Source organism: Nonomuraea sp. NPDC049480, from assembly GCF_044465905.1.
Classification (GTDB): Bacteria; Actinomycetota; Actinomycetes; order Streptosporangiales; family Streptosporangiaceae; genus Nonomuraea.
Map to the genome: position 1 here is coordinate 55,758 of NZ_JBITMD010000017.1, position 54,423 is coordinate 110,180.

General features: G+C 72.6%; 58 protein-coding genes and 1 pseudogene (2 of these 59 running past the window's edge). 35 read left to right on the top strand and 24 right to left on the bottom strand.

Annotation, left to right across the window (positions count from 1 at the left end; all coding sequences use genetic code 11):
• The 5 genes from ACIBX3_RS38285 to ACIBX3_RS38305 form a co-directional block, all read left to right on the top strand.
• A protein-coding gene (locus ACIBX3_RS38285; RefSeq protein WP_397125430.1) for an L-fuculokinase crosses the window boundary here: on the top strand, positions 1 to 417 show its 3' portion. The gene continues 1,077 nt to the left of window position 1, outside the view; the window shows 417 of its 1,494 coding nt (coding positions 1,078–1,494); its start codon lies off the left edge, out of view; the stop codon is at positions 415 to 417.
• 29 nt (positions 418 to 446) lie between these two features.
• Positions 447 to 1,364, top strand: a complete 918-nt coding sequence (locus tag ACIBX3_RS38290; protein ID WP_397125431.1) for a hypothetical protein — start codon at positions 447 to 449, stop codon at positions 1,362 to 1,364.
• A complete protein-coding gene (locus ACIBX3_RS38295) occupies positions 1,361 to 2,011 on the top strand; it encodes an aspartate/glutamate racemase family protein (protein ID WP_397125432.1) in 651 nt (216 codons plus the stop codon). The genes ACIBX3_RS38290 and ACIBX3_RS38295 overlap by 4 nt, the downstream gene beginning before the upstream one ends.
• 171 nt (positions 2,012 to 2,182) lie before the next feature.
• Positions 2,183 to 4,744, top strand: coding sequence for a M14 family zinc carboxypeptidase (locus ACIBX3_RS38300; protein WP_397125433.1), 2,562 nt, complete (start codon positions 2,183 to 2,185; stop codon positions 4,742 to 4,744).
• A 4-nt stretch (positions 4,745 to 4,748) separates the two neighbouring features.
• A complete protein-coding gene (locus tag ACIBX3_RS38305) occupies positions 4,749 to 4,991 on the top strand; it encodes a hypothetical protein (RefSeq protein ID WP_397125434.1) in 243 nt (80 codons plus the stop codon).
• Positions 4,992 to 5,199: 208 nt separating this feature from the next.
• Here ACIBX3_RS38305 and ACIBX3_RS38310 read toward each other — a convergent pair whose 3' ends face one another.
• Complete coding sequence (locus ACIBX3_RS38310) at positions 5,200 to 6,426, bottom strand: RNA-guided endonuclease InsQ/TnpB family protein (RefSeq protein ID WP_397125435.1); 1,227 nt, start codon at positions 6,424 to 6,426, stop codon at positions 5,200 to 5,202.
• A gap of 29 nt (positions 6,427 to 6,455) precedes the next feature.
• Here ACIBX3_RS38310 and ACIBX3_RS38315 point away from each other — a divergent pair, with 29 nt between their 5' ends.
• The 3 genes from ACIBX3_RS38315 to ACIBX3_RS38325 all read left to right on the top strand — a co-directional run bounded on the left by ACIBX3_RS38315 (position 6,456) and on the right by ACIBX3_RS38325 (position 8,620).
• On the top strand, positions 6,456 to 6,614 hold the full coding sequence (locus ACIBX3_RS38315) for an Arc family DNA-binding protein (RefSeq protein WP_397125436.1): 159 nt from the start codon (positions 6,456 to 6,458) through the stop codon (positions 6,612 to 6,614).
• A 234-nt stretch (positions 6,615 to 6,848) separates the two neighbouring features.
• On the top strand, positions 6,849 to 7,568 hold the full coding sequence (locus tag ACIBX3_RS38320; RefSeq protein ID WP_397125437.1) for a GNAT family N-acetyltransferase: 720 nt from the start codon (positions 6,849 to 6,851) through the stop codon (positions 7,566 to 7,568).
• Positions 7,565 to 8,620 carry a lysophospholipid acyltransferase family protein gene (locus ACIBX3_RS38325; RefSeq protein WP_397125438.1) on the top strand — a complete coding sequence of 352 codons (1,056 nt, stop codon included), beginning with the start codon at positions 7,565 to 7,567 and terminating at the stop codon, positions 8,618 to 8,620. Before ACIBX3_RS38320 ends, ACIBX3_RS38325 begins: the two co-directional genes overlap by 4 nt.
• 38 nt (positions 8,621 to 8,658) lie before the next feature.
• Here ACIBX3_RS38325 and ACIBX3_RS38330 read toward each other — a convergent pair whose 3' ends face one another.
• The 4 genes from ACIBX3_RS38330 to ACIBX3_RS38345 form a co-directional block, all read right to left on the bottom strand.
• Entirely contained in the window at positions 8,659 to 9,474 is an 816-nt protein-coding gene (locus tag ACIBX3_RS38330; RefSeq protein WP_397125439.1) for a nucleotidyltransferase domain-containing protein, read from the bottom strand.
• A 60-nt stretch (positions 9,475 to 9,534) separates the two neighbouring features.
• Positions 9,535 to 9,750, bottom strand: coding sequence for a hypothetical protein (locus ACIBX3_RS38335; RefSeq protein WP_397125440.1), 216 nt, complete (start codon positions 9,748 to 9,750; stop codon positions 9,535 to 9,537).
• Positions 9,751 to 9,803: 53 nt separating this feature from the next.
• Entirely contained in the window at positions 9,804 to 10,364 is a 561-nt protein-coding gene (locus ACIBX3_RS38340) for a hypothetical protein (protein ID WP_397125441.1), read from the bottom strand.
• Positions 10,365 to 10,526: 162 nt separating this feature from the next.
• A complete protein-coding gene (locus ACIBX3_RS38345) occupies positions 10,527 to 11,657 on the bottom strand; it encodes a winged helix DNA-binding domain-containing protein (RefSeq protein WP_397125442.1) in 1,131 nt (376 codons plus the stop codon).
• 133 nt (positions 11,658 to 11,790) lie between these two features.
• Here ACIBX3_RS38345 and ACIBX3_RS38350 point away from each other — a divergent pair, with 133 nt between their 5' ends.
• The 4 genes from ACIBX3_RS38350 to ACIBX3_RS38365 are packed head-to-tail and all read left to right on the top strand — an operon-like array spanning position 11,791 to position 15,760.
• Positions 11,791 to 13,329: a phenylacetate--CoA ligase family protein gene (locus ACIBX3_RS38350; protein WP_397125443.1), complete on the top strand. Its 1,539-nt coding sequence runs from the start codon at positions 11,791 to 11,793 to the stop codon at positions 13,327 to 13,329.
• Positions 13,326 to 13,772 (top strand): DUF4188 domain-containing protein, encoded by a 447-nt coding sequence (locus ACIBX3_RS38355; protein WP_397125444.1) that lies wholly within the window; start codon positions 13,326 to 13,328, stop codon positions 13,770 to 13,772. Before ACIBX3_RS38350 ends, ACIBX3_RS38355 begins: the two co-directional genes overlap by 4 nt.
• The gene (locus ACIBX3_RS38360; RefSeq protein WP_397125445.1) at positions 13,769 to 14,839 is read left to right on the top strand and encodes a hypothetical protein; all 1,071 of its coding nucleotides are present in this window, start codon (positions 13,769 to 13,771) and stop codon (positions 14,837 to 14,839) included. The genes ACIBX3_RS38355 and ACIBX3_RS38360 overlap by 4 nt, the downstream gene beginning before the upstream one ends.
• A complete protein-coding gene (locus tag ACIBX3_RS38365; protein WP_397125446.1) occupies positions 14,840 to 15,760 on the top strand; it encodes a hypothetical protein in 921 nt (306 codons plus the stop codon).
• A 6-nt stretch (positions 15,761 to 15,766) separates the two neighbouring features.
• Here ACIBX3_RS38365 and ACIBX3_RS38370 read toward each other — a convergent pair whose 3' ends face one another.
• The gene (locus tag ACIBX3_RS38370; protein ID WP_397125447.1) at positions 15,767 to 17,047 is read right to left on the bottom strand and encodes an FAD-binding oxidoreductase; all 1,281 of its coding nucleotides are present in this window, start codon (positions 17,045 to 17,047) and stop codon (positions 15,767 to 15,769) included.
• Positions 17,048 to 17,326: 279 nt separating this feature from the next.
• Here ACIBX3_RS38370 and ACIBX3_RS38375 point away from each other — a divergent pair, with 279 nt between their 5' ends.
• Positions 17,327 to 18,352, top strand: coding sequence for an ABC transporter substrate-binding protein (locus tag ACIBX3_RS38375; RefSeq protein WP_397125448.1), 1,026 nt, complete (start codon positions 17,327 to 17,329; stop codon positions 18,350 to 18,352).
• On the opposite strand, the gene ACIBX3_RS38380 is transcribed toward ACIBX3_RS38375, so the two are convergent.
• The 3 genes from ACIBX3_RS38380 to ACIBX3_RS38390 all read right to left on the bottom strand — a co-directional run bounded on the left by ACIBX3_RS38380 (position 18,345) and on the right by ACIBX3_RS38390 (position 20,615).
• The gene (locus ACIBX3_RS38380) at positions 18,345 to 18,827 is read right to left on the bottom strand and encodes a metallophosphoesterase family protein (protein WP_397125449.1); all 483 of its coding nucleotides are present in this window, start codon (positions 18,825 to 18,827) and stop codon (positions 18,345 to 18,347) included. The two genes, ACIBX3_RS38375 and ACIBX3_RS38380, sit on opposite strands and share 8 nt — an antisense overlap.
• Positions 18,828 to 18,947: 120 nt before the next feature.
• On the bottom strand, positions 18,948 to 20,204 hold the full coding sequence (locus ACIBX3_RS38385) for an RNA polymerase sigma factor (protein ID WP_397125450.1): 1,257 nt from the start codon (positions 20,202 to 20,204) through the stop codon (positions 18,948 to 18,950).
• Positions 20,205 to 20,270: 66 nt separating this feature from the next.
• The gene (locus ACIBX3_RS38390; protein WP_397125627.1) at positions 20,271 to 20,615 is read right to left on the bottom strand and encodes a YciI family protein; all 345 of its coding nucleotides are present in this window, start codon (positions 20,613 to 20,615) and stop codon (positions 20,271 to 20,273) included.
• 185 nt (positions 20,616 to 20,800) lie between these two features.
• On the opposite strand from ACIBX3_RS38390, the gene ACIBX3_RS38395 reads away from it, so the two are divergent.
• Together ACIBX3_RS38395 and ACIBX3_RS38400 are read left to right on the top strand one after the other, a co-directional pair.
• Positions 20,801 to 21,205, top strand: a complete 405-nt coding sequence (locus ACIBX3_RS38395) for a helix-turn-helix domain-containing protein (protein ID WP_397125451.1) — start codon at positions 20,801 to 20,803, stop codon at positions 21,203 to 21,205.
• Between the two features lie 90 nt (positions 21,206 to 21,295).
• Positions 21,296 to 21,637 carry a DUF4180 domain-containing protein gene (locus ACIBX3_RS38400; RefSeq protein WP_397125452.1) on the top strand — a complete coding sequence of 114 codons (342 nt, stop codon included), beginning with the start codon at positions 21,296 to 21,298 and terminating at the stop codon, positions 21,635 to 21,637.
• A 29-nt stretch (positions 21,638 to 21,666) separates the two neighbouring features.
• On the opposite strand, the gene ACIBX3_RS38405 is transcribed toward ACIBX3_RS38400, so the two are convergent.
• The 5 genes from ACIBX3_RS38405 to ACIBX3_RS38425 form a co-directional block, all read right to left on the bottom strand.
• Entirely contained in the window at positions 21,667 to 22,449 is a 783-nt protein-coding gene (locus ACIBX3_RS38405; protein WP_397125453.1) for a TetR/AcrR family transcriptional regulator C-terminal domain-containing protein, read from the bottom strand.
• Positions 22,450 to 22,547: 98 nt separating this feature from the next.
• A complete protein-coding gene (locus ACIBX3_RS38410) occupies positions 22,548 to 23,390 on the bottom strand; it encodes an LLM class flavin-dependent oxidoreductase (protein WP_397125454.1) in 843 nt (280 codons plus the stop codon).
• Positions 23,391 to 23,489: 99 nt separating this feature from the next.
• Positions 23,490 to 23,798, bottom strand: coding sequence for a hypothetical protein (locus ACIBX3_RS38415; RefSeq protein ID WP_397125455.1), 309 nt, complete (start codon positions 23,796 to 23,798; stop codon positions 23,490 to 23,492).
• Positions 23,799 to 23,836: 38 nt separating this feature from the next.
• The gene (locus ACIBX3_RS38420) at positions 23,837 to 24,565 is read right to left on the bottom strand and encodes a GNAT family N-acetyltransferase (RefSeq protein WP_397125628.1); all 729 of its coding nucleotides are present in this window, start codon (positions 24,563 to 24,565) and stop codon (positions 23,837 to 23,839) included.
• Positions 24,566 to 24,567: 2 nt separating this feature from the next.
• Entirely contained in the window at positions 24,568 to 24,942 is a 375-nt protein-coding gene (locus ACIBX3_RS38425; protein WP_397125456.1) for a MerR family transcriptional regulator, read from the bottom strand.
• A gap of 56 nt (positions 24,943 to 24,998) precedes the next feature.
• Here ACIBX3_RS38425 and ACIBX3_RS38430 point away from each other — a divergent pair, with 56 nt between their 5' ends.
• Complete coding sequence (locus ACIBX3_RS38430; RefSeq protein ID WP_397125457.1) at positions 24,999 to 26,258, top strand: MFS transporter; 1,260 nt, start codon at positions 24,999 to 25,001, stop codon at positions 26,256 to 26,258.
• Here the strand turns inward: ACIBX3_RS38430 and ACIBX3_RS38435 are convergent.
• Positions 26,182 to 27,762, bottom strand: a complete 1,581-nt coding sequence (locus tag ACIBX3_RS38435; RefSeq protein WP_397125458.1) for an LLM class flavin-dependent oxidoreductase — start codon at positions 27,760 to 27,762, stop codon at positions 26,182 to 26,184. The two genes, ACIBX3_RS38430 and ACIBX3_RS38435, sit on opposite strands and share 77 nt — an antisense overlap.
• A 104-nt stretch (positions 27,763 to 27,866) precedes the next feature.
• Between ACIBX3_RS38435 and ACIBX3_RS38440 the strand changes: the two genes are divergently transcribed.
• The 5 genes and pseudogenes from ACIBX3_RS38440 to ACIBX3_RS38460 all read left to right on the top strand — a co-directional run bounded on the left by ACIBX3_RS38440 (position 27,867) and on the right by ACIBX3_RS38460 (position 31,939).
• Positions 27,867 to 28,346 carry a MarR family winged helix-turn-helix transcriptional regulator gene (locus ACIBX3_RS38440; protein WP_397125459.1) on the top strand — a complete coding sequence of 160 codons (480 nt, stop codon included), beginning with the start codon at positions 27,867 to 27,869 and terminating at the stop codon, positions 28,344 to 28,346.
• Positions 28,347 to 28,637: 291 nt separating this feature from the next.
• Positions 28,638 to 29,356 (top strand): annotated as a pseudogene (locus tag ACIBX3_RS38445) (small ribosomal subunit Rsm22 family protein).
• 37 nt (positions 29,357 to 29,393) lie between these two features.
• Positions 29,394 to 30,170: a polyprenyl diphosphate synthase gene (uppS, locus tag ACIBX3_RS38450; protein ID WP_397125460.1), complete on the top strand. Its 777-nt coding sequence runs from the start codon at positions 29,394 to 29,396 to the stop codon at positions 30,168 to 30,170.
• 40 nt (positions 30,171 to 30,210) lie between these two features.
• The gene (locus ACIBX3_RS38455) at positions 30,211 to 31,023 is read left to right on the top strand and encodes a GNAT family N-acetyltransferase (RefSeq protein WP_397125461.1); all 813 of its coding nucleotides are present in this window, start codon (positions 30,211 to 30,213) and stop codon (positions 31,021 to 31,023) included.
• A 40-nt stretch (positions 31,024 to 31,063) separates the two neighbouring features.
• A complete protein-coding gene (locus ACIBX3_RS38460; RefSeq protein WP_397125462.1) occupies positions 31,064 to 31,939 on the top strand; it encodes a pentapeptide repeat-containing protein in 876 nt (291 codons plus the stop codon).
• A 186-nt stretch (positions 31,940 to 32,125) separates the two neighbouring features.
• Here the strand turns inward: ACIBX3_RS38460 and ACIBX3_RS38465 are convergent, their stop codons facing one another.
• The 3 genes from ACIBX3_RS38465 to ACIBX3_RS38475 form a co-directional block, all read right to left on the bottom strand.
• A complete protein-coding gene (locus ACIBX3_RS38465) occupies positions 32,126 to 33,349 on the bottom strand; it encodes an RNA polymerase sigma factor (RefSeq protein ID WP_397125463.1) in 1,224 nt (407 codons plus the stop codon).
• Between the two features lie 2 nt (positions 33,350 to 33,351).
• Positions 33,352 to 33,681 (bottom strand): YciI family protein, encoded by a 330-nt coding sequence (locus ACIBX3_RS38470; protein ID WP_397125464.1) that lies wholly within the window; start codon positions 33,679 to 33,681, stop codon positions 33,352 to 33,354.
• A gap of 71 nt (positions 33,682 to 33,752) precedes the next feature.
• The gene (locus tag ACIBX3_RS38475; protein WP_397125465.1) at positions 33,753 to 34,268 is read right to left on the bottom strand and encodes a MarR family winged helix-turn-helix transcriptional regulator; all 516 of its coding nucleotides are present in this window, start codon (positions 34,266 to 34,268) and stop codon (positions 33,753 to 33,755) included.
• A gap of 77 nt (positions 34,269 to 34,345) precedes the next feature.
• Between ACIBX3_RS38475 and ACIBX3_RS38480 the strand changes: the two genes are divergently transcribed.
• The 6 genes from ACIBX3_RS38480 to ACIBX3_RS38505 all read left to right on the top strand — a co-directional run bounded on the left by ACIBX3_RS38480 (position 34,346) and on the right by ACIBX3_RS38505 (position 40,594).
• Complete coding sequence (locus ACIBX3_RS38480) at positions 34,346 to 35,254, top strand: EamA family transporter (RefSeq protein WP_397125466.1); 909 nt, start codon at positions 34,346 to 34,348, stop codon at positions 35,252 to 35,254.
• A gap of 127 nt (positions 35,255 to 35,381) precedes the next feature.
• On the top strand, positions 35,382 to 37,115 hold the full coding sequence (locus ACIBX3_RS38485) for an ABC transporter ATP-binding protein (RefSeq protein ID WP_397125467.1): 1,734 nt from the start codon (positions 35,382 to 35,384) through the stop codon (positions 37,113 to 37,115).
• Positions 37,112 to 38,869, top strand: coding sequence for an ABC transporter ATP-binding protein (locus ACIBX3_RS38490; RefSeq protein WP_397125468.1), 1,758 nt, complete (start codon positions 37,112 to 37,114; stop codon positions 38,867 to 38,869). Before ACIBX3_RS38485 ends, ACIBX3_RS38490 begins: the two co-directional genes overlap by 4 nt.
• Positions 38,870 to 39,225: 356 nt before the next feature.
• Entirely contained in the window at positions 39,226 to 39,807 is a 582-nt protein-coding gene (locus tag ACIBX3_RS38495) for a hypothetical protein (protein ID WP_397125469.1), read from the top strand.
• Positions 39,804 to 40,346, top strand: a complete 543-nt coding sequence (locus ACIBX3_RS38500) for an OmpA family protein (RefSeq protein WP_397125470.1) — start codon at positions 39,804 to 39,806, stop codon at positions 40,344 to 40,346. The genes ACIBX3_RS38495 and ACIBX3_RS38500 overlap by 4 nt, the downstream gene beginning before the upstream one ends.
• 104 nt (positions 40,347 to 40,450) lie before the next feature.
• Positions 40,451 to 40,594 (top strand): hypothetical protein, encoded by a 144-nt coding sequence (locus tag ACIBX3_RS38505; protein WP_397125471.1) that lies wholly within the window; start codon positions 40,451 to 40,453, stop codon positions 40,592 to 40,594.
• Here ACIBX3_RS38505 and clpX read toward each other — a convergent pair whose 3' ends face one another.
• Complete coding sequence (clpX, locus tag ACIBX3_RS38510) at positions 40,595 to 41,833, bottom strand: ATP-dependent Clp protease ATP-binding subunit ClpX (RefSeq protein WP_397125472.1); 1,239 nt, start codon at positions 41,831 to 41,833, stop codon at positions 40,595 to 40,597.
• Between the two features lie 152 nt (positions 41,834 to 41,985).
• On the opposite strand from clpX, the gene ACIBX3_RS38515 reads away from it, so the two are divergent.
• Positions 41,986 to 42,288, top strand: a complete 303-nt coding sequence (locus tag ACIBX3_RS38515) for a hypothetical protein (protein ID WP_397125473.1) — start codon at positions 41,986 to 41,988, stop codon at positions 42,286 to 42,288.
• Positions 42,289 to 42,992: 704 nt separating this feature from the next.
• Here the strand turns inward: ACIBX3_RS38515 and ACIBX3_RS38520 are convergent.
• Positions 42,993 to 43,259 carry a zinc ribbon domain-containing protein gene (locus tag ACIBX3_RS38520; RefSeq protein WP_397125474.1) on the bottom strand — a complete coding sequence of 89 codons (267 nt, stop codon included), beginning with the start codon at positions 43,257 to 43,259 and terminating at the stop codon, positions 42,993 to 42,995.
• Between the two features lie 917 nt (positions 43,260 to 44,176).
• On the opposite strand from ACIBX3_RS38520, the gene ACIBX3_RS38525 reads away from it, so the two are divergent.
• The 4 genes from ACIBX3_RS38525 (at position 44,177) to ACIBX3_RS38540 (ending at position 47,204) form a co-directional block, all read left to right on the top strand.
• Positions 44,177 to 44,305, top strand: coding sequence for a hypothetical protein (locus ACIBX3_RS38525; RefSeq protein WP_397125475.1), 129 nt, complete (start codon positions 44,177 to 44,179; stop codon positions 44,303 to 44,305).
• A gap of 25 nt (positions 44,306 to 44,330) precedes the next feature.
• The gene (locus ACIBX3_RS38530; protein WP_397125476.1) at positions 44,331 to 45,134 is read left to right on the top strand and encodes a putative protein N(5)-glutamine methyltransferase; all 804 of its coding nucleotides are present in this window, start codon (positions 44,331 to 44,333) and stop codon (positions 45,132 to 45,134) included.
• Between the two features lie 144 nt (positions 45,135 to 45,278).
• Positions 45,279 to 45,902: a TetR/AcrR family transcriptional regulator C-terminal domain-containing protein gene (locus ACIBX3_RS38535; protein WP_397125477.1), complete on the top strand. Its 624-nt coding sequence runs from the start codon at positions 45,279 to 45,281 to the stop codon at positions 45,900 to 45,902.
• A 171-nt stretch (positions 45,903 to 46,073) separates the two neighbouring features.
• Positions 46,074 to 47,204 carry an esterase-like activity of phytase family protein gene (locus ACIBX3_RS38540; protein WP_397125478.1) on the top strand — a complete coding sequence of 377 codons (1,131 nt, stop codon included), beginning with the start codon at positions 46,074 to 46,076 and terminating at the stop codon, positions 47,202 to 47,204.
• A 54-nt stretch (positions 47,205 to 47,258) separates the two neighbouring features.
• Here the strand turns inward: ACIBX3_RS38540 and ACIBX3_RS38545 are convergent, their stop codons facing one another.
• From ACIBX3_RS38545 to ACIBX3_RS38560, 4 genes are all read right to left on the bottom strand, one after another.
• On the bottom strand, positions 47,259 to 50,162 hold the full coding sequence (locus tag ACIBX3_RS38545; protein ID WP_397125479.1) for a pyridoxamine 5'-phosphate oxidase family protein: 2,904 nt from the start codon (positions 50,160 to 50,162) through the stop codon (positions 47,259 to 47,261).
• The gene (locus tag ACIBX3_RS38550; protein WP_397125480.1) at positions 50,159 to 50,911 is read right to left on the bottom strand and encodes an HAD-IA family hydrolase; all 753 of its coding nucleotides are present in this window, start codon (positions 50,909 to 50,911) and stop codon (positions 50,159 to 50,161) included. The genes ACIBX3_RS38545 and ACIBX3_RS38550 overlap by 4 nt, the downstream gene beginning before the upstream one ends.
• Before the next feature lie 9 nt (positions 50,912 to 50,920).
• Positions 50,921 to 51,082 carry a hypothetical protein gene (locus ACIBX3_RS38555; protein WP_397125481.1) on the bottom strand — a complete coding sequence of 54 codons (162 nt, stop codon included), beginning with the start codon at positions 51,080 to 51,082 and terminating at the stop codon, positions 50,921 to 50,923.
• 290 nt (positions 51,083 to 51,372) lie between these two features.
• A complete protein-coding gene (locus ACIBX3_RS38560; protein ID WP_397125482.1) occupies positions 51,373 to 51,600 on the bottom strand; it encodes a hypothetical protein in 228 nt (75 codons plus the stop codon).
• Between the two features lie 252 nt (positions 51,601 to 51,852).
• Here ACIBX3_RS38560 and ACIBX3_RS38565 point away from each other — a divergent pair, with 252 nt between their 5' ends.
• The 3 genes from ACIBX3_RS38565 to ACIBX3_RS38575 form a co-directional block, all read left to right on the top strand.
• A complete protein-coding gene (locus ACIBX3_RS38565; protein ID WP_397125483.1) occupies positions 51,853 to 52,695 on the top strand; it encodes a hypothetical protein in 843 nt (280 codons plus the stop codon).
• A gap of 42 nt (positions 52,696 to 52,737) precedes the next feature.
• Positions 52,738 to 53,631 (top strand): LysR family transcriptional regulator, encoded by an 894-nt coding sequence (locus tag ACIBX3_RS38570; protein WP_397125484.1) that lies wholly within the window; start codon positions 52,738 to 52,740, stop codon positions 53,629 to 53,631.
• A gap of 187 nt (positions 53,632 to 53,818) precedes the next feature.
• Positions 53,819 to 54,423: the 5' portion of an ABC transporter permease gene (locus ACIBX3_RS38575; RefSeq protein WP_397125485.1), read on the top strand. Its footprint extends 289 nt past the window's final position; 605 of the gene's 894 nt are visible here — the first part of the coding sequence; it begins with the start codon at positions 53,819 to 53,821; the stop codon falls past the right edge of the window.

Consider the following 54,423-nt stretch of genomic DNA (forward strand, 5'->3'; position numbering starts at 1 on the left):
CCCGATCGGGAGCGGCGGGTGACGGTGGCCGGGCTCGAGGCCGGGCACACGGCCGGGGATCTGCTGGCCGCGGCCATCGAAGGCACCTGTCTGCACGTCCGGTGGATCGTCGAAGAGCTCAGCGCGCTGACCGGTGCCGCCCCCGGGCGGCTGGTGGTGTTCGGAGGGCAGGTCAGGATCCCGCTCTGGATGCGGGTCAAGGCGGCCGTCTCGGCCGTGCCCGTCGACGTGGTGCGGTCCGGCGACGCCGTCTGCGCGGGCGCCGCGCTGATCGCCGGCCAGGCCGGCGGATCGCTCGACGACGTGCCCGTGCTGCCCGCCGGACGGCATCCCCCCGACCCCGCCCTCGCCACCGCGTACGCCTCCCCGTACGAGCGCTTCCTCGCCTCGGCCCGCAGGCGGGGCGGCCCCCGATGACCCGAGACCACTACCAGATGGGAACACGCATGACCGCCTCCGAGACCATCACGCCCGCCCCGACGCTCGACCTGCTCGCCCGCCCGTCCGGGGGATTCGCCATGGTGGCGATGGACCAGCGCGAGAGCCTCAGGCAGATGTTCGCGGCCGCCACCGGCGAACGCGTGGGCGACGACACGCTGACCGCGTTCAAGCTGGCGGTGGCCCGGGAGGTCGGCCCGCACGCCTCCGGATTCCTCATCGACCAGGACTACGGCTTCCATCAGGTGGCGGCCGAAGGGCTGATCCCCGGCGGGCTGATCGTCGCCGTCGACGACCTCCGGCAGGATCCCGGCGGGCCCGTCGAGGACACCTCGATCGACGAGCGGGTCGACCTGGCCGCCGCCCGGCGGGCCGGCGCCGTCGCCGCCAAGCTCCTGCTCATCTGGCGCGACGACGAGCACCGGCGCCGCCGCCTGGACGTCGCCGCCGAGTTCGTACGGCGGTGCGCCGCGGCCGGGCTGCTGTCCGTCCTCGAAGGCGTGGCCAAGCCGGCCGCCGGCCAGGCCGCGTTCGACGGGCCGGCCGCGATCAGGGAGGCCGCCGCCGAGCTGGCCGGGCTGCGTCCGAGCCTGTACAAGGCCCAGGTCCCGCTCGGCGGCGCGGCGCCGGAGGAGCGGCTGGTGGAGGAGTGCGCGCGGCTCGACGAGGTGATCCCGGTCCCGTGGGTGGTGCTCTCGCAGGGCGTGGAGCGCGACGACTTCCCGGCCGCGGTGCGGGCCGCCTGCCGCGCGGGCGCCTCCGGGATGCTCGCCGGCCGCGCCATCTGGAGCGACCTGGTCGGCACCGGCACGCCCGGCACGCCCGGCACGCCCGTCGCTCCCGCGCTCCGTGAGCGCGCCGTGCCGAGGCTCCAGCGCCTGGCCGGGATCGTCGACGAGCACGCGCGCCCCTGGAGCGCCCGATGAGCCCGGACCCCACCGCGAAGATCGCGATGCTGCACACGGTGCCCTCCCTGGCCGGACCGCTCGCCGAGCTGGCCGCCGAGGTGCGCCCCGACGCCCGCGTCATCCACTTCGTCGACGAGAGCCTCCTCCAGGACACCATCGCCGGCGACGGCCCGCCCCCGCACGTGCTGCGCAGGCTCGTGTCGTACGCGATGTTCGCCAAGGAGTCCGGCGCGAGCACGCTGCTGGTCACCTGCTCCTCCATCGGCGAGGCCGCCGAACAGGCCCGCCCGCTCGCCGAGCTGCCGATCCTCCGCATCGACGAGCCCATGGCCGGGCAGGCGGTCGAGACCGGCACGCGCATCGGCGTGCTGGCCACGCTGGGCACCACTCTGGGGCCCACCACCAGGGCCGTCCGGCGTGCGGCCGCCCGCCGCCAGGTGGCGCGCGAGATCGTCCCGTACCTGTGCGAGGGGGCTTTCGAGGCGTTGCGGGCCGGTGACGCGGCCCGGCACGACGCGCTCGTGCTGGCCGGGTTCGGCGAGCTGGCCGGGAAGGTGGACGTGGTGGTGCTGGCCCAGGCGTCGATGGCGAGGATCGTCACCGAGGCGGCCGGCGACGTCCCGGTGCTGTCGTCACCCCGCTCCGGGGTCGCCCAGCTCGCCTGAGCGGGGGCCGGCAGCTGATCTCCCGTCCCGGGGGGCCGCTCCGTCAGCCGGAGCACGACGTCCTTCCGGGACGGCCGGACCGGGTTGTGCGTCTCTTTGATCACGGCGTCTTGTGCCGGTAACAACGGGGCCTTATGAACGAGACCGTACTTCCTCACCTGTGGAGGCGCCGTGCGCTTATATCCCGCGTTCCTGAGCATCGCCGTCTCGGCCGCGCTCCTCGTCCCGCCGGGGGCGGCGACAGCCGATCCGGCCGAACCGCCCCACCCGGCCGTACGCGACTTCGGCAACGGTCCCGAGCGGAACGAGGTGGCCGCCGGCGTCGACGAGAGGCAGCAGGCCGGCTCACTCCGCCGCGCCCCGGACACGGAATCGTACGGGCTGTCCCGGGACCGCCGGTACCCCAGGCAGACCCTGTTGCCCATCCCCCCGGAGAACCCGGCCGACGCCTCCGTCAAGCTCGGCCTCGTGCCGTACCACGCCATCGCCCCCAAGCTGAACGACCTGCAGAAACGCAGCGACCGGGTGAGCGTGGAGATCATCGGGCGCAGCCACCAGGGTCGCGACCTCTACCTCGTGACCGTCACCGCGCCGGAGAGCCTCAGTGAGGCCCGCGAGCAGAGCCGGATCCGCGACCAGATCGAGAACGACCCGGCCAGGGCCGCCCACCTCGTCAAGAAGTACAAGGCGCCGATCTTCGTCAACGCCAACATCCACGGCAACGAGTGGGAGGGCACCGACGCCGCCCTGCGGACCATCGAGAAGCTCGCGACCGCGGCCGATTCGCAGACGGCCGCCCTGCTCGCGCGCACCCGGCTGTACTTCAACATCACCGCCAACCCCGACGGCCGCGTCAGCGGGGTCCGCGCCAACGGCGCCGGCTTCGACCTCAACCGCGACTTCGTCACCGCCTCCCAGCCCGAGGTCCGGGCGATGCGCCAGGTGATGATCGACACCCAGCCGGTCGCCATGATCGACCTGCACGGGTACGTCAACGGCACGCTCATCGAGCCCACGACGCCACCGCACGGCGCCAACTACGAATACGACCTGTTCATCAAGAACACCTACGCCAACGGCCTCGGCATGGAGGCCGCCATCAACGCGCTGGGCTACACGCCGGAGAAGGACGGCGTCCAGCCGCCGCAGATCCCGTTCAGGGACTCGGAGGAGGGCTGGGACGACTGGCCGCCGATCTTCACCCCGCAGTACGCGCCCTTCCACGGCACGGTCGCCTCGCACACCGTGGAGATCCCGCTCAGGGTCAACAACGCCGACTACACCTCCCAGCCGGTCGCGGAGCTGCGCCGCCGCTCCGCGATCAACACCGACGTGGCCGCCGCCGCGATCCGGGCGACGTACGGCTTCGTGCACTCCAGGCACGACCAGCTGATCGCCGACCAGATCGAGGTCTTCCGGCGGGGCGCGGCCGGCGAGCCGTCCAAGGTCGTGCCGCTCGGCATCGTGCCCGGCTTCGGCCCCGAGGACGTCTACAACACGACCTTCCCCCGCGCGTACGTCATCACCGGCCGGCGCTCGGCCACCGCGGCCGCCCGCCTCGTCGACCACCTGATCGCCAACGACGTGCGGGTCGAGCGGGCCAGGAAGCCGTTCCGGGCCGGCGGCGCGGTGTATCCGGCCGGCTCGTACGTCGTGGACATGCGCCAGCCCAAGCGCGGCCTGGCCAACGTGATGCTGGAGCCGGGGGAGGACATCTCCCCACGCGTCGATGCGATGTACGACATCTCCGGCTGGAGCCACGGCCTGCTCTGGGGCGCCACCGTGGACGGCGTCGCCTCCGGCCCGCTCAACGTCGCGTCCAAGCCGGTCAAGGCCGCCGCGCCCACCGGGTCGGTCCCGTACGGCCGCGGGCCGCTCGCGCTCACGGTGACCGACGCCAAGGAGGTCCTGGCGGTCAACGACCTGCTGGGCCAGGGCGTGGCGGTGACCTGGGCGAACGACGGCAGGGCGATCGTCCCGGCCGAGGCCCGGGAGGCGGCGAGGACCGTGGCCGACCGCTACGGCGTGGCCTTCCTCCCGGCGGGCCCGGCCACCGGCACGCCGCTGGCGCGGGTGCGGATCGCCGCGGCGGCCTCCGCCGACGAGCTGTTCACGCTGCGCGAGATGGGCTTCGCCGTCACCCCGGTCTCCACGGCGGTGCTCAACGCGGGCTTCGACTGGAGCGGGACCGACGTGCTCTACGTCTCCAGCGGCCTCAGTCACGCGGCGCTCAACCCGGCGGCCCGCACGGCGCTCGACGCGTTCCTCGCCACCGGCGGCGTGATCACCCGGGGCGGCACGGGCGCGACGTTCAACGCCGCGGCCGGGCTGCTCACCGCGACCGCGGTCGCCGGCCGCTCCGACGCCAACGGCGTGGTACGCGTGACCTCGCCGGGCGGGCCCGTCGGCACCGGCTCACCCGAGCACTCGTTCGTGTACTCGCCGCGCTGGTTCACCGCGCTCGGGGCCGAGGTCAGGGTCGAGCAGTCGTACGCAGCGGACGGCCCGCTCGTCTCCGGCCACTGGCGTGCCAACGCCGACGGCACGGGCGGACCCGAGGCGGCCAGGGGCCAGGCGGCCGTGGTCAGCGGCCGGGACGAGCGGGGCGCGGCCGTGGTGCTGTTCGGCACCGAGCCGATGTTCCGCAACCACCCGAAGGGGCTGTTCCCGCAGGTGGCGCGGGCGCTGTTCTGGTCGGCCGCGGTCACCGGCGCGACCGTCACCACGCCCTGACACCGTGGGCCGGCGTGCTCGTGGCAGCACGCCGGCCCGCCAGGGTCAGGCGTCCGGGCAGCGGTGCACGTCGTCCGGGGCATGCGCCGAGCTCCTCGCCCGGGGAGCGGAGATCGACTACGACGGACTCAGCGGCCGCATCGAGTTCGACAGCAACGGCGACGTGGGGGAGGGCGTGTTCGGCGTGTACACGTACGACCGTGACAACACCTTCGCCAGGACCTCCACCCGGGTCGTACGTCCATGACCGGGGCCTGCGACGATCCCGGCTTTCGAGAGCTGAACGCGCCAGCGGCATCGCCGTGATCCTCGCTGTGCCGGCCCGGTGACGCGGCCGTGATGGGCCACCAGGCCGCCCAGCACCCCGCCCGCGGCCTTGTCCGGCACCGTGATCGTGACTCGGCTCGCAGCGAGTGTATTGACTGCTCACCCGCCTGAAGGCGGGGATTCCTGGCTCACGCTGCCTGGCTGTCCGGCGGACAGTCGGGTCTTACGCGATCAGCACCAGCCGGGGTCAGACCAGCCCGGACGAGCATCACGCGTGCGGAGTTCTTGTCCCTGGGGGATTCGGCTCCGCACGCGGTGCAGGTGTAGGTACGTTCCGACAGAGGCAGTGCGTGCTTGGTTCTCGCTCCGCACTGTGCGCAGTCCATCGTGGTGTGCGCGGGGTGTACAAGGCGGACGTCCCGCCCGTGCTTGCGGCCCATCTCGATCAGCGCCCTCTTGGTGGCGCCGATGGCGGCGTCGGCGGCCTTGCGGGCCATGGTGGACTTGGCGAGAAACTTGGGCTTGAAGTCCTCCACCGCGAGCGCGTCGTGGTCGCGGACCACGGACTTGGCCCATTTGCGGCCGGTGTCCTGACGTTGCCGGGCCACTTTCTTGTGCAGCTTCGCGGCCTGCCGTTTGGCTTGGCGGTAGCCGGTGGAGGCGGCCTGGCCGCGCTTGGGCTTGCGGCGGGCCATCATCCGCTGGTAGCGAGCCAGCTTCGCGGCGGCCTTCTTACCGTGCTCGGCGTGAGGGAGGTCGTGTGCGCTGCTGGTGGTGGTCGCGGTCTCCTTCACACCCCAGTCGATACCGATCGCCCGGCCGGTGGCGGCCAGGGGCTTGATCTGGGTGGGGACGACGAAGGAGGCGTACCAGTGGCCGAGGCCGTCGCGGTACACCCGCACGGACGTTGGTTCGGCGGGCAGGTCCCGCGACCACACCACGGTCGCCACGATCCCGCCGACCAGGTGCAGGCGGCCATCCTTTAACCGGAACCCACGCTTGGTGTAGTTCAGGGTCGGGTCATCGAGGTTCTTCTTCTTGAAGCGCGGCATCCCGGCCCGCTGCCGGATCGGCAGGCGTTCGGCGATGTCCCTCAACGCCTTGGCTCGGGATCTGCCGAAGTCCCGGATGATCTGCTGCTGAACAACGCTGGAGCCTTCACGAAGCCACGGCGTGATCCGCCGGGCCGCGGTCAGCATCTTGTCGAGCTGGGCTGGGCCGCAGGTCTGTTTGTCGGTGGGGTTGGCCTTGTTGTGCAGGTGCACCTGCTGGGACTTGGCAACAGACTCGTTCCAGATCCACCGGCACCGGTCCCACTCGGCCAGCAGTGCGGCGCGGGCGGTGGACGACACGCGAAGCCGGTAGGTGTACCGGGCGCTCCCGGACCCTTCCCCCTCCTTCTCTGGTGTCGTCATGACACCATCTTACCACTACGCTCGGTGGCATGGATCACGAAGTGCGCATCACCCTTCGACTCCCCGCCAACCTGCACGCATGGCTGGTGGCCCAGGCCGCCGCCAACCGGCGGTCCCTCAACTCCGAGATCCTGCACCGGCTGGAGACCTGCCGCAGGGGTCCCGCCACGAACGACGAATCGCCCTGACGGCGATTCGTCTTTCCCTGCCCTGCTCCGCAGGAGTCCGATTCCTCGCCGCCCTGAAAGCCGGGGCATCCTCGGAGAAATCCGGTGGTGAAACGGCGCGGCGGGAGAAACAGATTTTCCGCCCGGGCGTGAGGTTCACCGCCCGGACGCCTGCCTGCCCCCGGGACGCGACGCCGCTGTCATTTCCGCATGTCGACATAGGTGCGAGACGCTTTCAGGGAAGGACGCGCGCCCATGACGATCTCTCTTGACACCGGTCGGTACACGGTCGCCATGGCCACGAGCGCAGCCGACGTGCGGGCCGCGCAACGGCTCCGGTACGAGGTCTTCGCCGAGGAGATGGGGGCGCGGCTGGACGGGCCCGTCACCGGGATCGACGGGGACAGGTTCGACGCCTACTGCGACCACCTGCTCGTCCGCGACGGGGCCGAGGTCGTCGGCACGTACCGTCTGCTGCCGCCGGGCCGCGCCGACCGGCTCTACTCCGACGCCGAGTTCGACCTCCGCAAGCTCGCGCCCATCAGGAAGGGCCTGGTCGAGGCCGGCCGCACCTGCGTGCATCCCGATCACCGGGGCGGCGCGGTGATGGCGCTGATGTGGGCCGGCATCGCCCGCTACATGGTGGCGGGGGGCCACCAGTGGCTGGCCGGCTGCTGTTCGGTGCCGCTGGACGACCAGGGCGCCGTTGCCGCGGCGGTCGTCGAGGGGGTGCCGCTCGGGCCGGAGGAGTACCGGGTCACGCCGCGCGACCCCTGGCGCGGCGGGCGGGACGCGGCGCGTACCGGCCGGTTCGTGCCGCCCGCGCTCCTGCGCGGCTATCTGCGGCTGGGGTCCTGGGTGTGCGGGGCGCCGGCGCACGACCGCGACTTCGGCACGGCCGACTTCTTCGTGCTGCTGTCGATGGCCCGCGTCAACGGCCGCTACCTGCGCTATTTCCTGGGAGAGCCGCGGTGAGCGCTTCTCCTGCGAGGGCCACGGCGAGCGCGCCCGCGAGCAACATCGCGGGCGCGCCTCGCAGCGGCGTGCCCGGCGACGTGGCCGGCGGTGGCGTGGCCGTCGGCGTGGCCGGCGGTGGCGTGCCTGGCGGGGCGTCCGGCGGCGCCGTTGTGAGCAGCGCCGCCCGGCTCAATCCCTGGCGGCCGCTCGGCCCGTGCTCGCCCGCCGCCTGCGTGGACGTCCCGGTCGCCGCCGCGGGACCGGTCCGCCGGGCGGCGCGGCTGTCGGCGGCGCTGCTCGTGGTGGTCGCGGGCGTGCCGCTGTCCCTCGCGATCTCCTGGACGCGGCCCGCCCGCCGAGCGCGGATCACCAGGATGTGGGCGAGGCTGCTGCTTCGCGCGCTCGGCGTCAGGGTCGCGGTCGCCCAGGGAGCCGCGGAGGGAGGCGGCCTCGTCGTGGCCAACCACATCTCCTGGCTGGACCCGCTGGTCATCGCGGCCACGGTGCCGTCGCGGCCGCTCGCCAAGCGGGAGATCGCCGGATGGCCGGTGATCGGCAGGCTGGTGGCGGGCTCGGGGGCGCTGTTCATCGACAGGGAGCGCCTGTACGCGCTGCCGCCGACCGTCGCGGCGGTCGCGAGCGCGCTGCGGGCGGGCGAAACGGTCGTCGCCTTCCCCGAGGGCACCACCTGGTGCGGGCGCGGGATGGGCCGGTTCCGGCCGGCGGTGTTCCAGGCCGCGATCGACGCCGGCGCCCCCGTTCTCCCGGCGACGCTCCGCTACGGGGAGAACGGCGAGATCTCGACCCGCGCCTGCTACGTCGGGGACGACTCGCTCCTGGCCTCCCTGCTGCGGGTGGCCGCCACCCGCCACCTCGCCGTCGAGGTGACGATCCTCCCTCCGGTGCACCCCATCCCGGCCGGACACCGTCCCGAGGCCCGCGCGGTGCTGGCCATGATCGCCGAGGCCCGCGTACGCGAAAACCTCGGCGCCGCCGGGCATTTCGCCCGCAAGGGCCGCCGCCGGCCGACACCCTCGTCGAGTGAGGACGCTCACCCTCCCGGCCGCTGACGGGGGCTGCGCTCCGGACACGACGTCACGCCACGACGTCACGCCACGGCGGCGCGTACCTCCGCGATGAGCTCCACCGCGTCGTCGACGGTGCGGCCGATCTCCTCCTCCGTCCGGCCGACCGCGGCCAGCAGCGCCTGCGCCCGTTCGCCGAACCGCCGCGGCGCCGACGGCAACCGCGCCGCCGACGCGACCATGCCCTTCTCGTTGATCAGCCAGGCCCCGTCGGCCGCGTGCAACGCGTGGCAGGCCACCCCGATCGCGCGGAACAGCACACCCGCCGCGTACGCCGGGTCGCGGCCCGAAGCCCCGTACCGCGCGATCATCAGGGCGAAGTCGGCCTCCCGCAGCCCTCTGACCAGCGCCGCGCGCAGCGCGGGAGGGTATTCGGCGGCCTCCTCCCGCAGGGCGGCGAGCTCCCCGCCCGGGTCGGCCAGCACCCGGCACAGCGCCGCCTCTCCCACGTAGGCGTGGGAGTAGAAGCCCAGCGGGTGCCCGACCTGCACGCCGATCTCGTAGCGGCCTTCCCGGCAGTCCCGCCAGATCCGGTGCACGCGGTCGAGGTCGCGGTAGATCCAGTCCACCCGCCATCCGTCCACGGTCAGCCACCCGCCGCCGTCCACCCAGGGACCCCACCCGCCGGGCTCCGTCACGTCGGTGGGCTCGCCCGTCAGCTCCCGCGCGAGCGCCCGCAGCTCGTCGACGGCGAGGCGGCCCCGGTAGTAGAGGCCGAGATCGATGTCGGAGTCGGGGCGATGGGTGCCCCGGGCGCGGCTGCCGCCCAGGACCACGGCCACGACCCCGGGCACCCGGACCAGCCGGGCGGCGATGGCGTGAAGATCCTCATCCTGCACGGATCGAGCCTAGGGGGGCGGTCAAGCCGATTTCTGCGCCATCGTTCATGCCCTGGCAGGTCAGGCGCTGGCCGCGGCTCGCCAGCGCTCGACGATCGCCGCGTCTTCGGCGTCGCCGCGCCACTCGTCGGCCTCGCTGATCGCATGCGGCCGCCACTCGTCGTATTCCGGGGCGCCAGGGGCGATGTCTCGGGTGCCGTGCACTCGGGTGCCGTCGGGCAGGATGCTCACGGTGGGCACGCGGAGCACATCGTTGGGCAGCAGGACGACGCTCATGAGGCGCGCTCCCTTCTGTCCCACCGGTTCCGTCGTCATCCAGCATAGCGGGGTCAGCCGATGCCGTATCGGCTTGCCAGCCACGTATACGCCTGCTGCGCGGTGTGTTCCTCGCCCAGGAGCCGGATCAACCGGCGGGCACGCCGGGTGAGCACGCAGGCGAAGCATTCGGCGAAGAGCTCGGCGGCGTCCTCACGGTAGGGCGGTGCCAGGTGGCCGGCGCGCAGCGCGTGTAACGCGACCCAGAACTCACTGCGGGAGGGCATGTCCTCCAGGTGATCGACCGCGTGGCCCAGTTCGTGACCGCACACGCTCACCGAGGGGGACGGGACGCTGCCCACGCCGATGCGGCGCCGGGCCGGGTCGTAGACGCCGGCGCTCCGCTCCCATGACCCTTCTTGCAAGGGCAGGGGGATGCCGCGCAACTCCTCGAAACCCGGCAGGTCCGGCACGGCGCCGGGACCGATCACGATGCCCCCGGCGAGATGGGCGGCCAGGCGGCGGGCCACCGCATGGGGCACCGCCGCCAGCGTCATGATGGCCAGCAAGGTCTCCGCGGGCGGGAAGGCGGCAGGGCTCCAGGCTCGCGTCAGACGAGCTTCCAGCGGACCCACGTGCAGCCATCCCGGTCGTCCTCTGCTCTGGCCGGCCACACCTGTTCCTGTGCTCGCTCTCGCTGGACACCAGGCCGCACGTGATCCCGCTCGCGGCGAGCGACCTCGTTGATCACAAACTCTAGCGGCCCGGGACCGCGCGCGAGGGCGGCGCGGAGGACTTCAGGCGTGCGGCCCGACGGTGACCGTGCCGATGGTCAGCCGCGGCCGGGCCTCCAGCACCTCCCCCACCCGCTCCACCTGCTCGTCCAGCTCGCGCAGTTGCGCGGGGGTGAGGTCGCGGAGCGGCTCCACGGTGACGTCGATCTTGCTGCCGGAGCGCCGCTGGTGCCAGACGCCGCCCACCCTCCCGTCCACCAGCAGCACGGGAAAGTTCCCCGCCTGGCCGCCGGCCAGCGCCCGCTGCGCCGCCGCGCCCGGGTAGAGCAGCTCGCGCGGCCGCCCCGCCACCAGGTACGCGTCGAAGTACGGCAGCAGCCGCACGCCCCGCGGCGGATCCGCGGGCGCCGCCGTGTCGCCCGCGACCACCCAGGCCCGCCGCCCCGCGAACAGCACCTCCTCCACCCCCGCCTCCTCGAACGCCTGGGCCGCCCACCGCACCGGCCCTTCGATCCACTGCGCGAACTGCTCGGGCGTGGCCGGCCCGTACGCCGTGAGATAGCTCCTGACCAGCCACCCGAGCCCATCCGTCGTCACGTGCGGCGTGTCGGGCGGGGCGGTGTAGGTGACCTTGCGGCCCCGGCCCGCGCCGAAGACGAACGCGCCTCGGTGCGCCGCGAGCGCCATCGCCTGCCGCCACCGCGGCCACATGCCCCCGAACGCGGGCATGACGAGGTCACCGGCCCACGGCCCCGTGGCGGCGACGACCGCGTCGCTCAACTCGTCGATCGTCATCTCTGCCACGGCGACCACCTCGCGGATCGCCGCCACCACCTGGTCGGTCTGCTCGGGCGTCATCCTGGTGGACGGAGGGGCGCCGCGGTGCGCGTTCGGCACGGACGACAGCGCGTTCACCCATCTGGGCAGGTCGCGGGCCGGCAGGAGGTGCACCGTGCCGCGCGGCCCGTACGTCTTGACCAGGCCGCGCCCGTCGCGCAGCGCCTCGCGCACGTGCGCCCGGGTGACGCCGCCGAGCCGCAGGCCGATGGACGCCTCGGCGCCCGACATCACCTGGGCGTGCGCCCCGCACATGGCCGCCACGGCCTCGGCGGGGCTCGCGTGCGCGGGGGCCGCGCCCAGCCCGGCCCGCTCCAGCCGCCGCGCGCTCACCTGCGGCCACGACAGTTCGATCACCACGTCCTCCTCGGTTCGGTGTGCCCACGGTAGAACGGAATGCGGAAAGATTCTTGCCGCATTTGCGGCAGGCCCCTGCCGTTAAAGTGGTCGTAAAGCGATCCTCAATGGGGAATCAGTAGTCTCACCCCTCATGACCCGCCTCAGTCCCGTCCTCGGGCCGCTCACCTCCCGGCAGCGCTGGCGCCGGGTCAGGCTCCAGGCCTACTCCTGGTTCCTGACCGGCGCTTACCGGATGGGCGCGATGCACCCCGCCGTCTGGCGGTTCGTCGCGCGCACGTACCATCCCGCGCTGGACCGGGTGGCCGCCCGGCACGCCAGGGTGGCCTGCCAGTTCGCCGCCGTGGACGTGCCCGCCTACCGGCACTTCCTGCGGGCGAACGGCGCCGGGAACGCCAGGCGGCTGGCGGACTTCCCGGAGACCACCAAACAGAACTACGCCGGCGCATACGACGAGGAGAGCCGCTGCCAGGAGGGCAGGCTGCACCGGGCGGGCGTGATCGTGGACGAGTCGTCGGGGTCGAGCGGCAAGCCGTACAACTGGGTACGCGGGCCGCGCGAGCTCAAGGGCATCTACCGCAACGCCGCCGGGTACATCGAGCTGGTCTTCCCCGGCGACCGGCTGTTCGTGATCAACGCGTACTCGATGGGCGCGTGGGCCACCGGCACCACCACGGGCACGGCCATGGCGCGCGTCGCGATGGTCAAGAACACCGGCCCCGACCTGGAGAAGATCGCCGACACGCTGGAGCACTTCGGACCCGGCTACGACTACGTGGTGGCCGCCTACCCGCCGTTCCTCAAGCACCTGCGTGACCGGCTCGACGAGGCGGGGTTCCCGTGGCGGGACTACCGCATCCGGGGCATGGTCGGCGGCGAGGGCATGACGGAGGCGCTGCGCGACTACCTGGAGGAGCGCTTCGAGGAGGTGCGCTCGGGCTACGGGGCGAGCGACCTGACGATCGGCATGGGCGCGGAGAGCGGGTTCAGCGTGTGGCTGCGCAAGCGGCTGGCCTCCGACCAGGGGCTGCGGGACCGGCTGCTGGGCCCCGGCGAGCAGCGGCTGCCGATGATCTTCCACTACAACCCGCTGGAGACGTTCCTGGAGGTGAACGCGGACGGCGAGCTGCTGTGCACCATCAACACCAAGAGCTGCCTGCAGCCCAAGCTCCGCTACAACGTCGGCGACGAGGCCCGCCTGCACACGCTCGCCGAGGTCAAGGCGGCGCTGGGCGCCGGCGCGTACGAGCGCGCGTGGACCGACGAGCGGCTGAACCTGCCGCTGCTGTTCCTGTTCGGCCGCAAGGACTCGACGATCTCGTACATGGGGGCGAACCTGTATCCGCAGGACGTCGAGTACGGCCTCTACCAGGGCAATCCGTACGCGGCCGCGATCAACAGGTTCTGCCTGTCGCTGGAGGAGCTGCCGGGCCTGGAGTACCGTCCGGTGATCAACCTCGAGGTGCGCGGCGACGTGGACCGCGAGGAGCTGGCGGCCGTCTGCCGCAAGGGCGTCGTGGCCCACCTGAGCGCCGTCTCGCGCGACTTCGCCGAGTCGCTCAAGGAGGACCCGACGGCCGCCGACCTGCGGGTCAAGATCTACGACCTGGGTGCGGGCCCGTTCGCGGGGCTCACCAAAATGAAGAACGTCTACCTGGTGAAGGACGCATGAGGACCACGGATTTCAGCAAGGCTCCGCCGCAGGGGCAGGCGACGGCGATGTTCGTCGGGGCCACCCGCTACCGGGGGCCGCTGTCGATACTCACGCTGACGCTGACGTGGTTCCGCATGGTGCGCGACATGAAGCGGATGCGCGGCTACCGCTGGCACAAGGTCTACTGGGAGTTCCCGTTCACGCTCGGCACGCTCGCGTTCTTCGAGGACCGCGACGCGCTGCTGCGTTTCGCCCGCAGCCGGCACCATCGCAAGCTCATGCAGTGGGTGACGGACGGCACGAAGAACGCCACCGGCGGCTACATCCGGCTCTACAACGCCGAGCCCGAGGGCTACAGCAACGGTGTCTGGCGGGCCGAGGGCGGCCCGATGGCGCACATCGAGACGTTCACGCCGCTGTCGGCCGAGGACGGCGCGGGCCCGCCGGTGAGACGCCCGTGAGCTTGGAGCCGGTCGAGACCCGCCGCGACCTGCGCGCCTTCCTGTCCCTCACCGACCGCGTCTACGCCGGCGAGCCGCGCTTCGTCCCGCCGCTGCACGCGCAGGTCCGCACGTGGTTCCGGCAGGGGGTGCGGATGTACGTGCTGCGCCGGCGCGGCCAGGTCGTGGCCCGGACCACGCTGCACACCGACGCCGCGCTGGACGCCAAGCTGGGCGTTCCCGCGCAGCTGTTCGGGCTGACGGAGTTCGCGGAGGGGGCGGCCGAGGAGCTGTTCGACGGCATCCGCGCGGCCGGGCGGGCCGCGGGGCGGCAGACCGCGTTCGGGCCGGTCTCGCTGCTGCCCAACCAGGCGGGCGGCGTCATCACCTCGGGCTTCGGCGAGCGCGGTTTCATCGACAGCGCCTGGAACCATCCGTACTATCCGGTCGCGTACGAGACGTACGGGTTCGCCCGCCGCTTCGAGTCCGACACGTGGATCTGCCCGGTGCCGGAGAAGCCGGTGTTCGCGTTCGACGACGCGCGGATCGAGGCCGAGCGGCTGCGGGTGCATCGGGGCGACCGCCGGCGGGTCCGGGAGCAGCTGCCGATCCTGCGCGAGATGCTGAACGCCAGTTTCGCGCAGCTCGGCTACTACACCGAGATCTCCGCCGAGCAGCTGGCGGCGCAGACGGACGGGCTGGCGTACCTGCTGGACGAGGCGCTGCTGCTGTACCTGACGAAGGCGGAGCGGCCGGTGGCGTTCGTGCTGTGCCTACCCGACATTTCAGAATTTGTCGTGAGACGTCGGGGCAATCTGCATCTGCTGCGTCAGCTCCGCCTCCTCGCCACCCGCTCCCGATACCGCCGCGAGGCGGTGCTCATCATCAAGGGCACGGTCCCCGGCGAGCAGGGTCACGGCTACATGCGGCTGCTCTCGCGGGAGCTGCACGATGGTCTGCGCCGGGGCGGGTACCACACGCTGCGCAGCACGTACGTCGAGCGCACCAACCCCGGCTCCGCCGCCCAGTACGTCGCGATGGGCGGGCGCCCGCTGCACGGCTACACCTTCTACGCCAAGGATCTCTGAGTGAACGAGCTGCGGGCGCTCGAGCCCGACTTCTGGTGTGCGCCCAGCGCGCACAACACCCAGCCGTGGACGCTCACCTACGCCGCCGACGAGGTCGCGGTGGGCTGGGACCCCGGCAGGGAACTGCCCGTCAGCGACCCCACGGGCCGTGATCTGCGGCTCAGCATGGGCGCGTTCGTCGAGTGCTGCCTGATCGTGTGCGCGGACGCGGGGCTCGGCATCGCCTTCCGCCCCGACCCCGGGCCGCTGCGGGTGGGCTTCCTGCACAGGGCGGCGGAGCCGTACCGTACTCCGTTCACGACGGCGGACGTCCGGGCCCGCGGCGCCAACCGCGGCGAGTACCATCCGGGACGGCTGCCCGACGAGGTGGCCGAAGGGCTGGCCGGGATGCGGCGGGTGGCCTGCCGCGATCTGGCGGACCTGCTGCGCGCGGCGGACCTGCACCAGTTCGGGGACCGGGAGGTGACACGGGAGCTGCGCGCGTGGCTGCGGCTCACCCGGCGGCACCGCCGCTACCTGCTCGACGGCCTGAGCGACCGGGCCCTGACCCTCGGCCGGTTCGAGGCGCTCGCCCTGCGCGCCTCGCTCGCCTTGTACCCGGCCCTGCGCCCGCTCGGCCTGCCGCGGCTGCTTGCCGGGGCCTCCCGGGGGCTGCTGGACTACGACGGCGACGTGCTGGTGCTGGTCGGGGCGGCGGGGGACGAGGTGGAGCAGGGTCGCGTGCTGATGCGGCACTGGCTGACGCTGTCGGGCCTCGGCTACACCACGCACCCGCTGAGCCAGATCATCGACTGCGCCCCGACCCGGGAGGTGCTGGCGCAGCGGCTGGGGGTGGACGATCCCGCATCCCTCCTGCACGTGGCCCGCGTCGGCCGCCCGAAGGCGGCCGCCGTGCCGTCCCCGCGGGTGAAGCGGTCGTAGCCCCGGTCAGACCACGTGGCCGACGCGGAAGAAGCCGTCCGGGTCGTAGGCCCGCTTGACCTTCCGCAGCCGGTCGTAGTCGGCCGCGGTGTAGGCGGCCGCCGTACGACCCGGGTCGGACAGGAAGTTGAGGAACGTACCGCCGTTGGCGTACGGGCGCAGCGCGTCGGCCAGGCCGGGCACCGGGGTGTCCACGATGACCGACAGCTTGGTGCCGCGGTGGCTGACCGGGCCCGCGTCCGGACCCGGGCGGCCCATCGCGCCGCCCCAGTGCCGGATCTCGACCGTCTGCGCGTGATCGGCGGCCGCCACCAGGATGTCGGCGACCTCACCGGGGACCGCGTCGAACATGTCCATGTGCCGGTTCGGGGTGCCGCCCATCGCCGTGCCGGCGTACGCGATCGTCCGGGTCTCGTCCAGCAGTGCCGGGCCGGCCGCCCGCCACAGCGGCGCCAGCAGCCGCCTGCCCTCGGCGGCCTCGCCGGTGTACACGACCTTCACCATCATCACGTGCCGGCCGGGCAGCGGCCCGTCGGCGGGCATGCGCTTGAGCACGATCGCGGTGCTGAGCTCGTCGGGGGCGTCGTCGATCCACGTCCGGTACGCGTCCAGGGTGGCGGCCGCCGCCTCGACGGGGAAGTACGCGAACCCGGCGTAGACCTGCGAGACCGGGTAGAGCCGGAACTCCAGGGAGGTCACGACGCCGAACCCGCCGCCGCCCCCGCGCAGCGCCCAGAACAGCTCGGGATGGCTGCTCGCGCTCGCCGTGACGTGCCTGCCGTCGGCCAGCAGGACCTCGGCGCGCACGACGCTGTCGGCGGCGAAGCCGTGCTTGCGCGCCAGCCACCCGAGCCCGCCGCCCAGCGTGAACCCGGTGACGCCGACCGAGGGCGCCGACCCGGACAGCGGCGCCAGGCCGAACGGCGCCGCGGCGGCGATGACCTGGCCCCAGCGCGCGCCCGGCCCCACCCGGGCGACCCTGCGGACCGGGTCCACCAGCACCGACGCCATCGGTGACGTCCTGACCAGCACGCCGCCGTCGGGCGCGGCGTGCGTGCCGTGGCCGGTCGCCTGCACCGCGAACGGCACCCCGTTCGCCCGCGCCGCCAGCAGCGCCGTCCGCACGTCCGCCGGCCCGTACGCCTCGGCGACCAGCGCCGGGCGGGCGTCGACGCTGGGGTTCAACGAGCGGCGCAGCTCGTCGTACGTGTCCTGGCCCGGCAGGTGCACGGCGCCCTGGAAACCGGGGAGGGTGATCTCGTCCTGGATGATGTACGGCCGGCTCATCTGGGTGCCCTTCGCTTAGGTGATCTGCGACCACTGTGCTGGAGGGCGCTTACGGCTTCGTTCCCATCGCCTTACCGGCCCTCTTAAGGACTCCAGGATCTTGCCGCCGGCCGGGATCGGAATCGGGCCGTCGTCTCCATCCGCGCTACGACGCCGGTCGTACGCGGGCGGCGGTGCGCCTGCCGCTGAAGTCGTACGCCGGCCGAGGCTTTTCGGTTAGGTAAGGCTAAGCTAATCTTTTGTCCACAAGGGCGAAGCGTGCACCGAAGAGGAGAGTTCATGGCCACTGTCCCGCGACGCATCCTTGCCGCGGCGCTCGGCCTCGCCGCCGCGCTGGGCGTGAGCGCCTGTGGCGGCACGGCCTCGCCGCCCGCCGCCGCCCCGGCCTCCTCGACGGCGCCGGGACAGGGCCCCTGGACCTGGACCGACGACCGGGGCAAGAACATCTCGCTGCCGCGGCGGCCGCAGCGCGTCGTCGCCCAGTTCGACACGGCGGCCGCGCTGTGGGACTTCGGCGTACGGCCCATCGCGGTGTTCGGCCCGCACAGGCTCAAGGACGGCACCCGCGACCGGGCGGTGGGCGAGGTCGACATCACGAAGGTGGAGTCGATCGGGAACGCCTTCGGCGAGTTCAACGTCGAGAAGTACGCCTCGCTCCAGCCGGACCTGATGGTGGCGGGCATGTACGAGAAGAACACGCTCTGGTACGTCCCGGCGGAGTTCGCCCAGGCGGTCGACCAGGTCGCGCCCTCGGTGGGCGTGCAGCTCAGCGGCAGGCCCCTGGTGGAGATCATCGAGAAGTACGGCGAGCTGGCCGCCGCGCTCGGCGCGGACCCGAAGGCGGCCCCCGTGGTGGAGGCCAAGAACCGCTTCGACGCCGCGAGCGCCGCGCTCAAGGCCCTCGCCGCGGCCAAGCCCGACCTGAAGGTCATGATCGTCGCAGGGTCCCCGGAGACCCTGTACGTCACCTACATGCCCGACCACCCCGACATCAAGTACTGGAGCGAGCTGGGCCTGAACGTCGTCTCCCCGCCCAAGCCCTCGGAGGGCGGCTTCTGGGAGGTCGTGAGCTGGGAGAACGCCGACAAGTACCAGGCCGACGTGATTCTCGTGGACGCCCGCGCCCAGTCGATGAAGATCGAGGAGATGGCCGGGAAGCCGACGTGGGCCGAGCTGCCCGCGGTCAAGGCGGGGCAGGTCTACCCGTGGCGCGCGGCCGAGCGCTACAGCTACCTCGGTTACGCCCAGGTCATGGAGGAGCTCAAGGCCAACCTGGAGAAGGCGCGCGACGACGTCGTCAAGTGACGGCCACGATCTCGGCCCGGGTCAGGACGCCGTCCTCGATGGTGAGCAGGCCCACCGTGCCGTGCGGCTGGCGGCGGCGGTCGGTGGGGGAGCCCGGGTTGAAGATCCGCAGGCCCTCGCCCGACTCGTCGAGCGGGATGTGCGAGTGCCCGAACACCACCAGGTCCGCCTCGGGGAACCGGCGCCGCAGGCGCGCCGGCCGGCCCTTGGCCGGGCCGCTGTCGTGGATCATGCCGATCCGCAGCCCGTCCAGGGTCAGGTCGAGGGTCTCCGGCGCCACCACGTCGGGGCCGTCGTTGTTGCCCTTCACCACGTGAACCGGCGCGTACGCGGCGAGCTCGCCGAGCACGGACGCGACGCAGACGTCCCCCGCGTGCAGGATGACGTCCACGTCGCGCAGGTGCTCGGCGACTTCGGGCGGGCACGAGCGCCAGCGCCTGGGCGCGTGGGTATCGGACAGCACCACCACGTTCACCCCCTTCTCCTGCCCCCGCGCCGCCCATCCAGCCGTGCCCGCGGGGCGGCGCGGACGAGCTGCGCGGCCGGCGCCGGCAGCCGGCGGGATCCTCGATCACCGCAGCGCCGGAAAACAGTGTCAAGACAGGCGGGAGGCTCGGTCCTCGAGGTACCGCCGCTCCGGCAGGCTCATGGTCAGCCCGGCCGCCTCCGCGTACCCCGCCACCGCCGCCGCCGTGTCGCCGGCCATCTCCAGCAGGTGCGCGCGTACCGCGGCCAGCCGGTGGTGTCCCGCCATCCGCTCGTCGGCCGCCAGGCGTTCGAGCAGGCCGAGCCCGGCCCGCGGGCCTCGCACCATGGCCACGGCGACCGCGTGGTTGAGCTTGACGACCGGGTTGTCGTCCATGCCGGACAGCACGCCGTACAGTGCGAGGATCTGCGGCCAGTCGGTCTCCTCCGCCGTCGCCGCCTCGTCGTGCACGGCCGCGATGGCCGCCTGCAGCTGGTAGGGGCCCAGCGCCGTCGTGGACAGCGCCTTGGTGACCAGCTCGACGCCCTCGTCGACGAGCCGCCGATCCCACAGGCTCCGGTCCTGCTCGGCGAGCGGGATCAACCGCCCGTCCGGCCCCGTGCGCGCCGGGCGCCGCGCCTCGGTGAGCAGCATGAGCGCCAGCAGCCCGGCCACCTCGCCGTCGCCGGGCAGCAGCCGGCGCACCGCCCTCGCGAGCCTGATCGCCTCGCCGGTCAGCTCGGTGCGGTGCAGTTCGGGCCCCGAGGTGGCGGTGTAGCCCTCGTTGAAGATGAGGTACAGCACGTGCAGCACCACGCGCAGCCGGTCGGCGCGCTCGGCCTCCGGCGGCATCGCGAAGGGTGCGCCCGTGGCCTTGATGCGCTGCTTGGCCCGGCTGATGCGCTGCGCCATCGTCGCCTCGGGCACCAGGAACGCGCTGGCGATCTGAGCCGTCGTCAGCCCGCCCACCGCCCGCAGCGTGAGCGCCAGCTGCGAGGGCTTCGACAGCGCGGGATGGCAGCACAGGAACAGCAGCGTCAGCGTGTCGTCCTGGTCGCCGGGCCGCTCCTCGCCCGGCGCCGGCGCCACGAACTCGTCGGCGGGCACGCTCACCGCGACGCTCTCCTCGCGCCGCCGCCGCGCGTGCTCGCTGCGCATGTGGTCGATGACCCGGCGCGAGGCGACGGTGATCAGCCATGCCCGCGGGTTGTCCGGCAGCCCGCTCTCCGGCCACTGCACGGCCGCGTCGAGCAGAGCTTCCTGGACGGCGTCCTCGCAGGTGTCGAACTGTTCGTAGCGGCGTACGAGGATGCCGAGCACCTGCGGCGCCAGCTCCCGCAGCAGCTCCCCGACGTCGCCAGGCCCCCGCTCCCCGGCCCTGCTCACCCCTGATCCCCGCGGTCGCTCACGCTCTCGCTCCGGGGCCGCGTCGTCCCGTCACCGGCGTGCGGCTCACCCCTCCACCTCGTCGATGATCGGGCGTACCTCCATCGCGCACAGCTTCGCGTCCGGCCAGCGCGCCGCGATCTCCGTGGCCCGCTCCACCCCGTCGCACTCGACGATCAAATAGCCCGCCAGGAACTCCTTGGCCTCCAGGAACGGCCCGTCGGTGACCGCCGGGACGCCGCCCCGCACCTTCACGGTCCTGGCGCCGCCCGGCCCGTCCAAGGCCTGCCCGCCGACCAGCTCGCCGCTCTCGCCGAGCTCCTTCATCAGCGCGTCGACCTCGGCCATCACCTCGTCGGCCCGCTCGGCGACGGCCTGCTGCGACTCGGGGTTGGCGTAGATCATCAGCATGTACTTCACCCGGCCATCCTAGACGGCCCGCAACCCGATCAAGGCAGTTGTGTAACCCCAGCTCAGGACGCATTTCCGAGTCCGCGGCCGTTTTCCCGGCCGAGGGCGGCGGGGGGATCCGGAGCCCGTTCGGGAGGTCTGACATTCCCGAATACTCCCTGATATGCCCTATCTTAGGGAATGTTATGGAGCAATACACCGTGGAGCAGGTCGCCGGGCTGCTGGGGCTGCACGTCAAGACCGTGCGGAACTACGTGCGGGACGGACGGCTGCCCGCCGTGCGGATCGGCAAGCGGTACCGGATCGCCAAGGACGACCTGGCGGCCTTCGCCGGCATGCCGGTCGGCGCACCGGAGGCGCGGCCGCGGCACGCCGAGGTGTCCAGCATCGTGCAGATCGACGGCGTCGACCGGGCCGCGATGGATCGGATCAGCACGATGGTCATGGGCGCCCTCGCCGGGCGGCCGCACGGGTTGCGCGTGGAGTTCGTCTACGACGAGGAACGCGCCCACGTGAAGATCATCGTGCTGGGCGGGCTCGAAGCCGCCGCCCAGGTGTTGCGGATCGTCGACGCGCTGGTCCGGGACTGAGGGCGGCGTGAGCGCGATCTGCTCCTCGCGGGCGGGCACCTGCATCGCCGCCCGCACCCGAAAGATCATCGACTTCCTGGGAGACCACCCGTGCTTGATGACAGCGTTCACGTGTGCGCGGCCGACGGCCCGCTCCTGCGCGACGACCGCGACGCGCTCGACCTCATCGGCGAGGCGTGGGGGCACGGCGCCACCTGGGTCGCCGTGCCCGTCGAGCGCCTGCACGAGGACTTCTTCTCCCTGCGCACCGGCGTGGCGGGGGAGATCGCGCAGAAGTTCGTCAACTACCGGCTCGGCCTGGCCGTCGTCGGCGACATCTCCCGTTTCACCGAGACCGGCTCCGCCCTGAGTGCCTGGGTGCGGGAGTCCAACCGGGGCAACCACCTCTGGTTCGTACGCGACCTGGACGAGCTCGCGGCCCGGCGCGCCTGATTGTCAGGGTCTGATATCAGGCCCTGACATCAGACAGGGCCGCGTACGGCCGCCTCGATGCCGTCGAGCAGCACGGTCAGGCCCACCCCGAACGTCTCGCCGACCCGGTGCTCCAGGTGCGGCTCGCCCTCCCGGGGCCCGTCGTCCTCGGACTCCACCCACTTCACCATGAGGAAGCGCGCCGCGAACCCGGGCGCCACCTCCTCCAGCATGATCGAGCGCGCCTTCCACCACTCCTCGTCCGGCACGCCGGTCTCCGACGGCGCCTGCCGGGACTCGGCGACCGTCCTGGCCGCGCCGCGGACGAAGTCGAACAGCAGCGCCACCACGCCACGCAGCCGGCCGGGCCGCAGCCCCGTCAGCCGCAGGATGCCGACCACGGTGTCCAGCATCGCGAACTCGTTCGGCCCGAGCACCGGGCGGGCCTGGGACACCTGCAGCACCCATGGATGACGCAGGTAGAAGGCTCGCAGGTGCTCGGCCCACGCGGTGACGGCCGGGCGCCAGCCGCCGCTCAGGTCGTAGTCGGCGGGCAGCTCCGCCAGGGCCCGGTCGTACATGAGGTCGACCAGTTCGCCCTTGCTCGGCACGTACGTGTAGAGCGCCATCCCCGTGCGGCCGAGCCGCTCGCCGACCTTGCGCATGGACAGGGCCGCCATGCCCTCGGCGTCGGCCACCGCGATGGCGGCGTCGACGATCACGTCGACGCTGAGCCCCGGTTTGGGCCCGGGCCGCGTCTCTCCCCGCTCCTCGGTGCGCCACAGGAGCGCCATCGAACGGCGCGCGTCACCCTGCCCGGCGTAAACGACCAACGCGGCGATTCTCCTCGCGGACAGGACTCCTTACGGCATAAAGCCTATCAGCGGGCCCACATCCCACCCTCACCCGCACAGGGGAGCAGGCGCCCGGCTCATCCGGCCGGTCGGTGGGCGGCCACGGTGGCCAGCATCTGCCAGGCCGCCTCCGGGCGCAGCGTCTCGTCCGGGTCGCCCACGAAGGGGTCCAGGACGACGGTCTCCGCGCCGAGCCCGCGCAGCTGCTCGAGGTCGTCGGCGACCTGCTCGATCGTGCCCTCGCCGGCGCGCCGGTCCGCGCCCGTCACCGGCGCGTCCGTCAGCCGCAGCAGGATCCTGGGCGCGAAGGCCGGCACCGGACGGCCCTGCTCGCCGGCGATCGCCGCCAGCCGCGGCAGCGACTCGCGCAGCCAGGGGAGGGTGTTCCTGAGCGGGTGCCACGCATCGCCGAAGCGCGCCGCCCGGCGCAGGCCCGCGTCGCTGCCGCCGCCCACCCAGATCGGCACGCCGCCGGACCGGTAGTCGCCCTCGTCGGCCCAGGCGGCGCGGATGGCGGCCAGATGCTCGTCGGTCAGCCGGCCGCGCCGGCCGTGCGCCACTCCCAGGGCCTCGAACTCCTGCCGCGCCCATCCGACGCCCACGCCGAGCACCAGCCGCCCGCCGCTGAGGTCGTTGAGGTTGGCCGCCATGCGGGCCACGAGCAGCGGATGACGGTACGGCACGATGAGGACCGTGGTGCCGAGCCCGATCCGGGTGGCGGCGCCGGCGAGCCAGGCCAGGGTGGTGAAGGGCTCGTAGAACGGCGCCGGGTACTGCTCCGCGACGTCAGGGGTGATCACCACGTGGTCGGAGACCATGAGCAGGTCGAATCCGAGCCCCTCGACGGTCAGCGCCCATTGCCGAAGGACGCCGGGGTCGGTGCCGGGGCCGAAGTTGGGGACGTTCACACCGAGTCGCATCGGATCAGGTTACCGGGGTCACTGCTCCTGTGGCTCAGCAGACGCCGGGGCCCCGGCGGCCGCAGGGCGGTGCCGGGACCCGGGAATGCGCTGGGGAGATCAGTCGCCGATGCCCGACCAGTCGTCGTCTTCCGCGTTGACGTCGCCGCGCCTGTCGTCCCTGCAGGCGTCGGCGTCGCGGGTGCCGGCGAACACGCCTTGCGCGGTGACGTGGTGGTAGGTCGTGTCGTCGTTGAGCCCGAGACCGCAGCGCTCCGGGTTGTGCTGGGCCCAGTTGCTCCAGGATCCGTCCCACCTGTCCCTGTCCGCGGTGGCGGTGGCCGGGGTGGCGGTGGCCGGGGTGGCGCCGCCGAACAGCACGGCCGCGGCGAGGAACGCACCGCCGGCGGCGATGAGGCTACTTCTCATGATTCCCCCCTGTGATCACGATGTGACATCGGCCATCACTATACGTAGCGATCTTGTGGGGCCGGCGGACCGCCACGTTCGGTTTCGCCCAACGGGGGGCTCTTGACCGGCAAACTCCGAAAGGGATCGCCGGGGACGGACACGTCCGGTCTGGGGAACAAAACCTCGGCGCCCACGGGCTGGTAGCCGGCCGCGAGGAAGGCCCGCACGCTGGCCGCGTTGCCCGGGGCGACCTGCGCCCACATGGGGGCGTGTACGAGGTGGCGAGCGGATCTGGCCAGGAGCCGGCCGAGCCCGCGGCCCCGGTGCTCCGGCTCGACCTCGACCGCCGCCTCCCAGCGTCCCGCGACGCCGCGTCCCACCGCCAGCACGCCGCCCGCGCACGTCCACACGCGTACCCGGTCGCGGTACCTGCGGGCCCGCCGCACCCGCGGATGATCGGCGCCGGTGATCTCGTCCAGCCGTGCCGGAGGCGGGCCGTCGAGCGGCCCGGCCAGGACGAGCTGGTCCAGGCTGCCGATCCCGCGCCCGGTCCGCTCCGCGAGGGCCTGCAGGAACGGCGGGCAGAGCGGGGCCGACAGATCGCCGGCCGGGAGCCGGCCGCGGACCCAGTCAGGGTCGACGTCGGCGAAGACCACGCTGTGCGCGGTGAACGCGATGACGCCCAGGTCGCGGGGCGACGGCTGGGGCAGAATCGTCAGGCCGCCGTCCGGGGCCGGGGGCCTGCCGTGCTCGACGTCCGCGAGGAGACCCGCCAGCGACCGCATGCTCACGTGTCCTGGCCGGTCTCGACGGCGGCCAGGTAGGCGAGGATCCTGTCGCGGTTGCGGGACAGGCAGTCGACGCGCTGCTTGATGCGGTCCGCCTCGGCCCTGAGGAGGCCGGCCAGCTCCGGGGTGAGGCAGTCCGGGTGCAGGTGGATCTCGTCGGGTTTGTCGAGGAACGGGATGATGCGACGGATGATCTCCGTGGTGAGCCCGGAGTCGAGCAGGCCGCGGATCTGCTGGACGCGGTAGACCGACGACTCGGGATAGTCGCGGTAGCCGTTGCCGGCCCGGTCGGGGCTCAGGAGATCCTGCTCCTCGTAGTAGCGGAGCATCCGGGTGGGGACTCCGGTCCGCTGGGACAGCTGCCCGATCTTCACGTTCTCCCTCCTCCCTCCTTGCCTTCACATTGATGAGAAGGTTCCAGCATGTTCGCATGTCTGATGCGATGATCGCCGGGCGGATGCCGTGGCCGGGACTGCTGGCGCTGTTCACGGCCGCCTTCACCGCCGTGATGACCGAGCTGCTGCCCGCCGGGCTGCTGCCGCGGATGGCCGAGGCCTTGGACGTGCCGGAGGGGCGGGTCGGGTTCCTGGTGACCGGGTACGCCGTGGCGTCCTTCCTGGCCGCGATCCCGCTGACGGCGCTGCTGCGGGGGTTGCGGCGGCGGCCCGTTCTCGTCGGGGTGCTGGCGGGGTTCGCGCTGCTCAACGCCGTGACCGCGGTGTCGTCGTCCTACGCCGTGACGTTCGGGGCGCGCCTGCTGGCCGGGGCCATGGGCGGGCTGCTGTGGGCCATGCTGGTGGGGTACGCGGCGCGCATGGTGCCGGCCGCGCGGCGGGGGCGGGCGATCGCGATCGTCTCCGCCGGGATCACGGTCGCGCTGTGCGCGGGGATCCCGGCGGGCGCGGCGCTGGCGTCGGCCTTCGGGTGGCGGGCGGCGTTCGGCGGGCTGGCGGTCGCGGCGGCCGTGCTGGTGGCGTGGGTGCTGTGGACGGTGCCGGACTTCCCCGGCGAGGCGGCCGGTGACCGGGCGCCGGGAGCGGCGTGGAGAGGCGGGTGGGGGGTGGCGGTCATGCCCGGCGTGCGCACGGTGCTGGGGGTGACCGTGCTGGTGCTGGTCGGGCACCAGGCGGTGTACACGTACCTGGGCCCGCTCGCGGAGCGGTCCGGGGCGGTGCCGACGAGCGTGGCGCTGCTCGTGTTCGGCGTCGGGACAGTGGCCGGGATCTGGGTCGTCGGGGCGGTGATCGACCGCCGGCTTCGGGCGACGCTCTTGGTGGTGCTGGCCGTGGTGGCGGCGGCGATGCCGGTGCTGGGGATGTTCGGCGGGTTGACCTGGGCGGTCGCGGTGGCCCTGTGGGGGATGGCGTTCGGGGGAGTGCCGACGCTGCTGCAGACGGCGCTGGTGGACGCCTCCGGGCCGGAGAACGCGGACGTGGCCACGTCCATGCAGACCACGGTCTACAACCTCGGGATCGCCGCCGGGTCGCTGGCCGGCGGCGTGGTGCTGGAGGGCGCGGGGGCGGGGGCGCTGCCGTGGACCGCCCTTCCGCTCGTGGCGGGCGCGCTGGCGGTCGTGGCGGTGGCGCGGCGGCACGCGTTCCCGCCGCCGCACGCTAAAGGCCGTGCCTGGCCAGGGGCTCCACGAGCTCGCGCTCCTCGTACGACAGATGCGACAGCAGGCTGTCGGTGAGCAGGTCCACGGCGGCCCGCAGGTCGTCCAGGCGGCCCGTAGGTCGTCCAGGCGGGTCCGCGACGAACGCCACGAGCGCCCGGTCGATCCGCTCCAGGATCTTGTGGATGGCCTGGTGTTCCTCCTTGAGGCGGTCGAGCACGGGGGTGAGGGCGGGCTCGGCACGGCGCAGCCGGGGGAAGATCATCGCGTCCTCGCCGCTGTGGTGCATGGTGACGAGGCGGCAGTAGGACTCGCAGTAGGCGCCGAGAGTCCAGTTGTTCTGGCGCATGGTCATGGCGTTGATGTGCGAGCGGGCGGCCTCCGCGCCGAGCGCGCCCGCGGCCACCTGGCCGATCAGGTCGCGCAGCTGGGCGAGCTCGGCGCGCAGGTGGTCGTGGACGTCGATGAGGTGCCGGCCGTTGGCCTGCTCCCTGGGGGTATAGCGCCTGCCGGGGTCGGGGCGCGGCGCGGTGGGGCGGGTGCTCTCGTCCCACACGCGGACGTCGCTGAGGCGTACGCCGTCGTCCGGGGTCGGGGTGAGGCCGGACGGCGCACCAGGTGAAGCGGGCTCTTGGACGGTTTCCGTACCGGCTTGCGTGGCGCGGTGTTCAGCGGCTTCCGTACCGGCTCGCGGGGCGCGGTGTTCAGCGGCTTCCGTACCGGCTCGTGAGGCGCGGCGTTCCGCGGCGACGAGCTCGCGTACGGCGGGAGCCGTCTCCGCGGCGAAGCGCTGGATCTGGGCCGGGTCGCCGGCCATGAAGGTGAACACGCTGACGCCGTGCTCCAGCGCGAGCTCGGCGAGCCGGACCGGCGGCAGCTCCTCGCCGAGGTTGAGCAGGCGGCGGATGTCGCCCGGCGAGCGGCCCGCCTCGGCGGCGGCCTCGTCGATGACGGCGTTCCCCTCGGCGAGCGCGGCGGCGCTCCTGAGGTAGGGGAGCGAGGGCAGCCAGCCGTCGGCGAGCCGGCCGGTGAGGCGGAGCATGCGGGGCTTGTACGCGCCGAGCCAGATGCCGATGTCGTGCGCGGGACGCGGCCCGCGCGGCGCGCCGTCGACCCGGTGGTGCACGCCGTCGAACCGGATGCCGCCGGGCGCGCCGGTGTCCCAGGCGGCGCGGATGATCTGGATGCCCTCCTCGAGCGCGTCCACGGCCTGGCCGGGCGTCAGGCGCGGGGCGCCCATGGAGGCGATGGCGTCCCAGTATCCTCCGCTGCCGAGGGCCAGTTCGAACCGGCCGCCGCTGAGGATGTCCAGGCTGGCGGCGGCCTGGGCGAGCATGGCCGGCGGCCGCAGCGGCAGCGGGTGCACGTTGCCCGCCAGCCTGATCGTCTGGGTGGCGGCGGCCACATAGCCGAGCAGCGTCCAGGTGTCGAGCAGGGCCGGCTGGTACGGGTGGTCCTGGAACGTGACGAGATCGAGCCCGGCACGCTCGGCGAGCTGGGCGAGGGCCACAACAGTGTCGGCGTGCTCTGCAGAAGGCACGATGTTGACGCTGAAGAGCAGGTCGTGGCCGTAGTCCGGCATGGAGGCTCCTTGGGTCGCGCGCCCATTAGTTGGTGATACGAACAGTTGGCTGTACGAAGGAAAATAGTTCGTGTCGCGAACGGCTGTCAACTAGACTCGGTCGCGTGGTCACGACGAAGCAGCCCGCCCCGCGCTTCAGCGAGGCGCTCGTCCGGCTGGCGCATCTGGTCCAGCAGGTGTTCGTCGAGGTCGGCAGGGAGCACGACCTGACGCCCCAGCAGGCCCAGCTGCTCTGCCTGCTCATCGGCGGGCCCGTCGGGATGACGGAGCTGAGCCGTACGCTGCACCTGGAGAAGTCGAGCCTGACCGGCCTGGTGGACCGGGCCGAGAAACGCGGGCTGGTGGCCCGCGTCCGTGACACGCGCGACCGGCGGACCTGCCGGATCGCGCTGACCCCCGACGGCGAGCGGATCGGGGTGCTGGCGCACGACGGGACGACCGAGCGGCTGGAGGCGCTGGCGGCGGAGCTGCCGCGGGAGCATCGCGACCTGATGGCGGCCGCGATCGGCGCGATCCTGGCCGAGCACACCGTCAGGACCGGCCGCGTCTGGCCTCCCCCGAAGGGTGACGACCCGGCCCGCTGAGTCTTCTCGCCGCCGCCTGGAGCGGGCCGCGTGCCCTGTTCGCCGCCGGCGCAGCTCTCCTGGGGGAGTCCCTTCCCCTGGACGGGCGCGTACGGGCCTGGTGCGGGGCGTGGTAATGGCGAATCGAGGAGCTCTTTTGCATGCCTTCACGTCCGCGCGCCCCGGCGCTGACCCCTCCGAACCGCGGACCGCGTTCTTCCTGCCCGGCGCGGGGCTGTGCGCAGTCGTTCGAGGCCCGAGGGCGCCCACCTGCGGAGCCAGGCGGACGTCGCCGCCTACGCCGCCCACCGCATGCCCGCCACCTATGCCGCCGCCGCGACGGCCATGAGCCAGGCGGCGGCGCTGGCGCGGGGCTTCCAGCCGGCGATCCACCTGGACGCGGGCGGCGGCACCGGCGCGGCGATCTGGGCGGCCGGCGCCACATGGCCGAGCCTGCGGCAGGTCACCGTCATCGAACGCGACCCGCACGTCGGGACCGCCCGCAGGTCGTACGCTGGCTCGCCGACGGCGCCGCCATGGTGATCATCATCGAGCCCGGCACCCCCGCCGGCTACGCCACCATCGCCGCGGCCCGGCAGGTGCTGGCCGAGCAGGGGATGACCATCGTCGCCCCCTGCCCCCACGAAGGCCGCTGCCCGATCCAGCCCGGCCGCGACTGGTGCCACTTCTCCGTCAGGCTCCCCAGGAGCTCACTGCACCGCCAGGTCAAGTCGGGCACGCTGAGCTTCGAGGACGAGAAGTTCTCCTACGTCGCCGCCGCGTCCGGCCGGTGGCCGGGGGCCGGCGCACGGGTCCTGCGCCATCCGCAGAAACGCAAGGGCGTGGTGTCCCTGCGCCTGTGCACCGAGCAGGAAGGGGTGCGCGACGTGATCGTCTCCAAGCGGCAGGGCGACCTCTACCGGCGGGCCAGGGACGCCGGCTGGGGCGACACCTGGCCCGGCTCACCTCGCTCGTCATCGTCGTCCCCCCGCCCGGCGGGAGGCGTGAAGCCGGCCTCGACTCGGCGGTAACGCACCAGAACCCCGCCGGGCGCGCCATCCTAGAGTGGTGCGCACAACCGATCTTCTCCACGCCCTGTACGCCCGCCGCCTGCGCCGCCAGGTCACGGCGGGCCCGCTGCCGAAGCACGTCGGCCTCATCATGGACGGCAACCGGCGCTGGGCCAGGCAGATGGGCATGGCCAATCCCAGCATCGGCCACCAGTACGGCGCCGAGCACATCCAGGACGTGCAGTCCTGGTGCGAGGGCCTGGGCATCGAGCACCTGACCGTGTTCCTCTGCTCGACGGAGAACCTCCAGCGCCGCGGTGACGAGGAGGTCGCGTTCCTGCTGCGGGTGATCGAGCGGATGGTCGCCGACCGGCTCGACCGGCCGGACGCCCGCTGGCGCGTCCACGTCGCCGGCCTGCTCGACATCCTGCCCGACACCACCGCCCGCGCGCTCAAGAGCGCCGTCGAGGCCACCCGCACCTGCGAGACCGGCTTCCACCTCACGCTGGCCATCGGGTACGGCGGCCGCCAGGAGGTCATCGACGCCCTGCGCGAGCTGCTGTACGAACGGGCCGAGGCCGGCCAGTCCATGGTGGACCTGGCCGCGACCCTGACCGTGGACGACATCGCCAGGCACCTCTACACCGCCGGGCAGCCGGACCCCGACCTGGTGATCCGCACCAGCGGCGAACAACGCATGTCCAACTTCCTGCTGTGGCAGTCGGCCTACTCCGAGCTGTACTTCTGCGAGGCGTACTGGCCGGCGTTCCGCGAGATCGACTTCCTGCGCGCGCTGCGCAGCTTCGCCGCCCGGCAGCGGCGCTTCGGCGGTTAACCGGTTGCCGTGCCCGGCGCCGGGGTGCTGGGGTGGCCGGATGGATGTCAACGAGGTGTTGCGCGAGTTCGACCGGCAGTTGCGGCGCGAGGCCCTGCCCGACGGGCCCGACGCCGAGGTGGAGCGGGCGGGCGGCGTCGTGCGGCACGTCGGCCCCGAGCAGGGCTGGAACGGCGTCCTGTGGTCGGACCTCGACGACGGCACGGCGGACGCGGCGATCGCCGAGCAGGTGCGCTTCTTCGAGGCGATCGGAAGGTCGTTCGAGTGGAAGCTCTACGCCCACGACCTGCCCGCCGACCTCGACCGCAGGCTCCTGGCGGCCGGTTTCACGCCTGAGCCGGCCGAGACGGTCATGGTCGCCGAAACCGCCCACGTCATCGGGGACGCCGCGCCCGTCACCGGCGACCCGGTCGCCGATCCGCGTGCCGGCGCGGGGTTGCCCGAGGGCGTGCGGTTGGCACCGGTGATCGACCAGAGCGGCGTGGAACTGGTGGCCGACGTGCACGAGCGTGCCTTCGGGGCCACCCGTGACCGGATCAGGGAGCGCCTGCGCGCCCAGCTCGCCACCGGCACCGTCGTGGCCGTCGTCGCCATGGCAGGCGACGTGCCGATCAGCGCCGCCCGCATGGACCTGCACCCGGGCACCCGGTTCGCCAGTCTTTGGGGCGGCGGCACCGTCCCGGAGTGGCGCGGGCGCGGCGTCTACCGGGCGCTGGTCGCCTGCCGCGCCCGCGTCGCGGCCGCACGCGGCTACGACTACCTGCAGGTCGACGCCTCCAGCCAGAGCCGGCCCATCCTGGCGCGGCTCGGGTTCGCGGCGCTCACCACGACGACGCCGTACACGCGTCCTTGAGTATCCTTGATCTGCCGCCACCATCGAGGAGATCCGCACGTTGCCCGGAACCGACCCGCGCCAGCTCGGCCTGCTGGCCGACTGTGACAACTGCTTCGGGCTGTGCTGCGTCGCGCTGCCGTTCTCGGCCTCGGCCGACTTCGCCGCCGACAAGGCTACCGGCGACCCCTGCCGCAACCTGCGCGACGACTTCCGCTGCTCCATCCACGAGCGGCTGCGGCAAAGCGGCTACCCCGGCTGCACGGTGTTCGACTGCTTCGGGGCCGGGCAGAAGGTCTCGCAGGTCACGTTCGAGGGCCGGAGCTGGCGGCAGGCGCCGGAGACGGCCCGGCAGATGTACGCGGTGTTCCCGGTCATGCGGCAACTGCACGAGCTGCTGTGGTACCTCGCCGAGGCGCTGACCCTGGAGCCCGCCCGGCCGATCCACGCCGAGCTGCGGCAGGCCCTCGACGAGACCGGGCGGCTCACCCGCGAGAGCGCCGACGTGCTGGAGAAGCTCGACGTGGCGGCGCACCGGGCCGAGGTCAACACGCTGCTGCTGCGGACGAGCGAGCTGGTCAGAGCCGTTCACCGGGGCAAGGACCGCAGGGGAGCCGACCTCATCGGGGCCCGGCTCAGGGGCGCCGGCCTGCGCGGGGCGAACCTGCGGGGCGCGTACCTGATCGGCGCCGACCTGCGGGGCGCCGACCTGCGGCAGGCCGACCTGATCGGGGCGGACCTGCGGGGCGCGGACCTGGCGGGCGCCGACCTCACCGGCGTCATCTTCCTCACCCAGGCCCAGCTCAACGCCACCAAGGGCGATGCCGACACCCGCATCCCGCCCACCCTCACCCGCCCTTCGCACTGGGCGGAGACCCGCCGCGAGCCCAAGCCCGGGCGCGGAGCCCGTGGCAGAGGCCGTCGCGCCAATCGATGATGCCGGACATATGTGTCCGGGGAATGTCCGCTTGATCGCCTGGGGCTGTGGGCCGGCACGTCCACCGGGGCGGAGTTCACCACGCCAAGGCGAATCGGCCCTCTCCCCGCGGTACCGAGGTCTGCGCCGAACTCTGGTTCACAAAGCTCGGCGGCACCTGTTCGAGCTGGGGCCTGCCCTGCGACCTCATGTGAATTCGAGGTCCTCGGCGCGTTCGAGCAGAGCCCGCCGCTCCGATCCGGCGGGAAGGAGGGCGGCGGCCTGCCGGAACAGCGCGGCGGCGCCGCCACGGTGGCCGAGGCGGGCCGTGAGGTCGGCCTGTGCCGCGACGGCGAGCGGGTAGTGCTCCAACGCGCCGGTGGCGAGTGCCTGATCGAGCAGCGCCAGCCCGGCCGACGGTCCGTACGCGTAACCGTGGGCCACGGCGCGGTTGAGGGCGATCACCGGTGAGGGATGGATCTGGAGGAGCTCGTCGTACCACCCGGCGATGGCCCGCCAGTCCGTGGCGTCGGCGGCCGGCGCGGTGGCGTGACAGGCCGCGATCCGGGCCTGCAGGACATAGGGGCCGTCGGATCGGGCCGCCGCCAGCGTTTCCAGGCCTTCGCGGATCGCCGCGCGGTCCCAGCGGCCGCGGTCCTGCCGGTCGAGCCTGAGGAGATCGCCGCGGCCGTCCCGGCGGGCGTCGCGCCGGGAGTGCTGGAACAGCAGCAGCGCCAGCAGGCCGGCGACCTCGTCCTGGCCGGGAAGCAGCTCGTGGAGCAGGCGGGCCAGCCGGACCGCCTCCTCGGCGAAGGCCGGCTCGCCGTCGGCGACGTAGCCGCGGGTGAACAACACGTACAGCACCCCGAGCACGCCGGGGAGCCGCTCGGCCAGCGCCGGGCCGCGCGGGACGGCGTACGGGATCCGCGCGTCCGCGATCTTCGACTTGGCCCGGGTCAGCCGCCGCGTCATGGTCGCATGGGAGACCAGGAAGGCGCGCGCGATGTCGGCGGCCGGCACCCCGCAAACGGTCCTGAGCGTGAGCGCCACCCGCGCCTCCAGGGCGAGTGCCGGGTGGCAGCACGTGAAGATCAGCCGCAGGCGGTCGTCCACGACCTCCTCCTCGGGATGCGGTGGCGGGGCGGCAGGCGTGAGCTCTGCCAGCTCTTGCAGTTTGCGGCGCTCGACGGACGCGCGGCGCAGCACGTCGGTGGCGCGGTTGCGGGCCACGGTCATGAGCCAGCCGCCGGGATTGGCCGGCACGCCGTCCCGATGCCACTTCTCCAGGGCGAGCGCCAGCGCCTCTTGAGCGCTGTCCTCGGCGAGCGTCCAGTCGCCCGTGACGCGGATGAGGGTGGCGACGATGCGCGTGTACGAGTCCGCGGCGGCCGCCGCGACGGCCTCGGCCGTCGCGGCGGGACGTGGCCCCATCGTCACAGGTCGGCGAACGGCCGCAGCTCCAGCCGCCCGTGCCGGGCCATCGGGTGCGCCCGCGCCACGTCGATCGCCTCGTCGAGATCGGCGCACTCGAGGATGTCGTAGCCCACGATCACCTCCCTGGTCTCGGCGAACGGGCCGTCGGAGACCAGCAGCTCGCCGGCGCGGACGCGGACCGTCGTGGCCGACGACACGGGCGCCAGCACGTAGCCGTCCAGCCGCCGGCCGCGCGAGTCGTTGTCGGCCACCCACTTCTCGATGTCCTCGTCGCCGGTGGAGCCCGGGTCCGGCTGGGCGTCGCTGCAGACGAACATCATGTACTTCATGTCAACCGCTCCTCGGTGTCGTGCTGTCATCAGGATGACGAACGGGCTCCCGGGATCCGGACACACTCTCATCAAAGGAGGCGGGACGGCAGGTCCGTGGCGTCGCCGAGCGACTCCAGCAGGTCGCGCAGGGTGCCGGCGAGCTCCTCGCGCCGCTCCATGCCGAGCGTGGCCAGGACGCGGTGCTCGGTCGCGACGTGGTCGGGCAGCACGCGCTCGATCAGCGCGAACCCCTCGTCGGTGAGCGTCACCTGGACGCCGCGCCCGTCCGACTCGCTCGGCGTACGCGTCACCAGCCCGCGCTCCTCCAGCCGGTCGAGCCGCTGCGTGATCGCGCCCGAGGTGACCATGGACGCCCGCATCAGCCCGGCGGGCGTCAGCCGGTGCGGCGGGTCGCTGCGGCGCAGCGTGGCGAGCACGTCGAAGGAGGCCGCGTCGAGCCCGTGCGCGGCGAACGTACGCCGCAGCTCGGCATCGATCAGCCGCGAGAGCCGCGACAGCCGCCCGATCACGGCCATCGGGGAAACATCCAGGTCAGGGCGCTGCGCGTGCCACTGTTCGAGCACCAGGTCGACGTGATCTGCCACGGCTCCACCCTATCGATGTCTTAGCGGTGAGGTAAATCATCTGGCCAAGTCGCTTAGTGCTGAGATACTTTGTCTTAGTGCTAAGTAACCGACGGGGAATCGTCCTGCTGACCGCGCTGACCCCCGCCATCTGGGGGACCACCTACCTCGTCACCACCGAGTTCCTGCCGCCCGGCCGCCCCTTGCTGGCCGCGGTGGTACGCGCCCTGCCCGCCGGGATCCTGCTCGTCGCCATCACCCGCCGCATGCCCCGGGGCATCTGGTGGTGGCGTGCGCTGGTGCTCGGGACGCTCAACATCGGGGTGTTCTTCGCGTTGCTGTTCGTGGGCGCGTACCGGCTGCCCGGAGGGGTGGCCGCGACCGTCGGCGCCATCCAGCCCCTGCTGGTCGCGATGCTGTCGGCCGGGCTGCTGCACGAGCGGCTGACCCCGCGCACCGTGGTCGCCGCCGTGGCGGGCGTGGCCGGGGTCGGGCTGCTCGTCCTGCGGGCCGACGCGCGGCTGGACGCCCTCGGGGTCGCGGCCGCGCTCGGCGGGGCCGCCGTCATGGCCGTCGGGGTGGTGCTGAGCAAGCGGTGGCGGTCGCCCGCCCCGCTGTTGGCCACCACCGGCTGGCAACTCGTGGCCGGCGGACTGGTGCTGCTCCCTGTGGCGCTCGCCGTCGAAGGGCCGCCGCCGGCCACGCTGACCGCCGCCAACCTCGCCGGGTACGCCTACCTCACGCTCATCGGGGCGGCCGTCGCGTACGCGCTGTGGTTCAGGGGGCTGCGGGAGCTGTCGGCGACCAAGGTCACGTTCCTGGGCCTGCTCAGCCCCGTGGTGGCCACGGTGCTCGGCTGGATCGTGCTCGGCCAGCGGCTCACCGCGGCCCAGGTGCTCGGCGCGGCCATCGTGCTGGCCGCCCTCGTGGCCGCCCAGGTCCAGCCCCGCCGCACCCGGCCCCTGCCGGCGGTGGCGCCCCGCGTACTGATCGGCAAGGAATCCTGACGCGTATCGTCGACAGCGACCTCGTCCTCCAGATGCTCACCCGGCATCGTCACAGGGCTGCACACAGGCGCGCGTCGAAGCGAGGTCTCGGAGGAGTACGTCGACGTCGTCGATAAAGTGCGGTTTTGTGATCTTATCTCCCAAGCGGCGACTCCTGGGTTTTCTCATGCTGGCAGGCTGGCCGTGGCTGGCGGCCCTCTCCCTGATCGAGTTGTTTCTCCTGGTGGAGCCGACTGCGGTGGCTCTGGTAACCGGTGAGCTGGTGGGCCGCCTGGCGCAGGGCGCAGCTCGGCAGGACGCCGCCGCGAGCGGCATCGGGACGACGCTGGCACTGCTCGGCGCGCTGCTGGTCACCGGTAATGTGCTCCGCTCGATGAGCCGGCCGATGGCCGAGCGGGTGGGACAGCGGATCGACGCCGCGGTTCGCGAGGAGCTGATCTCCCGGGTCCGGGCGCTGCCGACCCTGGATCGGGTGGAGGACGTCGCCGTCCAGGATGAGCTGACGACCATGCGTTCGCCGCTGCTGACCTGGACCGACGAGGGCATCGGGGCGGCGGCGGTGGGCCGCTTCCGTGCCGGGCTGACCATGGCCGGGCTGGTGACGGCGATGCTGGTGCTCTCCTCCGTGGTGTGGTGGTGGGGCCCGGCGACGGCCGCGGTGGCGCTGCTGCTGGGCCGCTACCGATCCGGCATGTGGCGGGAGTTCCTCAGAGTGGTGTCGGGCACCATGCCGGCCGCGATGCGCGGACGCGCGTGGGCCGCGATGATGTCCGACAGCCGGGACGCCAAGGAGGTCCGGATCTTCGGGCTGACCGGCTGGCTGGAGAAGCACGCGGACGAGAACATCGCCGACGCCGTGCGGCGGGTCGTCGAGTCGAGGGTGGCCCTGCTCCGGCGCGAGATGTCGGTCTTCCTCGGGTGGGCGGCGACCGCGTCGGTGGTGTACGTGGCGGTGGCCACCTCCGGTGAGGTATCGGTCGGCCGGATCGCCGCGACGATCGGCGCGGTCTCCGCCATGTTCGTCATCACCATGTCGAGCCAGGGCGAGGACATGGACGAGGTCGCGATGCCCGCCGTGGATGCGGTCACCCGGATCCGCGCGCTCGCCCCCGGCCTGGAGCCGCCGCCCGGACCGGACGGCGCCGGAGAGATCACCCTTCGGGACGTGGACTTCCGGTACGGGGAGGTCCGCGTTCTGAAGGGCGTGACGCTGACCCTCCGGCCCGGCGAGGTGATCGCGGTCGTGGGCGTGAACGGGGCGGGGAAGACGACCCTGGCCAAGCTCCTCACCGGCCAGTACCGTCCGCGGAGCGGCACGGTGGTCACCGAGCCCGCGGCGTACGCGGTCTACCAGGACTTCAACCGGTACGAGCTGAGCGCGTACGAGAACATCAGGATCGCCGCGCCGGACGCGACGCGGGAGCAGGTCGAGGCGGCGGCCTCCGCGGTGGACGCGACCAAGCTGATCGAAAAGCTGGCCAAGGGGTGGGAGACGGTGCTCTCGCCCAAGTACGCCGACGGTGGCGACCTGTCCGGTGGCCAGTGGCAGAAGATAGCGCTGGCCCGGGCGGCCCTGGCGGCCGCCGGCGGGGCGCGGCTGCTCGTGCTGGACGAGCCGACCGCCAACCTGGACATCGAGGCCGAGCTGGAGGCCTTCGACCGCATCCGCCAGGTGCGCGGACAGGCGACCGTCGTCCTGATCTCCCACCGATTCTCCACCGTGCGGAAGGCCGACCGGATCGTCGTCCTGTCCGGCGGGCGGATCACCGAAGACGGGACCCACGACGAGCTGCTCGCCGCCGGCGGGGAATACGCGCGCATGTTCCGCCTCCAGGCCCAGCAGTTCAAGGAGAGCGCATGAGGGTCGCCGAGATCCGTACCCTGCTGACCGAGTGCCTGCGCCACGCACCGGGACGCACATGGCTGCTGCTCATCCTTACCCCGCTGGGCGCGATCACCCCCGGGTTGACCGCCCTCGGCCTGCAATGGGTCGTGGACGGTGTGCTCACCGGGTCCCGGCCGCTGCTCATCGGCGGGGCGCTCTGCGCGGCGACAGCGGGTGCCTTCGTCCTGGCCGGCAGTCGCGTCATGCAGGTGCAGAGCGGCCTGCTGGGCGGCGAGGTCGGCACCGTACTGGACCGGCGGATCATACGCTGGTGCGCGACCCTGCCGACCACCGCGCACCTGGAGGACACCGAGTCGCTCCGCCGGATCGAGCAGATCCGCGGGCTCGGCGGGCGGACCATCACCACCGGGATGTCCGTCCTGAGCGTGGTGCAGAGCGGGCTCTGGCTGGTCATCACCACGATCCTGCTGGCCAGGGTCCATCCCGTGCTGCTCGCGCTGCCGCTGTTCGCGGTGCCGTCGATCCTGTTCACCCGGACCACTGCGCGCAGGACAGAGGGGGCCAGGGCCGAGACCGCCGAGCGCAACCGGGCCGAACAGCACCTCTTCACGATGATCACCGAGGCGAACTCGGCCAAGGAGCTCCGGCTCGGCTCCTCCGGCGCCCACGCCGCCGCAATCGCGCGCCGCCTGCGCGAGGAGCGGACCGCGATCCTCTGGCGGAGCACGCTCGCCGTCGGCGGCCTCACCCTGATCGGCTCCCTCATCTTCGTGGCAGCCTTCCTCGGGGCGCTGTTCCTCACCGTCCAGCTGGCCCTCTCCGGCGCGGTCAGTCCAGGGGCGCTGCTGCTGGTGGCCACGCTCGGCGGCCAGATCAGGGGCCAGCTCGACCTGCTCGCCAACGCGATCACCCGCTCCGCCCGGGCCCTGGCCATGGCCGGGCACTATCTCTGGCTGCGGAACCTGTTCGAAGCGAGCATCAGCGGGACGCTCTCCCCGCCCGACCGGCTCCGCGAGGGCATCACCCTGTCCGGCGTGGATTTCTCCTACGGCGGGCCGCCCGTGCTGCGCGGCATCGACCTGCATCTCCCGTCCGGTGCCACGGTGGCGCTGGTCGGCGACCACGGCAGCGGGAAGACGACGCTGGTCAAGCTGCTGTGCGGGTTCCACCGTCCGACCGGCGGAACCATCACCGTGGACGGGACACCCCTCACCGAGATGGATCCCGCCGGCTGGCGGGAACGCGTGACCTCGGCGTTCCAGGACTTCAGCCGGTTCCCGTTCCTGGCCCGCGAGGCCGTCGGCGTGGGCGACCTGCCCAGGATGCACGAGATCGCGCAGGCCGCCGAGAAGGGCGGCGCCGCCCAGGTCTTCGCCCGCCTGCCGGAGGGCGAACAGACTCGGCTCGGCAAGGCCCTCGGAGACGGCGTCGAACTCTCCGGCGGCCAATGGCAGAAGATCGCCCTGTCGCGGGCGTTCATGCGGTCCACGCCGCTGCTCGCCGTGCTCGACGAGCCGACAGCCGCGCTGGACGCGGCCAGCGAGTACGAGGTCTATCAGCGGTACGCGGAGGCGGCCCAAGAGTGGCAGAACGCCACCGGCGGGATCACCCTGCTGGTCTCGCACCGCTTCGCCACCATCCGGATGGCCGACCTGATCGTCGTGCTCGACGGCGGGCGAATCATCGAGCGCGGCACGCACACCGAGCTCATCGACCTCGCCGGCCGCTACGCCCGCTTGTACGACCTCCAAGCATCCGCCTACGAGTGAGCAACCCCCGACTCTTCGGCCGGCTCGCCGGCGTCGCCCTGTTCAGCCAGGTCACCGCCGCCTGGGGGAGGCGGCCTTGGTGGGGGCGACGTCCAGCCCGCGCCTGCGGACGGGAAGGGCCGTCTGCGGCGTCATCCGGCTCCAGCGGCACCGCGGAGAACCCGCGGGCGGGTTGCCAACCGGTGTGAACGTCGCCCATGACTTGGACCGCCCGGCCATGCCCGCCGGTTCCATGCTCCCGGGGAAAAGTCGTCCAAGGGAAAAGTACGCGTTCGCGGCCGTTATTCGTCCATCGAACGCCGGGCGGATCCCCGCCTACCGTGGTGCCGGGCCGACCAGCGGGTTCGGAGGGTGTCATGCGTATTCGTGCGTGGATCGTCGCGGCAGTCGCGCTGCCGCTCGCGGTGTCGGGATGCTCGCTCCCCGGCAGCGACCGCACCGGCGCCCCGCCACCGGCGGCCACGGCGGCCCCCGCCTCGCCGGCCGGCCCCGCCTCGCCCGCTTCTCCCGCGCCGGCGCGGGAGCCCGCCGCGCGGGATCCGCGGCCGGGGCCGGAGCCCCTGGCCCGCGCGACGTTCAACGCCGGCGGGAAGCGGAGCGCGGAGGTCGAGGTGCTGGCGCTCAAGCGGCGCGGCAAGCTGCTCGACCTGGTCCTGTCGATCACGCCGCACTCCGAGGGCGAGTCGTACGTGTCGGTCGAGGCGTTCACCGGCGCCGGACCCGCGGCGATCACACTGGTCGACAACGTCCGGCTCAAGCGGTACCTGATCGTGCGGGACTCGGAGAACCGGCCGCTGCAGCCGCCGTACTGGATCATCAAGATCGGCGAGGCCAGCGTCCGGACCTACACCTTCCCGGCGCCGGAGGCCGGCGTGACCAAGCTGGACGTCAGCGTCGGCAGCGAGCCGCCGTTCCGCGACGTGCCGGTGACGTCGTGATCGCCCGTGCCGTGATCGCCCGTGCCGTGATCGTCCGTGCCGTGGCCGCGCTGCCCGTCCTGGCCGCCGCGCTGGCCGGGCCCACGCCGGCGCCGGACGTGCCCGACGAGAACATCCGGCGGGCCGTGCTCGACCTCACGCTCACGATCGAGCCGTTGCGGACGGAGACGGGCGACGGCGGCCGGACCAGGATCACGATCTCCTCCGACGTGCTGTTCGCGTTCGACGCGGACACACTCACGCCCGTCGCCGCCCGCCACCTGGCGGGGATCGCCGCCCGGCTCCGTACGGCCACCGGCGCGGTCCGCGTCGAGGGCCACACCGACGCCAAGGGCACGGCCGCCTACAACCTGGACCTGTCCAGGCGCCGCGCCGCGAACGTCAAGCGGGAGCTGGACCGGGTCCTCGGCGGCACGCCGCGCATCGTCGCGGCCGGCCACGGCGAGGCCGGCCCCGTCGCCCCGAACAGCGAGGGCGGCGCGGACAACCCCGCGGGCCGCGCCAAGAACCGCCGCGTGGTGATCAGCTTCGACGGCTGAAACGGGCTCATCGGGGGTGGAGCCGCCGGCCCCCGTCACCACCTGCGCGCGTGCTGCCGTGGCAGCCTTTCGCCGCGCCTTCTGATCGGCAGAGAGGAACACGCATGATCGGCATGCCCGGGAACGGCCCGGCCCCGCGGTCCGTGGGTGTGGGCGGCCTGCCCGCGCACTCGCCGGCGTCCGACCCCGCGATCTTCGAGGGGCCGCCCCTGCACCAGCTCGGCTTCCTCAGCAGGCACGTCGGCTGACTACGCGGACCTGCGCGGGCGCCGGCCGCGGGGGATCAGGGCCGGGTTGACGTTGTCCAGCACCGTGTCGCGGGTGATCACGACGCGGGCCACGTCGTCCCGGCTCGGGACCTCGTACATCACGTTGAGGAGCACCTCCTCCAGGACGGCGCGGGCGGCCCTGGCGCCGGTGCGGCGCAGCAGCGCCTGCTCGGCGACGGCCGCCACCGCGTCCTCCGTGAACTCGAGCTCGACGCCGTCCAGCTCGAACAGCTTGCGGTACTGCTTGATCAGCGCGTTGCGCGGCTCGGTGAGCATCCGCGCCAGCGCCGTGCGATCCAGCGGCCGCAAGGTCGTCACCACGGGCAGCCGGCCGGTCAGCTCGGGGATCAGCCCGTACGCGACCAGATCCTGCGGCATCACCCGGGCCAGCAGGTCCTCGCCGGCCGCGGCCGGCGGCGCGGACCCGAATCCCGAGGCCCGGCGGACCGCCCGCGCCTCGACGATCCGCTCCAGGCCGGCGAACGCGCCCCCGGCGATGAACAGCACGTTCGTCGTGTCGATCGGGATGAGGTCCTGGTGCGGGTGCTTGCGGCCGCCCTGCGGCGGGACGTTCGCGACCGTGCCCTCCAAGATCTTCAGCAGCGCCTGCTGGACGCCCTCGCCCGACACGTCACGGGTGATCGACGGGTTCTCGCCCTTGCGGGCGATCTTGTCGATCTCGTCGATGTAGACGATCCCGGTCTCGGCCCTGGCGACGTCGTGGCCGGCCGCCTGAATGAGCTTGAGCAGGATGTTCTCGACATCCTCGCCGACGTACCCGCTCTCGGTGAGCGCGGTGGCGTCGGCGACGGCGAACGGCACGTCCAGCATCCTGGCCAGCGTCTGCACCAGGTGCGTCTTGCCGCTGCCCGTCGGCCCGACCAGCAGGATGTTGGACTTGCCCAGCTCGATCGGCTCGTCCCCGCCGGCGGGCGGGCGCAGGCGCTTGTAGTGGTTGTAGACCGCCACTGACAGCGCCCGCTTGGCCTGCTCCTGGCCGATCACGTACTGGTCCAGGAACGCGTGGATCTCCCGCGGCCTGGCGGTCACCTCCCGGGCGGCCGGGACCTCCTCCTCGGCGACGAGCTCGGTGCACAACACCACGCATTCATCGCAGATGAAGACCGACGGCGGGCCGGCGATGAGCTTGCGGACCTCCCGCTGGCCCTTCCCGCAGAACGAGCAATGCGGCTCGCCGCCCTTACCCGGCCTGGTCACCTGCTGCCACTCCCGGATTCGAATGATTAGATCATCTGGATGATAGCAGCATCTACTGCCGCCGGACGCGGCCAAGCTGTCCGGCAGGCGCCGGCGGCGGGGGACGAGAGAGGCCGGCTTGGCATCGGGGGATCCAGAAGGGGAACGGCATCATGCGGCCACCCCCGCCGGAGGTGGTGGTCACCGACCCCGGCGACAACCTGGCCGCCGGACCAGGATGCGTTCAGACGGGGCCCGCCACCGTGCGGTGCGCGGGTGTCGCGTCCATCCGGGCCATGCTCGGCGATCTCCCCGCCGTCTGGGGCGGGCCGGACAACGACCGGCTGTGCGGTGGCGGAGGCGACGATGACTGGCTCTTCGGCCAGGACGGGACGGCGATCGCCGACACCCTCAACGCCGGTTCCGGCACCAACACCTGCACCTCCGACCCTGCCGACGTCCGCATCGGCTGCTGAACACCGGCCCACCTGAGCGCACCACCGATCCGGACGGGATCGGCCGGCGCAGGGGGTGGCGAAGGGCCTCGGGCGGCGGTGGCGAGGGCGGGGACTACCCGGCCAGCGGTTCGACCCGGCGCCCGGTATCCGGATCGCCGCTCCAGGTCCCCGCCCCCAGCACCTCCCCACGCCGGACGATCTCCACGGTGACGAACTGCGCCCGACTGAGATGGCGGGAAAGCCGCACCGAGGACGCGTAGCAGGCCCGAGTTCCCGGTTCTTTTCGCACCGCCGCGACTTTCGCACCCCTGCGCCGCCTCATGCAGCCCGATCAGCGTGTTAAGCCGCCACGGGCGCGGGACTACGGTTTGTTGATGGCATCGCTGCGAATAGTGATCGCGGAGGACAACCTCCAGGCGCGGGCGGGCATCGAGGCACTTCTCTCCGCGAAGCACGGTGCCGGGATCATCGGCGCCTCTCGCAGTTTCCCGATCCAAGCTGTCTGCTGGCCCTGATCGCCCAAAGCTGCAGCTGGCGCGAATATCTCCTGAAGGACCGAGGTGTGCCGCTGCCCGGACCCGACGACGATTCGAGCCGCTGGCATCGATCGCCACGCGCCGGAGTTCGAGATCAACACCTTCTCCATCCTGGAGGTTCTCCAGAACGCCGACGAGCAGGCCACCGGCACATGGAGGACCAAGGCGGGCACGGCATCACCAACGTCAACTACCGCCGGTTGAGGCCGGTGGTTTGCTCTCGCGGTCCCGTCTGGCTGAAGGGAGGCCGGTAGCGTGCGGCTGATTGACGACAGCCCAGCCCGCAACGCCGCGTGCGGCGATGTTGCGGGCCGCGATGTGATCGGCGTGCCCAGCGAGGCCACACCCTGTGCAGACGAATCGGCCCCGCGCCGGACGATTCGCCCTGTTGACGCACCCGCACTCCGGACAGGCCTGCGAGGTGTACCGGGGATCGACGAGGGTGCCGGCCACGGATCCCCTGGAGATCTTCCAGGGCGATCCCGCGGCCGGTGCGTTCGGCTTCGCGCACCACGAACTTCGAGATCTGGTGGTTGACGTCCGTCATCATCCGGTGCTGGCGCCCGGACAGACGGCGCAACACCCGTCGCGCCGCAGGAGTGCCCTTCTGCTGCAACCGCCGGCGTTGCCGATGCCTCCGCTTCCGCAACGTGCGGACATGCGCGTTGCGGTCGATCGGCCCGGCGAGGGCGGAACCCGGCAGCACCACACCGTCGGAGGTGACTGCCAGGTTGGCCACGCCTTGATCCACTCCGACGAAGCCGTGGACCGGCTCGCACACCTCCGGTTTCTGCAGGATGATGGTGACCTGCAGCAGCCACACGCCGCGCCGGAAGATCAGGTCGGCCTCGCCGATCGGCAGCGTGTCAAGAGCCTTGAAGTCTTCTGGACGTCCCGCATAGGGCACGGTGACGCGGCCCATGGGGGTCCACAGCGACACGGTGCGAGCGTCCCGGTTCCAAGTCAGCAGGCGTGCGTCGTAGGGGATGGCGCCGTGCGGGCGGAAGATATGGGCGCGTCTCTTGGTGGCTCGCCGGTTGGCGTAAGCACCGGCGACCCGGGCGATGGCCCGCACGGCCGCCTGCGCGCCCAGCCCGGCCACCTGCGCGCGGACCGGGTGGTAGGCGAGCCGGTGCAGCTCCAGGATGGTGAAGGTACGGCTGCGCCAAGCCAGTCGGGAGACGATGGTGGCCGCCTGGTTGCACACCTGCACCGCCGCTGCCAGGGCGTCGGCCTGAGCAGGGGTTGGCATGAGCCGCAACTGCAGTACCGACGGCAGGCCTTGCCGCTTGACGGTGGAGCGGCGGATCGCCATCGCGTACCTCGAAAAAGGGGGTGGAGTCCTAGTCTTAAGGACCGGTCTCCGCGCCATGTTCAATGAACGACCGCCTCGGCGCCATCGGCGGCACCTCACCATCGACACCGGCCCCGGCGCGGGGCTCCACTTGCACGGCGACATCCCGAAGACCGCCCACCCGGGGCGGCCCGCCGGCATGTGACCACGCTCTGGTAGGAAAGACACCTATGTCGCGCTTTTCGTCCTCCACCCCCGCACCGGACGTCGTCGCCAGGCTCCGGGCCGCCGGCTGCGTGTTCGCCGAGGACGAGGCGGAGCTGATCGCCGCCACCGCCCGCACCCCGGAGGAGCTGGCCGCCATGGTGGAGCGCCGGGTCTCCGGCCGCCCGCTCGAACATGTGCTGGGCTGGGCCGAGTTCCTCGGCCTGCGGCTGGTGGTGGAGCCCGGGGTGTTCGTGCCGCGGCCCCGTACCGGGTTCCTCATCGGGCAGGCCGTCGCTCTGGCCCGCGACCTGCCCGGGACCCCGGTCGTCCTGGACCTGTGCTGCGGCACGGGCGCGATGGGCGCCGCGCTGGCCGCCGGCCTGGCCCGCCGGGTGGAGCTGCACGCCGCCGACCGCGACCCCGCCGCCGTCCGCTGCGCCCGCCGCAACCTGCCGGGCGGCCACGTGTACGAGGGCGACCTGTACGAGCCCCTCCCCGCCACGCTCAAGGGCCGGATCGACCTCCTCGTCGTCAGCCCGCCGTACGTGCCGTCCGCGTCGGTCGGGCTGCTGCCTCCCGAGGCCCGCCTGTACGAGCCGCTGGCGGCGCTCGACGGCGGCGAGGACGGGCTCGACGTCGTACGGCGAGTGATAGCGGGAGCTCCGGAGTGGCTCGCACCCGGCGGCCACCTGCTCATCGAGACCAGCGAACGCCAGGCGGCCGAGACGGCCCGCGCCGTCGAGCGGGCCGGCCTGGCGGCACGCGCGACCGGCTCCGACGACCTGGACGCCACCGCCGTCATCGGCACCCGCGCCACGGCCACCTGAGGTCCCGGAGCGGAGCGTCTTCGTTCTCTGTGTTCACCTCAGTGAAACGGACATCGGCGTGGTCTCGTCGCACGCCGGCCGAGGCCGGGCGGCGATTCGACGCAAGAAAGCGCCACCACCTTAGCGATGTTAAGGTGGCGGGCGATGGCACAGAAGGGACTGGCCCGCGAGACCGTCGTCCGCGCCGCGCTGGAGTTGCTCGACGAGACCGGGCTGGACGGCCTGACCGTCCGCCGCCTGGCCGCCCGCCTGGGCGTGCAGAACCCCGCGCTCTACTGGCACTTCCGCAACAAGCAGGAGCTGCTCGACGAGATGTCCCGTGAGCTGCTCGCCCCCGAGATGGGCGGGCCGCGTGAGGGGGAGACCTGGCGCGAGTGGCTCACCCGCCGGGCGCACCGCTACCGGCGCATGCTGCTCAGCCATCGCGACGGGGCGCGGCTGGTCGCCGGCGGCGACCCGGGGCCCACGGTGGCCCGGGCCTTCGAGAGCGAACTCGAGATCCTGACCGGCCTGGGGTTCACGCCCGGGCAGGGGCTGCACGCGATCGCCTCGCTCAGCCACTACACCCTCGGGTTCGTGCTGAACGAGCAGGCGCGGCGCGAGCGCCGGGCGGCCGGCGACGCTCCGGACCTCGCCGCGTACGCCGCCGAGTACCCGCTCACGGTCGCCGGCGTCCGCGAGGGTGGTGCCCCGGCCGGCGACGAGGCGTTCTCCCACGGCCTGGGGCTCATTCTCGACGGCATCGCCGGCACGCTTCGCGATTTCTGACCGGCACATTTTCGCGATTATATAAATTCGCCCCTTTTGAGGCGCGGCGTGCGCCGGTTGCAGGGCTTCACCTGCATGGACTTCCTTTCGCATTCGCGATTACATTTCTCCGTCAGTCCAGTCGGCGGCCCTTCAATGGTGGGGGAGTAAATGGCTCGTACGCGGAGAATAATGGCGATTTCCATCGCTTTCGCGGTGGCGGCGGTGAATGTCGCGCAGCCGATGCCGGCGGCGGCCGGACGACGGGATCCGGTGCGGATCACCCGGTTCCTGGGAGAGCAGCGGCTCCCGCACATGATGCGCTTCGAAGGCACCACCGTGGGCGGCCTGTCCGGGATCGACCGCGACCCGCGCACCGGCACCTGGTACTTCATCTCCGACGACCGGTGGCGCTACGACCCGGCCCGCTTCTACACCGGCCGCCTGGAGTTCGACCGGACGTCAGGGGCGTTCGACCGGGTGCGGCTGACCGGGGTGACGACGCTCGCCAGGGCCGACGGCACGCCGTACCCGGGATACGGCAACCCGGACGCCGCCGATCCGGAGACGATCAGGTTCGACCGGTGGAGCGGCCGGCTGCTGTGGGGCGACGAGGGGGACCGGCCGGACGCCAGGAACCCGGACATCCCGATCTCCATGCCGGCCGTGCGCGTCATGGACCTCCAGGGACGGCACCTGAGCCGGCTGCGGCTGCCGCGGAACCTGCGGCTGACGGACACCGAGCGCGGGCCGCGCCGCAACTTCGGCTTCGAGGGGCTGACCGTCACGCCCCGGACGATCACCGCCGTGACCGAGGGCCCGCGCCACGAGGACGGGCCGGTGCCGACGGTGGAGCGCGGCGCGCCCGCCCGGCTGACCGTGTGGAGCCGCCAGGGCCACCTGCGCGGCCAGTACGTCTACCCCCTCGAACCGCTCCCCGCCGCACCCGTCCCGCCCACCGGTGAGGCCGACACCGGGGTGTCGGAGATCCTGGCCATCGACCAGTTCCGCTACCTGGCGCTCGAACGGTCCTGGATCGAGGGCGTGAACTACCGGGTGCGGCTGTACGAGATCGACCTGCGTGGCGCCACCAACGTGCTGGACCGGCGTTCGCTGGCCGGCGGCAGTCCGTACCGGCCGGTGGCCAAGCGCCTGGTCCGCGACCTGAGCTCGGAGCTCCCGCCCACGCAGAACCTGGAGAGCCTGGCCTGGGGGCCGCGCCTGGCGAGCGGTGAGTGCACGCTGGTGATCGGCTCGGACGACAACTTCCACCACGAGGAGGCGACGCAGTTCCTGGCGTTCGGCGCCACCGGCTGCCGCTGAGCGCAGGCCGGCGACTCGGCCGGCCTTCCCCGGGCGTGGCCCGGGGAAGGCCGCTCACAGGCCGTGGATGCGGCGGCCGGAGATCTGGTGCGGGGCGATGCGGATGTAGAGCTGGCGGGTGCCGCCCGCCCACGGGGTGACGCCGGTGCCGGCCACGTCCTCGACCTCCTCCTCCGGCACATGGTGGGCCGGCCCCTGCACCAGGACGCTCCACCCTTCCCGGTTGACCTCGTCGATCATGTCGATCTCAAAGGCGATCTTGATGTCGACTCCCTCCAGGCCCGTACGCAGGTCCTGGTCCATGGGCCCGCCGGTGGCGGTGCGGAAGACGATGGCGCCCTTGTGCATCTTGTAGTTGACCGGCAGCACGGTCGGTCCGTGCGAGCTGCTGAACGCCACACGCCCGATCCCGCCCGGCTCGATCAGCCGCCGGCACTCCTCCTCGTCGAGCACCTCCAGCGTCGGATGGGCCATCGCCGGACCGTGCCCGGGCGGCCGTTCCCGGCCGCCGCCGAGCAGCTCGTCCACCGTCGTCCGCAGGGCGTCGGCCAGCCGGTAGAGCGCGCCGGTGTCCGGCGTGTCCGGGTTCTCCTCCAGATATTTGAGATAGCCCGGCGACATGTCGGCGCGCTCGGCGACCTGTTCGCGGGTCAGCCCGAGGCGCCGGCGGTGGTGGATGATACGTCGTCCGAGATCGCCGGTTCCTGCCATGATCGATTCTCCTCGTCTATAGAAACGGCGCACGGTGCCGTTGATGCGCGCCTCGTGGTTCTCGGCGTCGATGAAGACCTGCCGCCCGCGGTAGCGGATCGGCATGGACAGCAGCCCGAGCCGGCCGGGCAGCAGCGGATCCAGCCGCAGCCCGTCCCGCCGCAGCTCCATGCCCAGGTAGCAGCGCTGCAGGAGGTCGAGCGTGCCGCCCATGGCGCCGAGGTGGATGCCCTCCGCGGTGGTGCCGTCCTGGACGTCCTCGACGTCGCTGCAGAGGGCCTCGGTGAAGAAGCGCCACGACCGCGCCCGGTTGGAACGTGCCAAAACCCAGGCGTGCACGACCGCGCTCAGCGTCGAGCCGTGGCTGGTGCGCTCCAGGTAGTAGGAGATCGTCCGGGGGACCAGATCGGGGTCCGCCGGGTAGCCGAGCCGCTCCAGGACGGCGGCCAGCTCCTCGGCGGTCAGCAGGTAGAACAGCATGAGCGTGTCGGCCTGCTTGGACGCCTTGTACCGGTTGACGTCGTCGCCGCCAGCCTCCAGGGCCCGGTCCAGCCGCCGCACGCCGCGGTAGCGGTCCCAGTCGAGCTCCTCCAGGTCGCCGTACCCGCTGAACTGGCTGATGACGCCGTCGTGGAAGTCGACGCGCAGCCGGCGGCCAACGGCGTCCCAGCGCTCCAGCTCCGCCGTCGCGGGCGCCTGGTCGGGGACCAGGCAGGCGGTCTCGAGGGCGCGCATCAGCAGCCAGGCGGTCATGACGTTGGTGTAGGCGTTGTTGTCCAGGCCGGGCAGGGTGGCGCCCGGGTAGCCCTCGTGGTACTCGTCGGGGCCCATGACGCCGCGTATCTCGTACCGGTCGCCGTGGAGGACCGCCATCGAGGCGAAGAACCTGGCGATGTCGATCAGCAGCTCGGCGCACCACGGCGGCATGGAGCCGGTGGCCAGGTAGTGCTGCCACACGTTGTAGGCGATGGCCAGGCCGACGTGCCGCTGCAGGTGGGAGTGGTCGGGCAGCCAGCGGCCCGAGATGGGGTTGAGGTGCAGGGTCTGGGCCTCCTCGCGGCCGTCGCTGCCGCTCTGCCAGGGGAACATCGCGCCGTCGTACCCGGCCTCCCTGGCCGCGTCCCTGGCCTCGGGCAGCCGCCGCCAGCGATAGCGCAGCAGGCCCAGCGAGATCTCGGGGAAGCGCAGGTCGAGCCAGGGCTGGACGAACAGCTCGTCCCAGAACACGTGCCCCCGGTACGCCTCGCCGTGCAGACCGCGGGCGGGCACGCCGGCGTCGAGGTCGGCGGTGTGCGGGGAGAGGGTCTGCAGCAGGTGGAAGATGTGCAGGTGGACCATCTGCGACAGCTCGGGCCCGTCCACGTCGAGCCGGGCGCGCCGCCACAGCCGCCCCCAGGCGGCCGCGTGCCGGGCCAGCAGCTCCTCGAAGCGCGGGGCGCGGCGCACGTGGCGCAGGGCCGCCGAGCGGGGGTCGTGGACGGCGTGGTCGCGCGAGGTGGTCAGCGCCACGGTCTTCGTGAACGTGACCGGCCGGCCCTCGGCCAGCTCCAGCACGTGCTCGGTGGTGATGCGATCGGCCTCCCTGCGCACCTCGCACGGCGCCGGCGGAGTGGTGATGCGGCCGGCGAGCGCGATCGTGATGTGGGAGCACCGGGTGACGGCGGTCAACCACGTGATGTCGTCCTGCGTGCCGGTGTCGTGGCCGGTCAGGTGGTCGCCGCGGAGGTCCCGGTAGCGTGCCACCCCCTCGTTGGCCACCCGCCCGTCGAGCACGGCGCGCACGCGCAGCGGTCCCGACCAGTTCTCGGTCGTGAACGTCGTCTCCATCGCCGCCAGATGGGGGTCGGCCATGGACACCAGGCGGCGCTGGCGTACGGATGTGACCCGGTCGGACCGGTCCCGCCAGCGCAGCTCCCGCATCAGCACCCCGTTGAGCAGGTCGAGCTCGTGGCGGTAGTCCAGCAGCTCGGCGTGCTCGGGCGCGAACCATCCGGAGCCGGGCGTGGCGAACGTCAGCGGCAGCCAGTCGGGCAGGTTGACGATGTCCTCGTTGCTCACGGTACGTCCGGCCACGACGGAGTCGAGCCGGTCGTAGCAGCCGGCCACGTACGTGCCCGGCGTGCGCAGCTCGCCGTCCGGCGTGGCGCCCCGCGTGGCGAACCTGCCGTTGCCCAGCGTGCACAGCGCCTCGCGCAGCCCTTCCCTCACCGGGTCGAAGCCGTCGTAGACGAGCGTCCAGGCGTTCATTCCCGCCCCACGGGCACGCGGCCCGCCACGCTCGCGTCCGCCAGGTCGCCGACGACCGCGTCCGCTCCGGCGGCCCGCATCGCCGCCGCCTGCGACCCGCTCCGGTCTACCGCGACCAGCAGCCCGAACCCGCCCCTGCGCCCGGCCGCCACGCCCGGCAGCGCGTCCTCCACGACCGCCACCTCAACGGCGGGCAGCTCCAGGCGGCGCGCGGCCTCCAGGAACAGCGCCGGATCCGGCTTGCCCGGCAACCCCAGCTCCGCCGCGTCGTTTCCGTCCACCAGCACGTCGAACAGGTGCAGCACCCCCGCCGACGACACGACCGCCCGGCAGTGCCTGCTGGCCGACACCACCGCCGTGCGGCAGCCGCGCCGCCGCAGCTCGTGCAGCAGCGTCACGGTGGAGGGGAACGCCGCCACGCCGTGCTGCTCGATCTCCTTCACGAACAACGCGTCCTTGGCCAGTCCGAGCCCGTACACGGTGGCCGCGCCCGGCTCGTCGTCCGGCCCGCCCTCGGGCAGCGAGATGCCGCGCGAGGCCAGGAACGTCCGCACCCCGTCCAGCCGCGGCCGCCCGTCCACGTGGGCCAGGTAGTCGCCGCGGATGTCGAACGGCGCCGAGCGGCGGCCCCGCAAGAAGGCGTCGAACACGTGCTTCCACGCCGCCGCGTGCACGCGGGCCGTGTCGGTGACCACGCCGTCGGCGTCGAAGACGACCGCGCGGAGCCTGGTCAGGTCGAAAGTGGCCATGCCTGGACGCTACCCGCGCAAACGCGCCCCAGCCCTGGATCCGATCACTCCCCGCACGGTGACGGCCACGTACGGCCAGATGATCAGCTCCAGGACGCTGGAGCAGTCGTGCGGCGCGGACGACGCGAGCTGGGCGGCCAGGTGGAAGAAGGCGGGCATGGCGGCGGCCACGTCACGGCCGAGTCCGCAGACGGTGGTGTACGGGCCACTCCGCGGCGGCGGGACCGTAGGTGAAATAGCCGCAGCTCTCGCCGGGGATCAGGACCGATAAGAGTGCCGGTGCGACGGGCCTGGAACCGAGGAACCAGTGGCCGCCCCGCCCGTCGGGGATGGGGGCGAACGTCTCCCGCCAGGGTCCGGTGACCGCGGTCACCCGTTCGGTACGCCAGCGGTCTCCCGTACGCCTGACCAGGAGGGGCTTGGTCGTCCGCGCGGTGTTCGCCGGAGACGTTCGCGGTGATCTAGAGCCCGGAGGCGTCCGCGGTGATCCAGAGCCCGGAGGCGTCCGCCGTCACCCCGTTCGGCGAGTAGTGGAGCGAACGACCGGGCGGCAGGGCGTCGCCGGGCGGGACGATGCTCCATACCCTGCCGTCGTAGTGGCCGACCAGGGGGATGTTGCTGTCGCGGCGGTCCCAGCCGAGCACCCGGATGTCCGTGGCGGATCGGACGGCGGCGCTGAAGACGACCATCGCGGCTTGGGTGTTGCCCAGCCGGAGGCCGTGTAGTGCCAGGTCTCCTCGCCGAACAACCACACGTCGTGATCGCCCAGGACGGCCAGATCCTGGGCGGAGGGGACCGCCAGGCGCCCCCGTGAAGTCCGGGCGCGGCCGTCCCAGCGGTGCGATGCCGGGCCGGGATCTTCGTCGGCCATGATCCCCGGCCGCCGTCCGGGGGTACGACATACCTCAGCAGGCCGGGATCCTCACCCCAGGAGGCGCCGAATGACATCACGCACCGAGCGCGTACTGCCGCCGCTGCTGATCGCGCTCGGGCTGGCCCTCGCGGGCTGCGGCACCGGCGAGCCGCCGGCGGTGACGGTCACCGCGACCCCCTCGCCTCCGCCGGCCACTCCATCGCCCACGCGGCCGACGCCGCCGGCCACTCCGTCGCCCGCTCCCACCCCGAGCGCGATCCCCCCGAGCGCGACGCGGACCCCCGGCTCCGAGGAGCGGCTGGTCGCCGGCCGTTACCAGCCGCTGTGGCCGTTCTCCACCCAGGCGGAGGCCGCGGAATGGCAGCGCGCCCACCGCGAGGACGGCCGCGAGGCCTGGCGCCTCGATCCGGCCCGCACCGCGCTCGCCTTCACCCGCGACTTCCTCGGCTTCACCGAGATCGACCAGGCCGTCAAGACCGTGCGCGACGGCCGGCACGCGCGGGTGCACGTCGGGCTGCGCGCCGAGGAGGGGCCGCGCCCGATGGTCGCGGCCGTCGTGCACCTGGTCAGGTACGGCTCGGGGGCCGACGCGCCGTGGGAGGTGGTCGGCACCGACGACACCTCGCTCACGCTCACCACCCCCAAGTACGGTGCCGCGGTCGGCTCCCCGCTGACCGCCGGCGGGCGCATCACCGGCGTGGACGAGAGCATCAGGATCCAGGTCCGCCACCCGGACGCCGTGCTGGGCGAGAAGTGCTGCCTGTCCGCCGGCGGCCAGAACTCCCGCTGGTCGGTCAAGGTCTCCTTCACGCCGGCGCCGGGCCGTACGCTGACCATCGTGGCCTCCACCGGCGGCCACGTCGCCACCGTCGAACGCTTCGCGGTCACGGGCGTGACCGTCGCTCCCTAGAAGCGGCGGGCATGGGAGGGCCGGTTGTTAGCATGACCCGTTATGGAACTGCGGCAGCTCGAATACCTGGTAGCCGTCGCCGAGGAGGCCGGCTTCACCCGGGCCGCCGCCCGGCTGCACGTCGCCCAGCCCGGCGTGAGCGCGCAGATCCGCCAGCTCGAACGCGAGCTCGGCGAGCCTCTGTTCGACCGGACGGGACGGACCGTGCGGCTGACCGAGGTGGGCGGGGCCGTGCTGCCGTACGCGCGGGCCGCGCTCGCGGCGGCAGCAGGGATGCGGCAGGTCGTGGACGAGTTCACCGGGCTGCTGCGCGGCCACGTCGTCATGGGCGGCGTCACCGCGCCCTCGGTGCTCAGGCTGGCCGACATGCTCGCCTCCTTCCACGAGCTCCACCCGTCCGTGGAGATCTCGCTCGTGGAGACCGGGCCGGTGGCCCTGATGGACGACCTCCAGAGCGGCCGGCTCGACCTCGGCCTGCTCGGGCTCGGCGGCCCGCTTCCTCCCGGGGCGGAGGCGCAGGTCGTCGTCGACCAGGCGCTGGTGGCGGCCGTACGGCGCGATCACGAGCTGGCGGCGAAGGAGTCGATCACCGTGGCCGAGCTGGCCGGGCTGCCGCTGATCAGTCTGCCCATGGGCACCGGGCTGCGGACCGCGCTGGAGAACGTGTGCGCGCAGGCCGGGTTCGCGCCTCACGTGTCGTTCGAGGCGAGCGAGCCGCTCGTGCTGGGTGAGCTGGCCGCGCGCGGGCTCGGCATGGCGATCCTGCCCGAGTCGGCGGTCGCCGCGGCCAGGGCCGAGCTGCACGTGCTGGCCCTGACCGAGCCGAGCACCCGCGCCAGGATGGGCCTGGTCTGGCGGTCGGACGCGCCGAAGAGCCCGGCCGCCCGGGCGTTCCTCCGCCACGCCCGCCGCCATCTGCCCGACCTCGGCCGATAGTTGACGAACGGCGATTCACCCATGGGGGGCGATCATGGGCAGCCCGCCGAGCACGCCCGCCGCACCCGCGACGAGACGCTACGACCCCGTTGAAATCTGGACTGACGCCCCCGGCGACAAGGATGATCGGAATGCTGACGACCCACTGGTCGCCGAGCGCGCGGTGGCCGCAAGCATCGAGGTGCTCATGAGTCAACTGGAAAACGCTTCCCCGGAAACCGGGTCGCTGGCCGAGCTCGCCAGGAGGCACGGGCTCCGCCCCGCCATCGCGCGCCCGCGATTCCCCGTCTACCTGCGCCAGCTGTGGGAGCGGCGGCACTTCGTCCTGACGTACGCCACCTCGCGCAACGTCTCGAAATACTCCGGCTCGGCCCTGGGCCAGCTGTGGCAGATCATCACCCCGCTGCTGAACGCGGCCATCTACTACGTGATGTTCGGCCTCATCCTGGGCGGCAGCAAGAACATCGACAACTACCCGGCCTTCCTCCTGACGGGCATGTTCGTGTTCACGTTCACGCAGCGGACCGTCACCGCGGGCGCCAAGTCGATCTCCGGCAACCTGTCGCTGATCCGGGCGCTGCACTTCCCCCGTGCCTCGCTTCCGCTCGCCTACACGATCCAGGAGCTGCACCAGCTGGTCATCTCCATGGGCGTGCTGCTCGTCATCGTGGTGATCACGGGAGAGCCGCCCACCTGGTTCTGGCTCATGATCCCCGTGGTGCTGGTGCTGCAGACCCTCTTCAACGTCGGGGCGGGCCTGATCCTGGCCAGGCTCGGAGCGTCGCTGCGTGA

Excerpts from the sequence above, each read along its gene's own strand:
- ACIBX3_RS38290 (WP_397125431.1), top strand. The coding sequence starts at position 447 with ATGACCGCCTCCGAGACCATCACGCCCGCCCCGACGCTCGACCTGCTC.
- ACIBX3_RS38295 (WP_397125432.1), top strand. The coding sequence starts at position 1,361 with ATGAGCCCGGACCCCACCGCGAAGATCGCGATGCTGCACACGGTGCCC.
- ACIBX3_RS38310 (WP_397125435.1), bottom strand. The coding sequence starts at position 6,426 with ATGACGACACCAGAGAAGGAGGGGGAAGGGTCCGGGAGCGCCCGGTAC.
- ACIBX3_RS38315 (WP_397125436.1), top strand. The coding sequence starts at position 6,456 with ATGGATCACGAAGTGCGCATCACCCTTCGACTCCCCGCCAACCTGCAC.
- ACIBX3_RS38320 (WP_397125437.1), top strand. The coding sequence starts at position 6,849 with ATGACGATCTCTCTTGACACCGGTCGGTACACGGTCGCCATGGCCACG.
- ACIBX3_RS38335 (WP_397125440.1), bottom strand. The coding sequence starts at position 9,750 with ATGAGCGTCGTCCTGCTGCCCAACGATGTGCTCCGCGTGCCCACCGTG.
- ACIBX3_RS38350 (WP_397125443.1), top strand. The coding sequence starts at position 11,791 with ATGACCCGCCTCAGTCCCGTCCTCGGGCCGCTCACCTCCCGGCAGCGC.
- ACIBX3_RS38355 (WP_397125444.1), top strand. The coding sequence starts at position 13,326 with ATGAGGACCACGGATTTCAGCAAGGCTCCGCCGCAGGGGCAGGCGACG.
- ACIBX3_RS38370 (WP_397125447.1), bottom strand. The coding sequence starts at position 17,047 with ATGAGCCGGCCGTACATCATCCAGGACGAGATCACCCTCCCCGGTTTC.
- ACIBX3_RS38375 (WP_397125448.1), top strand. The coding sequence starts at position 17,327 with ATGGCCACTGTCCCGCGACGCATCCTTGCCGCGGCGCTCGGCCTCGCC.
- ACIBX3_RS38390 (WP_397125627.1), bottom strand. The coding sequence starts at position 20,615 with ATGCTGATGATCTACGCCAACCCCGAGTCGCAGCAGGCCGTCGCCGAG.
- ACIBX3_RS38395 (WP_397125451.1), top strand. The coding sequence starts at position 20,801 with ATGGAGCAATACACCGTGGAGCAGGTCGCCGGGCTGCTGGGGCTGCAC.
- ACIBX3_RS38410 (WP_397125454.1), bottom strand. The coding sequence starts at position 23,390 with ATGCGACTCGGTGTGAACGTCCCCAACTTCGGCCCCGGCACCGACCCC.
- ACIBX3_RS38415 (WP_397125455.1), bottom strand. The coding sequence starts at position 23,798 with ATGAGAAGTAGCCTCATCGCCGCCGGCGGTGCGTTCCTCGCCGCGGCC.
- ACIBX3_RS38420 (WP_397125628.1), bottom strand. The coding sequence starts at position 24,565 with ATGCGGTCGCTGGCGGGTCTCCTCGCGGACGTCGAGCACGGCAGGCCC.
- ACIBX3_RS38430 (WP_397125457.1), top strand. The coding sequence starts at position 24,999 with ATGTCTGATGCGATGATCGCCGGGCGGATGCCGTGGCCGGGACTGCTG.
- ACIBX3_RS38435 (WP_397125458.1), bottom strand. The coding sequence starts at position 27,762 with ATGCCGGACTACGGCCACGACCTGCTCTTCAGCGTCAACATCGTGCCT.
- ACIBX3_RS38455 (WP_397125461.1), top strand. The coding sequence starts at position 30,211 with ATGGATGTCAACGAGGTGTTGCGCGAGTTCGACCGGCAGTTGCGGCGC.
- ACIBX3_RS38465 (WP_397125463.1), bottom strand. The coding sequence starts at position 33,349 with ATGGGGCCACGTCCCGCCGCGACGGCCGAGGCCGTCGCGGCGGCCGCC.
- ACIBX3_RS38470 (WP_397125464.1), bottom strand. The coding sequence starts at position 33,681 with ATGAAGTACATGATGTTCGTCTGCAGCGACGCCCAGCCGGACCCGGGC.
- ACIBX3_RS38490 (WP_397125468.1), top strand. The coding sequence starts at position 37,112 with ATGAGGGTCGCCGAGATCCGTACCCTGCTGACCGAGTGCCTGCGCCAC.
- ACIBX3_RS38495 (WP_397125469.1), top strand. The coding sequence starts at position 39,226 with ATGCGTATTCGTGCGTGGATCGTCGCGGCAGTCGCGCTGCCGCTCGCG.
- ACIBX3_RS38505 (WP_397125471.1), top strand. The coding sequence starts at position 40,451 with ATGATCGGCATGCCCGGGAACGGCCCGGCCCCGCGGTCCGTGGGTGTG.
- ACIBX3_RS38515 (WP_397125473.1), top strand. The coding sequence starts at position 41,986 with ATGCGGCCACCCCCGCCGGAGGTGGTGGTCACCGACCCCGGCGACAAC.
- ACIBX3_RS38525 (WP_397125475.1), top strand. The coding sequence starts at position 44,177 with ATGTTCAATGAACGACCGCCTCGGCGCCATCGGCGGCACCTCACCATC.
- ACIBX3_RS38530 (WP_397125476.1), top strand. The coding sequence starts at position 44,331 with ATGTCGCGCTTTTCGTCCTCCACCCCCGCACCGGACGTCGTCGCCAGG.
- ACIBX3_RS38535 (WP_397125477.1), top strand. The coding sequence starts at position 45,279 with ATGGCACAGAAGGGACTGGCCCGCGAGACCGTCGTCCGCGCCGCGCTG.
- ACIBX3_RS38540 (WP_397125478.1), top strand. The coding sequence starts at position 46,074 with ATGGCGATTTCCATCGCTTTCGCGGTGGCGGCGGTGAATGTCGCGCAG.
- ACIBX3_RS38545 (WP_397125479.1), bottom strand. The coding sequence starts at position 50,162 with ATGAACGCCTGGACGCTCGTCTACGACGGCTTCGACCCGGTGAGGGAA.
- ACIBX3_RS38550 (WP_397125480.1), bottom strand. The coding sequence starts at position 50,911 with ATGGCCACTTTCGACCTGACCAGGCTCCGCGCGGTCGTCTTCGACGCC.
- ACIBX3_RS38560 (WP_397125482.1), bottom strand. The coding sequence starts at position 51,600 with ATGGTCGTCTTCAGCGCCGCCGTCCGATCCGCCACGGACATCCGGGTG.
- ACIBX3_RS38565 (WP_397125483.1), top strand. The coding sequence starts at position 51,853 with ATGACATCACGCACCGAGCGCGTACTGCCGCCGCTGCTGATCGCGCTC.
- ACIBX3_RS38570 (WP_397125484.1), top strand. The coding sequence starts at position 52,738 with ATGGAACTGCGGCAGCTCGAATACCTGGTAGCCGTCGCCGAGGAGGCC.